The following is a 55,670-nucleotide window of genomic DNA, read 5'->3' on the forward strand; positions in this document are numbered from 1 at the left end:
AACAACTACCAGTTCTATGATGCCCAGCTAATGGGAGTATCCACACGTAAAATGCAGCTGGAGCACGCCATGCGCAGAGCCATGCAGCAGGAGCAATTCACCCTCCAATATCAGCCGCAGGTAGAGCTGGGGAAAGGTGAACTGGTCGGCATTGAAGCGCTGCTGCGTTGGCATCATCCCGAGCTGGGTTATATCTCGCCGATGGAATTTATTCCGCTGGCGGAGGAGACCGGGCTGATCGTCCCGCTTGGCCGATGGGTGCTGGAACAGGCATGCCGGCAAAATAAGGCCTGGCAGGATGCCGGTTACCGTGCTGTTCCTATCGCTGTGAACGTGTCTGTGCGTCAGATGAAAGAGGAAGACTTTGTGGCCATGGTGCAGGAGGTGCTTCAGCAGACCGGACTCGAGGCGTGTTATCTGGAGCTCGAGATCACAGAGAGTATTATGCAGAAGAAGGAACGGTCGGCAGGTATCCTGAACCAGCTGCGCAAGGCAGGAATCAGGCTGTCGATCGATGACTTCGGCACAGGCTACTCCTCGTTGAGCATCCTCAAATATCTGCCGGTGGATACGATCAAGATCGATAAATCGTTCATCGACGACATCGCCGATCCCGGGGATCAGGGCGTTATGGTCAAGACCATGATTGATATGGGGATGAACCTCAAATTCAGAGTGATTGCTGAGGGGATCGAACTGCAGGGACAGGCGGATTTCCTGCTCCGGCACGGCTGTCGTATCGGACAGGGGTATCTCTACAGCCGTCCGCTGACGGCCCGGGAACTGGAATTGTATATGCAGAAATGAGAATAAGGACGATCCGGAGCTGAACTAGTTCAGCTCCGGATCGTCCTTTTTTGGTGCTCATTGTCAGAACCGGATCTTTCTGTCTTCAGGGAACATTCAGCTGGCATTGGGTTGGATTTAAGGCTCATTTAAGTCTTTTGACCTACAATTAACCTACAAACGAATCAGATGACCGGGGAGAATGGTTGAGGTTGTCAATGAGCAGGGGGAGTACATATGCGTCAATGGTATAGAAATATGAGATTATCCTGGAAAATTGGAATGCTGTCACTTTGCTTCTTTGTGTTCATGGGGTTGATTGGTGTGACGGCTATTCGTCAGATCGCTACGGTAAACAGTAATGTAGTGGAGCTGAATGATGACAGGCTGGTGCCGATCGTAAACCTCGAGGAAATCAAGTCAGATATTGAGTACATTAAATCCCAATCCAGTTCGATGATGGATGCCGGGAATGATGACAGCGTCAAGCAGCCGATTCAGGATAATATGGAGGAACGGTCGGCAGGAGTGACCCAGAAGCTGGCAGCCTACAAGAACGATAACAGTTATGCGGCAGTACTCCAGGCATTTGACAGCTTTATCGCAGCCAAGGATGAATTTATTAAGAACATGGGCGTCGGAACGGTTCAGACTCGCGGCGGACAGCCGGCGGCAGATGCCTCGAATTCCGGGGATTCAGCAGAACAGGTTGGCGGGGCTCCAACGTTCATGACCGATTTCGAGACTGCCCGGACGGATGTCATTCATGCACTGGATACTATCGTGGATCAGCAGGTCAAGAATGCCAAGGCGACCTATGATGAGAGCAAGCAGGTTTACAGGAACACGAATATTACCGTGATCAGTATGCTGGCAGCTGCAGTCCTCGTCACATTGCTGCTCACTTTTGTAATTATTCGTACGATTACCTCTCCGGTGCGCAGAGTGACCTCCAAGCTGCAGGAAATTGCGAGCAGCGGCGGTGATCTGACCCGGCGTATCGGTTACGAGAGCAAGGATGAGATCGGCCAGCTGAGCGCAAGCTTCGATCAGTTTGTCGGCAAGCTGCAGGGCATCATCCGTGATGTCGCTGTATCGGCCGAGCAGATGGCGCTGTCCAGCGGGCAGCTGCAGGGCTCCACGGACGCTGCAAACCAGTCGCTGGAAGCTGTTTCGTCCACCGTACAGGAGATTGCCTCCAGTACGTCAGATGGCGCGGCCGTTGCGGAGGAGACAACAGCCAGTCTCACCGAGGCGGCAACCTTCTCCAGCGCCACTTCACAAGCGAGCCGTGTAACTGCCGAGAACAGCCGCCGGGCCCGTGAAGCAGCAGCAGAAGGGGCCGGGCAGATCAATGAAGTGACGGCCTCAATCTCCGAGATTGCCAACTCCTCAGGAGATGTATCGGTCATCATCCGGGAGCTGGATGCTTCGTCACGCCGGATCGGCGATATTATCCAGATGATCTCTTCGATCTCGGCCCAGACCAATCTGCTGGCGCTGAATGCCGCGATCGAAGCGGCTCGCGCAGGTGAAGCCGGCAGAGGCTTCAGCGTTGTTGCCGAGGAGATCCGCAAGCTGGCGGATGAGAGCAACCGGGCCGCCGCCGAGATCTCCAGCCTGGTGGAGGAGAACCAGCTGAAATCTGCCTCTGCGGTGGAGTCCGTCCAGCAGGTGGAAGAGCGCGTGGCTGCCGGTGTGGCCAAGGCTTCAGAAGTCGAGGGCAGCATCGGACAGATTATCAGCAACATTGAGCAGATTGTCACGCAGATTGACCAGATTGATGAAGCGACCGCGAAGCAGGCGGTGAGCAGCAGTGAAATTGAAAAGGCGATGAACCATATCGCATTATCCTCCAGCGAGGTCGCCGAAGGCACAGAGAATATGAGCGCAGGCATTCAGGAGCAGCTGAGCATGATGAATGAAATTGCCGCTTCGACTCAGCAGGTGTCCCGTATGGCGCAGCAGCTAAAACAGCTGGCAGCTGGATTCATCGTATGAGATCAGGACCGGTCATCGGGGCTCAGGCCCCGGCTGCCGGTCTTTGCTGCAGCCGTATCCTGCTGCATTCCTACAGGGAAAACTTGCCCGCCGCGAACCCGGATTCTTGTGATACAATAGGATAGTCTGTCTGACAGGTATTGCATGATTTTAGGAGGATCGCCATGATACAAGTTCCGTTTATTGCAGTGGAAGGCCCGATCGGAGCCGGGAAAACAACGCTGGCCACGATGCTGGCCCATCGCTTTCAGTATCCAATCGTCAAAGAGATTGTGGAAGAGAATCCGTTCCTGGACAAGTTCTATCAGAACATCGACGAATGGAGTTTTCAGCTGGAAATGTTCTTTCTCTGCAACCGCTACAAGCAGCTGGAGGATACCGGCTTGAACTTTATCCAGCAGCAGCTTCCCGTCATCTCGGATTATCATATTCATAAGAATCTGATCTTCGCCGAACGTACACTGAAAGGGATCAAACGGGACAAGTACCGCGAGATTTACCACATCCTGACCGATGACCTGCCAAGGCCGAATGTAATTCTGTATATCCGGGCCAGCTTGGATACGCTGATGCACCGGATCAATAAGCGCGGCCGCGATTTTGAGCAGGATATGGAAGTAGGCTATATGGAGCAGCTCATTGCGGATTATGACGCAGGCATGGCCTTTCTGGCTGAACGTGAGCCTGCTACACGGATTATTACGATTAACGGCGATGACCTGGACTTCGTTGAACATACAGAGCATTTTGAACAAATTGCAGCGCGCGTACAGAAGGAGCTTAACTCATGAACCAACACAGCATTCCCGCAAATGCATTGATTACCGTGGCCGGCACCGTCGGCGTCGGCAAGTCCACCCTGACCGGGGCCTTGGCCAAGCGGCTGGGCTTCCGCACTTCGCTGGAGCAGGTGGACCATAACCCGTATCTCGAGAAATTCTATCATGACTTTGAGCGCTGGAGCTTCCACTTGCAGATTTACTTCCTGGCGGAGCGCTTTAAGGAGCAGAAGGGGATTTGTGAAGCCGGCGGCGGCTTTGTACAGGATCGTTCCATTTATGAGGATACCGGGATTTTTGCCAAAATGCATGCCGACCAGGGGACCATGTCCAAGACGGATTATGCCACGTATACGAGCCTGTTTGAGGCCATGGTAATGACCCCTTACTTCCCGCACCCGGATGTTCTGATTTACCTGGAGGGCAGCCTGCCGTCCATACTTTCCCGGATTCAGCAGCGCGGCCGCGAGATGGAGATCCAGACGGATGTATCCTACTGGGAGCATATGCATGAACGTTATTCCCAATGGATCAACGAGTTCAGCGCCTGTCCGGTACTGCGCCTGAATATTGATGATTACGATGTGAACGATGCGGCGTCACTGGACAGCATTATCACCCAGATTGGGAGCATGATTGCGGCATCCCGCAGCCAGACACCCGGTCAGCCGGCTTAATGGAGCAAGTTTGCCTATCAGGTTCTGTCGTGCACGTCAGCGTGCCGCAGGGCCTCTTGTGCTTTTTCGTCCGGTCATCATTCATTTTGCGGCAATGTCATGTTATGATGAATGATGGCATTCCGGATAGAAACAGATATGAATTTCACATAGATGAGCATCGTAGTAACATCACGAATCATAGAACCGAAAGGAGCAATACATCATGATACGATTTGGCGTCATTGGAACCAACTGGATTACAGAGAGATTCATACAGGCGGCACTGGAGACCGAGCAGTTCGTGCTGGGAGCGGTATATTCACGGACAGAGGAGAAGGGAACGGCGTTTGCCGCGCGTTACGGTGATGTGGAAGTATTTACGGATGTGACAGAAATGGCTTCCAGCGGGAAGATCGATGCAGTCTATATCGCAAGCCCGAACTCTTTTCACAAAAATCAGGCAATCCAGTGTATGGACCATGGCATTCATGTGCTGTGTGAGAAGCCTTTTGCGTCGAATGCGTCTGAACTCGAGGAGATGCTCGCGGCGGCCAAGCGTAATGATGTGCTGCTGATGGAGGCTCTGAAGTCAACGCTGATGCCGAACTTTAAGGTCGTTCAGGACAACCTGTACAAGATCGGCCGGGTGCGTCGTTATGTAGCCAGCTATTGTCAGTACTCTTCACGTTATGATGCGTTCCTGGAAGGTAAAGTGCTGAATGCATTCAATCCTGAATTTTCGAATGGTTCACTGATGGATCTTGGGATTTACTGCCTGTATCCGCTGGTGGCGCTGTTCGGTAAGCCGGATGAAGTGAATGCCGTCGGCGTCATGCTCTCCTCGGGAGTAGACGGAGAAGGCAGCATCGTGATGAAATATGAAGATATGGATGCGACCGTCATGTATTCCAAAATCTCGGACTCCTACCTGCCGGCAGAGATTCAAGGAGAGAACGGCACACTTGTGATCGATAAGATCAGCCAGCCGTATGAGGTCAAAATTATGTACCGCGACGGTACGGTGGAAGTGCTGACCCAGCCGCAGACGCACGAGCCAATGTATTATGAGGTCAAAGAATTTATGGACCTGCTGGAGAGCGGCAAACGCGAGAGCACCGTGAATTCCCATGCAACATCCCTGGCCGTAGCCCAGGTGATGGAGGAGGCGCGCCGCCAGTTTGGACTGCGTTATCCTGCGGATCAGGCATAAATAGACGGCAAGAGACGACAGAGTCTGCCGTCTCTTTTTTTTGCTGCCGACACTTAATATAACCAGAACATGTGTTCCTGTTTATGGTATAATAGAGAGGACAGAGCAACCGGTGGGAAGAAACGGTGAAGCTGACCCGGAAGGGGGTGACGCCGTGTCTGTGCTTGAATTGATGTTGAAACTTCTGGACGGAATGCTGAAGCTGGTAAGCATTGCTGCCGGCATGAATTCACTGCTGACTGCCTGGAAGAAACATCGTCAACGCAAGAAAAACCACCGGGAATAGGTTGGACGCCTCCGGTGGTTTTTCCGTCGTATGATTGAAATGCTCGCCGTGGTTACCCGCCGGCCTTTGTCAGAAGCCACGATGTTACCCGCATCGTGGCTTCTTCATTGTGCACCTCTTATATCGTTATTATAACACACAATTGGAAGGATGGAACCAAGGCATCCATACCTCTCCGCAGGATACAGGCGAATGCGCGGAAGAACCCAACAATCACAGATTCTCTGCAAGATCGAGAGGAAGCGCCCGCTTGCCGGTTTCCTCATCTGCTGGTAATTCGCTCACAGGCCCGGCCCCGTACCGTCCCAGTGCCTTGGTGGATGCCTCCAGCATCCGACTGCGCAGGTAATCACCTTCGATGACCCGGACCCGCTTACCCAGAAAACGAATTTTGGACAGCAGATATTCGGCTTCGTCCCCCATATAACATACGGTCACTGTGTAAGTCTTACGGTCCGCGTCGTAAGTGACATCCTTCTCAAAGCAGGAGAACGCGTATAGAATGCGGGACAGCTCTTTATTATATTCCGGCATGATCTGCACGAGCGTCTTCCGTCTTCGTGTCTGAAGTGTCCGTTCCAGATGCTGGCGGATGCGTTCAACATAGTCAGGCTTCAGCGGATATCTCTCCAGGCTGCGGATGTGATTCAGACGGGTGCTCATAAAGGCACGATGCTTGAGATGATACCAGAGGAGGTACCACTCCCGTTTGATCATGGAGTACTCCAGCTTGTAGGCGAGCCCGGACTGCTCCTGGAACTCCCGGCCGTTCTTGATGCTGTAGCTGAGGGTAATCCCGCAGCCTTCGTGGATGCAGCTGCGCAGGGTTCTCAGCAGGGGATGGTAGATCTGCCGCTCTGCGGAACGTGCCTTCTCGGTAATATGCTCGGCCGTGTCGATCACATCATCCGGCTCCAGGATCGCGGCCAGCTTCTTACGGGTGCTGCCGGTAAGAGCCTCCTTGGCAGCCGGATGCCGGAGCATGGTCTTCAGCCAGGCCCGCTCGTGCGAAGTGACCACGAACGTGCCGCTGTCATCAAGGCGGGACATAATCTGGTAGTTAAATATTTTCTCGAACGGATTCATAATAGCTCTGGATCTCCTTCCATTCGGCGATAAATTCCTGCCGGAGCTGACGGGGCTCCAATACCTCGCAGCTGGAGCCGAAGCTGCGCAGCCACGGCCGGATCTCGGTCCAGCCATTGACGGTAATTTCATAGATAAAGCTTTCATCCGTCTCTTCGGTAATTTCGCCCCACTGACCCTGCATCAGCACACGTTCCCGGACAAAGTTGCCTCCGGGTGTTCCAGGGTTATAGAAGCGGGCTCTGACCGTGACAGGCCGGCCGGTATCAATCAGCCAGCTGTAACGGGTTTTCTCTTCAAGCACCTGCCGCTTGGCATGATAGACGGCAGCATCGACTGGTTCGGACAGGCTGATCTCCGTCATGCCCTCCATCCGGTATTTGCGGATCCCGTCCCGTTCGCTCGACAGCAGGTACCAGCGTCCATATTGATGGTCATAGACCAGTTTCAGGGGCAGTGTGGTGACCTGTTTGCCGATGCTGTCCCGTTCGAAGAGCGGATTGGTATTGCGTGATCCGTAGTTTTGGTCGGTTTTGGGCGAGAAATAGAGAAATTGAATGCGGCGGTGACTGCGAATGGCTTCCAGCAGCGTGAACAGGTGAGCTTCATCCAGAATACGGGAGTAATAGTGATATTTATACCAGAATGGCAGAACGGCAGCGGCCTCGGATTCCCGGCGGGTCAGATGCTTCTTCAGTCCATCACGCAGCAGATACCCCTGAATAGAAGGAACCTGGGTATTAGCCATGATGTCGACGAAATCATACACCTCCTGCAGCTCATCATCTGACAGCTCGGTAACCAGCTCATGACAAATACCGTAGCGGTAAGGGCGGGAAGCGGATACCTTGCGGATAATACCGACTTCCTCGAGATATTTCAAATCCTTGCGGATGGTCTTCTCGTCCGGCAGTGCCAGATCCGCCGGAAATCCGCTTACGCAGCAGTCGAGCAGCTCCATGGCAGTCTGCGTCTGTTCATGAAGCGCGGCGATCAGCAGGGCCAGTCGGTGACTCTCCGATTCCTTCAGCGACTTGGCGCGGAACAGGAACAGCAGCATCGGGTCGCTGGTATCGTGATAACGGTAGCGGATAGCATCAGCCAACTCCTGGCCCTGATCTTCAGGCAGCTGCTGCTGGGTATGCTGCACAATGTCCTTCAGCCTGCGCAGCGTCTTGTCGAACGTATTCACCGAGATACCCAGCCGGTCGGCGAACTGCTGCCGGTTATAGGCGCCGCTGGTCAGCACCAGCATGCGCAGGAATTGGATTTCTTTATCAAAGCTTTCCTTAGCCATCGTATCTCCTCATTTCCTCTGAGTCATTTCTCGTCCAAGCATTCTTCACTCAGGTATGTACCGGACAATTCTTTTGGAAGTCTATTCTAGCAGAAATGAAGGCTTATTGGAAAATAGACTCCGGGGAGGGATTAACTGGAAGACTTATAGCATGTTCAGTTCACCGGAGTCATAGGTTGTTATAAAAGGGGTGGGAGTGACCTGCCGGCCAGGCCTGCCTGAAGGGGGAAAGAGAGTATGAATACGTTGATTCTGCTGCAAGGAGATGTGGAAGAGCGGGAGCTGCAGCTGGAGAGTTGCAGCTTGTATGCTTCGGTGCAGGGATGGGAAGCAGCATCCAGTGTCCTGGAAAGCGGGCAAGCGGAGGCTTTCCGGCATCTGGAATCCTCGCTGGTCGGCATCCAGCGGCTGCTCGTGACGGACTTAGCGGTAATTACCCATGATATCAAATCATTTTTTGTCTTCCTGTCGCTGCTAAACCGCTATAAGCTGTCGCTGCACACCGTGAAGGACGGGGAAGTGGTGAATTTTGAGAGCGGGCTGACCTCTGTGCAGCCGTCTGGCTAGAGGATGGCAGGGCTTGGAGGTATCCGTATCCACGCCTGCTGAACGCCTCACTTGGTCCGGTTCCCAAACCGCGCTGCATCAACTACAACAGGAAGACCCCGATACTTCATATCGTATCAGGGTCTTCCTGTTTGCACTTCTGCGCCGCTACCGTCTGCGGTGCAGGATGTCCAGCACCTGTTTTAGCTCAGGTGCTGGGATCTGGCCAGGCGCGGAAGCCGTGCGCCCGGCCGCGAAGGTCAGTGCGGAGCCGAAAAGCTCTCCGGCCATCCGGCTGATCAGACCCTGTCCACCCATGGACATGGTCAGGAACGGCCGGTCGGCGTACTGGCTCCGCATCGTATGGGTGGCGTCCAGCAGGGTGAGGACGTCAGCAGGGCTGGCCGGCATGCAGGCCAGCTTCGGGATGTGTGCGCCGAAGTCCTGCATCCGGCGCAGGCGGGCGATGATCTCGTCCTTCGGCGGGGTGGCCTGGAAGTCGTGGTTCGACATCACGACGATAACCCCACGCTCCCGGGCTGCGTCAACGACAGCCTTCACATCCTCCTCTGCGGAGAAGAGTTCGACATCGATAAGGTCAGCCTGTCCGCTGCGGATCACGGCATGCAGCAGGTCGGCATATGCCCGATCGCTGAATTCACGGCTGCCGCCTTCCTTGTGGGTGCGGAAGGTGAACAGCAGCGGAATGCGGCCGAGCCGATCCCGCAGCAGCTGCAGCAGCTGGTTCACAGCTTCCAGGTCTTCGACCTGCTGATACAGGTCTGCCCGCCACTCGATGAGGTCGGGCTCCATAGCCAGTACATCAGCGGCTTCTTCAAGCAGTCCGGTCTCTGTATCGGCTGTGAGCGGAATGATGACCTTGGGGGCTCCTTCTCCGATGACCGTATCGCGGATGGTTAAGGGTTGAACAGTCATTGATAGATTCTCCTTCAGCTGCAGTGGTTGGTTTCATTCTATTAAACCCTAAGTTCCTGGAGAATGCCAGCCTCTGTGATGGATAGGCTCATGGGATAAGGAACTTGGCTGCAGCAGTCCATTCTGAGCTGGCAGCTGGATTCGGCAGCACTGATGCAGCGGGCACGGGTCCAGCCGAAGATTTATCTGGCGGGCTAACATGTGTTTCCCACTCCCCTTTACATGGGAAAAGCATTTCAGCTGTCATTTTACGCTGCCGAAATGTAAGGGAATCGATGATGTAGAAGTAAGGGAGTTAGAATTACACATAATATCCATTATTAGAGAGTGGACAAAGGCTGGTCCAGCCTGGCTGGCAGGCGGCCGAGAGCGCTATAGTGAACGTGAGGAGATCGAGCAGTACACCCGGTAATGACCAAGTTTAATTTTTGTGCCTCTGCGCATGCAGAGGTTTTTTACGTTGCGATAATATGAAAAGGACGTGCACAAAAATACCGTGTTTTTTAACCCCCCATTAACAGTAATCATACAGTTGGCTCTTATACTGACAAGCATGCGCCGACAAAGCGCGACAACAACTTGCAGACAGAAGGGGAGCGTGCTTAATTTTGTACACTAGACCACGATGGAAGAAATGGGGCGCCTGGCTGACGGCAGGCAGCCTGGTGGCCGGATTAATCGTCCCGCCCGGGACGGCGGGTGCCGCAGCAGGAACAAGCGAAAATGATATCATTCCTGGATCGGGACAGGTTCTGCTGTCATCAGCCGCACAGGAAGCTGCGGCAGGTCAAGGATTAACAATTGAAGCTTCCAGCCCGGAAGCGCCGCTTGCACTCAACACGGATTGGGAGGCAGCCGCCCGGATTTCTGGTGCGCAGCAGAGCGTGACGGCAGCTGTTTACTATACGCTGGAGGAAGGAACGACTTCCTTTGAAACGATGCATCCTGCAGCAGATGGGCAGTATAAAGCACGGGTTGCCGCAGACAAGATTGGAAACGGGAGATTTACCTATTACATAGAGGCGCAGGAGGGAGATGGCCCTCCCGTCCGCAGCCAGAATTATAAGGTAGAGCGGTCACCGGAGGCAACACTTGCCCCGATGGCTGTGAAAGGCCCGGAGCTGCTGATTACCGAGCTGGTGCCGGACAGTACAAATCTGCCGGGACTGGCCGTGGATGCCTATGAATATATCGAGGTGTTCAATAACAGTGGTCAGCCTCTGAACTTCAGAGATTACGGGATGTATTACAAGACTAATGCTGCAGACCCTGGAACAGAATGGACCCTGCCGGGAACGGATGACGTGATCATTCCTCCAGGTGAAGCGGTCGTGTTCTGGGTGATGAACAAGGATAATACCCAGCTGACGGCAGATCAGTTTAACAGTAACTACAGCACTAATTTAGTGGAAAATAAAAATCTGTTCCGCATCAGCGGCGGCGGAGGGATGTCTAATTCGGGACCGCGGACACTGGAGATTCGCAACCGGACAGGCAGCAGTATTGTATCAGCCTCCTATGACAATGATGATCAGACGAAACCGGATAAAGGCATTCTGTATCAGATCCCGGCTGCTGGCAGCACGTCCATGATCATGATGCCGGGAGCAGGAACCCAGCAGGCTGTACCGGGTGCAGTGGAAGCTGCTCAGCTTGTACAGCCGGCCCCGCCGGAGGCAACCCTGAAGGTGAGCACAACGGCACCTGCGTCGGCACAGGCGGGAAGCAATCTTACCTTGACGGCAGCTGTACAGAGCACGGACAGTACTGCGGGAACAGTAAAGGCGGCCCTGCTGTACAAGACAGCATCGCAGAGCCGTTACACCCGTATGAATATGAGCCTGCAGGATGGCGTTTATACCGCTTCGATCCCGGGAGTGCAGCTGACAGAAACGGAGCTGCAGTACAAGGTTGAAGCAACAGACGGCACCCAGACCGCAGTCTCGGATGTTCAGACCGTAGCGGTCAGCGGCATCCCTGCCTTCGATCCGCAGCTGGCCCCGCCGCTTCTGGTAACCGAAATCGTGCCGAACTCCACAAATGTGAACGGCGCAGACGGTTACGAATTTGTTGAGATCTACAATAACAGCAATCAGGATATTAATTTCAAAAATTACAAGATGTATTACCGCTATCCCGACAAAGGCCCGGACGCTGATGCGTTGTGGGCGCCGGCCAAAGAGGATCTGGTCATTCCGGCCGGGCAATCAGTGGTGTTCTGGATTATTAATGACAGCATTACCGCATTGACGGCCAATGACTTTAACAGCTTTTATCATACGAACCTGACCGAGAACAAGGAGCTGTTCAAGGTGGAGAGTGCAGGTCTGTCCAATTCCGGCAGACGTGCGATTGTGATCAAGACGAATGCAGGTAAAGAAATATCGGCTGCCTATTATGATGCCGACACCGTTTATGAGGATACGAATGGCGAGACCAAGGAGAACACCGGTCTGCAGTACAGGTATCCGGTCAACGGCAGCACGAACATGATCAAGGTCAGCAGCGGCATGGTGTTCCCGACACCGGGAGTGACTGCGGCAGAGCAGGTCCCGTCCCAGCCGGTCACGCTGCGAGTGGACAACGTTCCGCCAACCATTGAAGACCGTACCGGCGTTACGGCTGTGGATCAGGGCAAAGGGTTTGAGATCAAAGGCTGGGCTGCTGACGATCAGGAGGTGGCTTCGGTTACCCTCTATATCAAATCAGATCAGCAGGATACCTTTACTCCTCATATGCTGACACAGGATTACAATGATATGCATTACCATTACAAGGTTCCATCCGCAGATCTGATTGGCCGTTCCGCGTTGACCTACTATTATGAGGTCTCGGATGGAACCAATGAAGTGAAGTCCGGGGAAGTTACGGTGAATATTACCGGTGGACCTGACAAGTCCGAGCTGCGCCTGAATGTGAAGGATGGCGAGGTGGTCAGCGGCACGAAGCTGATCAAAGCAGCGGCTGAAGGTGCCGGGCCTGATGCGGTTTCACTTGAAATTGACGGTAAGCCGGTAAATGCAGGCATGGATAACATGCTGGAGAATGATGCTTATTTTGTATTTGATGCCAACCACGTGGACTACTATTTCAAAAATGCAGTCACCATGGGACCGGAGGAGCTGAAGGATAAGACGATCCTTTACACGTTCCTGGATCCGATCACCAGCTATACAACCCTTTCGTTCCCGATCAAAGCGGAAGCGCTGAAAGCCGGCAATGATAACGTCATTTATATTCGTGCGGGCTCCAAAAGCGGACCTTTTGACGATAGAGTCGAAGAGAACAAGGACGACTTTGAGATCCGGAATGTCCGCCTCGTGCTGGCGGATGGAACAGAGATCAAGGACCCGCTGTATGCGGAATGGAACAAGGAAATCCGGATGGGAGATTCGGCAGGCAAGCAGGAGAGTATCGGCTTCCGGTTCAATCTGCCGGCGGATAAGCTTGCCTCCAAGGCCTTGGCATGGGACACTACCAAGCAGCCGGACGGTGAGCACATTCTGAAAATCATTCGTGACGGCAAAAGCAAAGAAGCGAAAGTCATTGTGGATAACACCGCACCTGTAATCAAGCCGAGTGTCGAGCAGGGCAAGGAATACCGAGGCACGTTTGATATTAACGCAGAAATTACAGATACCCATGCCGGTGTAGCCAAGAAGGAATTTACACTGGATGGTAAAAAGGTACAGCTTCCGCTTCATACTTCTTCTTCAGGCTTGAAGGGCGGCGAGCATACGCTGTATGTCAAAGCCGAAGACAAGGCAGGCAACATCAGCGAGAAGACGGTAACGTTCAAAGTACCGAATGAGAATCCGGAAGCACCTCAGCTGATCGCACCACTGAACGGAGCTGCTGGCACCGGCAGTTCTGCCAACCTGCAGGTGAAGGTAGCGGATCCCAGCGGGGACGATATGAATGTCTCCTTCTATGAGGGTTATTTGCATGATGCCTCACGTCCTGAGGTGTTCCGGGGTTACCAGAACACCGCCGAGACCGAGCCTCCGCGGACAGCAGTTCCCGCCGGGGAGAAGGCTTTGACAGCCGAAGATTATAAGAGCATTGGCGAAGTGGACGGTAAATACCTGACCACTGATTCCGATGATCAGTTCCCGTACCAGCGGTACGAGATCAAGCTGGATCCGTCCGTACAACCGGGTGACCGGGTTGATGTGGAGTGGAAAGGGAAATCCCTCCCTGGACGTAAGGTCAGCCTGTACGCCTGGGACACCCGGGAGAACCGCTGGCAGACACTGGACCAGGTCATTGCGGGTGCAGATGATTTTGAACTCAAGGCAACCGTCCAGGCCGGTGACTATGCCAGCAAGGGGACCATTCAGGTCATGGTACAGGATGAGCTGACGGCTCCTGCCGCCAAGATGGATCCGCCTGTGTCCGAGGATCCCTATGATTTCTCTTTTGTATGGATGTCAGACACGCAGTATTACTCCCAGGATTATCCTTACATTTACCAGAAAAATGTGGACTGGATCGCCAAAAACAAGGATGCCATCAAGCTTAAGTATGTGATCCATACCGGAGACGTCGTGGACAAGGCGGATCAGGAATATCAGTGGCTTGAAGCGGATAAAGATATGAAAGTGCTGGAGGATGCTAACATTCCGTACGGCGTGCTGGCAGGCAACCATGATGTCGGTCATCAGAATGATGACTATACGCAGTTCTGGAAGTATTTCGGGGAAGACCGCTTCAGGAAAATGCCAACTTTTGCCGGTTCCTATGATAACAACCGGGGTCATTATGATCTGGTATCTGCGAACGGTAATGATTTTATTATTGTCTACATGGGCTGGGGTCTGGGCGATGAAGAGATTGAATGGATGAACAAGATCGTAGCACAATATCCGGAACGTAAAGCGATTCTCTGTCTGCATGAATACCTGCTGGTCTCGAACAATCGGGCACCGATCGCGGACAAAATTTTTGAGAAGGTCGTGAAGCCGAACAAGAACGTCATTGCTGCACTGTCGGGTCATTATCATGATGCCGAACTTAAAGTAGATGAACTGGACGACAACAACGACGGTATTCCGGACCGTAAGGTTTATCAAATGCTGGCGGACTATCAGGGGGCAGAGCAAGGCGGTCTCGGTTATATCCGTCTGATGCAGTTCGATATGAAGAACAACAAGCTGCATATCAAAACCTATTCACCGTATCTGGACGATTACAACTACTACGATCCGCAAGCGTATCCGGGTAAGGATGAATTCTCGCTGGATCTGGATCTGCAAGGGGCTACGAAGAGGGTAGCGACAGACTATATCGGAGTGAAGGTCTACACCGACAAGCTGATCGGGAAACAGGACGATGTGAAGAGCGGGGATACCGCATCTGTCATGTGGAAAGGCCTTCCGGCGAGCAGCTACCGGCAGTGGTATGTACAAGCTGAAGATGCATACAGCGGAGTTGTACTGTCCGACATCTGGGGCTTCCATACAAGCGAAGGCACAGGAACCTCTCCAGGTACCCCTGGCGGCGGTAATGGCAATGGAGGCGGAAACGGAAACGGAAGCACACCTGCTGTGCCGAACCAGCCATCGAATCCGTCTGGCCCATCGGCAGGACCTGAAACTGGACAGGGTGTCATTCAGGCCGCATCTGTGAACGGGGTCTACTCCGTCTCGGCAGAGGAATGGAAGAAGGCGACCACTGCTTTCAAAGGAAATACCGTAACCATTACACTGCAAAACGCTGCAGCAGCAGGTTCTGTTCAGCGTCTGGTACTTGATGCTGCTGGCCTCTCCGGATCTGCGGCTCGCGGAGTGGGTATTCAGGTAGAAGCAGCTGGCGGTACCATGACCTGGACAGCAGAGGCTGTCAAACAGGCATCGGCTGGTGCGGATCAGCTGATCCTGGAGCTGGGCACCGTTACAGCCTCCGCCTCCGGACTTGAGCCGGGGATGACGCATTCCGGCACGTCGTTCCAGTGGAAACTCTCCACAGTACGAGGGGGAAATACGACGGCGGCTGTCAAGCTGAACGCACCTGTAGGTGTACAGCTGAAGCTGACTCCGCAGCAGGCAGCGAAGATGAATGAAGGACTCACGGCTGTATATGAACGTATCAATGGCAAACTGGTGTATGCAGGTGGACGTCTGTCAGGCAGTATGGTAACTTTTGCCACAGACCACCCGGGAACCTATGAAGTGATTGAGCTGAACAGGGTGTTCAAGGATCTGGCAGGAAGCTGGGCCCAAAAGGCCGTTCAACAGCTGGCCGTCCGTCAAATTATTCAGGGGCTGGATGCGGATTCATTCGGTCCGTCGAGCACCGTATCGCGTGCCGACTTCGCTGTGATGGTATCCCGTGCGCTTGGACTCCATCCGGCAGCCGGCACAGCATCAGCATTAACGGATATTCCCGCCAATGCCTACTATGCGGAAGCTGTGCATGCGGCTGAAGAGGCAGGTCTGATCCAGGGCAGCGGCGGTCAGTTCCGTCCGCAAGCCGGAATGACCCGCGAAGAGGCTGCAGTCCTGCTGGATCGCATGGCAGGGAAGCTGAACCTTAAAGGTTCTGGAAGCAGCACCTCCTTCAAGGATGCATCCTCCATTGCAGCCTGGGCATCGGGCGCTGTCAGCCGGATGCAGGCGTTCGGCATTCTGAACGGCCAGGGGAATGGGAAATTTAATCCGAAGGCTGAGGTAACCCGTGCAGAAATTGCCAAAATGCTCTATGAATTGCTGCTTCGCAGTGAACAGCAATCTAAAGCACGAGGATAGCGGGAGAAAATAATTAAGATTCGGGAAGCAGGAGTGTTAAACTCCTGCTTCCTTTTTTATATAGATTTTTCGTATTCTTCCCGCGAAGCCGTGCTTGCTGTTCTCATGAGCGGCAAGCCAGTATACAAAAATAAGCGGTTACCCTAGTTATAAGGTCCATACGATTTAGCAAATCTCCAATATACTAACTTAGCTTAAACATTCGGAGGTGATTTTAAATGAGTACTTTACTGGATAAACGTTCTTCTATGAACTCCAACCGGGTTGGTGCACCGGGCGTAGCCTTGTCTTCGACGCCTGCATTATTCGGTATTATCGGTCTGCGGACAGAGAATGTTGCTAATCCGGTGGTTACTTTTAAAGGAACGATTGGAGTCAGCGGTGATTTTGGAGACATCTACAGAATTGAAATCGTACGAGGCGAAACTTATTCTCCGGCGAATGTCATTTTTACGGCGGAGGGTGTGGTAACGACTATTGCTACCACAGAGTTCAAATCTTTTGTTGCTCAGGATTTATTGGCTCCTGCAGCACCGCTGACTGTATATTCTTCATATATCTCTGGTGTAACGACAACGGTCCGCAATGGTCCGGAAGTTTTCGCCGGTGAAGCTTCTACACCATTCTGATTGTCAGGATCCGATTATCAATCACCTGAACTTGCAGCACGACCAAAGAGGCAGGAAGTATTCCTGTCTCTTTGGTATGCGGATCAAAATATTGGGCAGCCTTGCGTTTGCAATTTTTAGAGGGGAGCTGTACAGGATTGAAGAAACTCAGACTGCTTTTGATCACGCGTGATTTCAGTCAGCATATGGAACGGAGCTTCCATTACTTCCAGCAGGAGCTCCAAACCTATGCGGACATCGCACTGTATCATGAGAACGGTGATATTTCATCTATTCTCAAGCAGCTGCCTTTTGTGCCGGATTTTATTCTGCTTAATGACTTTCGGGATACCCATTGTCCGAGAATTGAGGGTTTGCCCCGGCTTTCCATCCCATGGGGCATCATCATGCATGATCTCCATTTTAATATCAAGGGACGTAAAGCGTTCATTCAGCAGAACCAAGTGCCGGTTATGTTTACGATGTATCGCAGCGCTTTTGTAAGCATGTACCCCGAGTTCGTTTCCCGAATGAGATGGCTGCCGCATTTTGCACATGCTCCGGTTTACCGGGATTACGGGGAAGCTAAACAGATTGAAATGCTGCTTATGGGTTATGTTGAACGTAAATATTATCCGCTTCGCTATAAGATGCTGAATGACTTTCAGGGAAGACCAGGTTTTGTATATCATGAGCACCCCGGATATCTGAATTTTCCCGGCAGAACGGATGCCTTGATCGGGGAGAACTATGCCCGAGAAATCAATCGAAGCAGAATCTTTGTTACGTGTGACTCGAGCCTTCATTATCCATTGCGCAAATATTTTGAAGTGCCCGCCTGCGGTACCCTGCTGCTGGCCCCCTGCAATCAGGATTTGCTGGACCTCGGGTTTGAACCGGAGAAGCATTTCGTTCCCATATCCGAAGAAGATTATCGGGAAAAGGTGAATTTCTATGCTGACCTGCGGAACCAGGAAGTGGTGAAGAGGATAACGAGACAAGGGTTTGAATTCGTTCATCGCTATCACACCTCTGAAATGCGGGCAGCTGAATTTATCCAAGCCGTTCATTCCATCATCCGCACAGGGGCATAATCGGCGACTTCCATCGATGAAAAGTCTATTTTATCCGTCCTGACCAGATCGTCCACACCGTTTCCTGCCATTCTCTCATAAAGTAATAGAGGTTTAGCAGCAGTAGTGCTGGATGGGGGAGTCACTCCGCCTGTCTGCATTCAAGGGGGGAATAGAATGTTTCGTAACAAAACGGTTCTGATCACAGGGGGAACAGGCTCCTGGGGACAGAAGCTGGTAGAAGTTTTACTCAACGAGCATCCGAAAGAAATACGAATTTTATCCCGTAATGAACACTCGCAAGTACTTATGCAGAGAAAATATCAGGATTCGCGACTGCGGTTTATCATTGGAGACGTAAGAGATTATTCAGCGGTTAAAGCAGCGTGTCATGGCGTGGATTATTTGTTTCATCTGGCGGCCCTGAAGCATGTCGATGTCTGTGAGAACCAGCCTAATGAAGCATTGAAAACTAACGTGCTGGGAACGGAAAATATCATTCGCGCAAGCATAAGTCAGCGGGTGGTGAAGGTGATGTATGTATCGACAGACAAGGCGGCAGACCCTATGAATACGTACGGTTTGACGAAAGCGATCGGGGAGAAGTTAATTGTCCGCGCTAATCTGCTCAGCGATCATACCCGGTTTGTTTGTGTGCGGGGAGGTAATGTGCTGGGGACCAGCGGAAGCGTCATTCCATTATTCCTGAATCAAATCCGCCAGGGACAAGAAGTAACGATTACCCACCCGGATATGACCCGTTTTTTCCTTACCATGACGGAAGCCATTCGATTATTACTGGTTGCTGCCAAAGAAGCGGAAGGCGGAGAAACGTTCGTCATGAAGATGAGAGCCTGCCGGATCGTAGATCTTGCCCGGGTTGTGATGAAGCTCTCAGGCTGCAAGCCGGTACCCTTTAGACAGATCGGAGTGCGTCCTGGAGAGAGACTGGATGAAGTACTCATCTCCCGATATGAAGTGCCCTACTCGCTGCAGTTTTCTGAACAATATTATGTGATCCTTCCATCCTCCGGAATATATGGTGACTATACAAGGTACGGTGGCTGTAAGAAGGTTTCCTTTGAAGAATACCATTCGAACGCAGAATGGATGGATGAAGAGACAATAGCAGGACTGCTGAGAGAGGAGGGGCTTCTAAATGAGAACTAACCGCAGGACCGTTGCTGTTGTCGGGCTTGGTTATGTAGGCCTGCCCCTTGCTATTTTATTTGCCGGAAAAGGATATAAAGTGATCGGTATTGATCTGGATGACAGGAAGCTGGAGGTTCTGGCAGAAGGAAGAAGCTACATCAAAGATATTCCGGATGAACGGGTAAAACGGGCTGTTGAAAAACAGAAGTTCACTTCAACCAAGGACATGGGGCGTTTAAGAGATGCCGACGCCGTAATGATATGCGTGCCCACACCTCTGGATCAGAATCATGAGCCGGATCTGACCTATCTGATGCAGGCGGCAGTCAGCATCCGCGACCACCTTCATCCAGGCCAAATGATCGTTCTGGAGAGCTCGACCTACCCGGGAACGACGAGGGAGGTGTTGAAGCCGATGCTGGAACAGAGCGGCCTGGTGGTGGGCAGTGATATTTTTGTAGGGTATTCTCCGGAACGTGTAGACCCGGGAAACCGCAGCTATCCGCTTGAAGGCATTCCCAAGGTGATCAGCGGAATTACAGAAGAGTGTGCGACGGTTATTGAAGAGCTGTATAAGACCGTTTTTCAAAACGTTGTAAGGGTATCCTCAACAGATGCAGCGGAAATGACCAAGCTGCTCGAAAATACGTACCGGTTCGTTAATATTTCTTTTATTAATGAAATGGCACAGCTGTGCTCCAGCATGGGCATCGATGTATGGGAGGTTATCGAAGCAGCCCGTTCCAAACCGTTCGGATTTTCGGCATTTTTCCCAAGTCCAGGTGTTGGCGGGCACTGCATCCCTGTAGATCCGCTGTACCTGCAATGGAGATCGAAGCAGTTCGGGATGAGCAGTTCATTTATTGCCGTATCAAGCGAAGTGAATCAGCAGATGCCTGCCTTTATCGTAGAAAGGGTAAAAGAAGCCTTATCCCTGGAGTCATTATCAGGAGTTAACATTCTTGTCGCAGGAGTTGCTTTCAAGGCGAACATCGATGATGTACGGGAATCCAGTTCGATTACCATGATCAGCCTGCTCCGGCAGGAAGGCGCTCGGGTAGCTTACCATGACCCCTATGTGAGCGAAATCACAGTGCAAGGAGAGGAGCTTACAAGTACACGGATCGATGAAATAGAGCAGGGTCTGTATGATTGTGCAATCATCGCTGTAAATCATGACGACCTGCCGCTGCAGCAGATTCTGGACCAGGTACCGCTTGTATATGATACTCGAAATGCCCTGAAGGGGCTGAGTGGAAAAGCAAGAGTTATTCGCCTGGGAGCAAATGACGGCAGCACGGACTAACTATCAGAATCTCTCCTTCAACAGGATATTTCTCCCCTTTCCAAAATCAATACCGACCTTACCGGTTAAATCCCGTACCATTTGAGCCAGAATGACGGCATTCACTCCGCAGGAAATAAGGGCTGCATCAAAATGGTCAGGATGACGTATTAACCAATTCCTGGCCCTTTCCATATCATTGTAGTGCGAGAAGGAAAGCGCGTGAACAACATGAAGCCCGTATGGTTCGGCCTCCAAAACCTGGCGCAGCTCATCAGCTCTAGAAGTGATAACGAGAATTCGATGTGCCCGGAGCATACTCCAGAAACCAGGGGATCCGGCTAACCTTCGGTTGACACTTGCATGACAAGTGCAGCGGGGATGAATATTGAAATGCATGAAAACCTGATCCGTCAACGGCCTTTTCAGGTACTCCTCAACGCCAATAGTCTGGTCATCTGCGGGTAGAATCCCGACGATATCTGCGTTCTTCAGCACATCTGCCATTTCATCGCGTAATGCAAGGTTAGGCAGAGTTACGCCTTTCCTTCCTCGATTCGCACGTTTAGCCCATTCTTCGCGAAGCACCTGTTCCATCGTCCAGACCGAATTCTGGGCCAAAATCAGATTCTCTCCATCCCCGACTCTTACAATGGAAAGAGGCTGCTTACTGCAGAGTGCTGCTTCAATCCGTTGGAGTACACCGTTCAAATCCAGCATATTAAGGTCAATCCTCCTCAACTTTAGTTGTATGGATATCGTATGCCTGCGCAAGCAGTTCGGGCATTTCTAAAAGGAGGCGCTGCATGATCACGATTAGCCTGTGCATGATTGTCAAAAACGAGGAGAATGTGCTCAGACGCTGTATGGATTCTGTCCATGATCTGGTTGATGAGATCATCATTGTGGATACGGGATCGTCGGACCGGACGAAGGAAATAGCTGCTGAATATACGAGCCGCATCTTTGATCTGGAATGGACAGACGATTTTGCTGCAGCACGCAACTATGCGTTCGAACAGGCAGCGATGCAGTATATCATGTGGCTGGACGCCGATGACGTGCTGCATGAGCAGGATCGGATTAAATTCGCGCAGCTGAAGCAGACGCTATCCTGGGAACCGGATGCGATGATGTGTAATTACCACCTTGCGTTCGACGAGCACGGGAATGCGGCGGCGACCTCACGCCGTTATCGTCTGGTCAAGCGGAGCCAGGGCTACCGCTGGCGCAACCCGGTGCATGAGTATCTGGATATCACCGGGGGAAAGGTGCTTCAGACGGATATCGCGGTATCTCATTATCGCGAGGGAGACCATACGGCAAGAAATATTTCGATTCTTCAGAAGTGGATGGAGAACGGAGGTAAGCTCGAGGGCCGTATGTTGTTTTTTTATGCGAATGAGCTGCTGGATCAGCGGCAGTACCGGGAGGCTGCTGAATGCTATGAGGATTATTTTCGGGAATCGGTCGCATACCGTGAGGACCGGATTGCAGCCTGCAGCAAGCTGGCGGAATGCTACCATCATCTCGGACAGAAGGAAAAGAAGCTGGATCGTCTGATTAAATCCTTTCACTATGATGTACCTCATGCCGATATTTGCTGCAGTATAGCCGGATGCTTCGAAGAAAGAGAAGAATGGGCGCTCGCCATCTACTGGTATGAGCGGGCACTGGAGTCGCGGCTGCCTGAAGGTTACATGGGGGTCGTGAATCTAGCGTGCTTCACTTGGCTGCCCCATTTCCAGCTCTGCCTGTGTTATGCCAGACTGGGGCAGCTGCAGCAGGCGCTGGAGCATAACGGACACGCCCTTTCTTACCTGCCGGAGGATGCGAACCTGCTGGAGAATAAACGAAGGCTGGAGCAGGCCTTGGGGATTGGATCTGTAATAGAAAGCTTAGAAGGCTCAGGTAACGGACACTGTGATGAAGCAAACCATTAATGATATGCCCCCTTTATAAAAGACGCCTCCCCTGCATGGGCAGTGAAGGCGTCTTTTCATTGATTTCAGTTATTGTGTTGATTCCAGTTATTGCATGGATTTGAAAAAAGACTCCCATTCCTGCTTGCACACATCCCATGACCATAGTTCTACGATCGCGTCTCTGGCATTGTGCCCGAGTCTCTGGCGTTCCTCCGGATTTGTCATCAATTGCATCACTTCTTTACGTATTGCATTGGCTGTACGGGGGATGAGAATTCCGTTCTGCTTGTGGCGAATCAGCTCAGGGACAATCCCTACCTGGGTTGAAATAACGGGAATTCCGCAAGCGGCTGCCTCCAATACCGGAAAAGGAATGCTTTCCGTCCGGCTTGAGCAGATCAGGCAGTCCAGCTGCTGATAGTAACCGATCATTTGGTCACGGGAGACATACTGCTCCTTGAAGGTTCGTATGTCCAGTTCGGCATTCAATCCTTTGAGCGCAGACCGCACCAAGTCATACCCCTTTAGTTCACGCCGGTCAGGAAGGTCTATTCTTCCTACCCACCCCACCCTGAATAGACGTTTTTGCTGGTCTGCAGCAGGCTTGAATTGTGCAGTATCGATCCCTACCCTTGTCTTGATCAGAGGGAAGTGAGGTTTGAACAGGCGGACAATTTCATCCGAATAGGTGTTGACTCCGCGCAGCCGCCGGATAAACTGCATGAATCCAACCGGCATCGTCCCACTGGCCAGGTGAGATTCATAGGGCACCAGTGAGGTTATGGCGGTCGCCATGTTTTCCAGCGGGATGCCGGTTTGATACAGTCTCTTCGCAATAGAAAGGCCCATTGGATAAATCAGGTCATAATCCGCCTGATCCGCAGCCGTCACATTGGAGTAGTAGTCGGTTGTTAACGTAATCCCATTCAGGTCCAGGGCAGACAAATCTCTGGCGATGTGATCTAATGCCCAGCCGGGATGATCGGCGACCAGCAGGATTTTCATATTCTCGCATCCCTTCTTGAAATTTCGTGAATGACTGAAGCTCTTGATAGTCTATGTAAGCGGCCGTAAGACTGAATGGGTACAGGGAAAATAACTCTTTGCGGAGTGGGAATAGCCGTTCCTTCCGCTTGATCATTACATATTCTGTATTTAAAAGATTGCAACCAGATCAGTAAAAGAGGGAGCGTGCTTATGGATATTCTTGTTACCGGCTGTGCCGGATTCATCGGCTCTCATGTGTGCAGGCGGCTGCTGGCCGAGGGCCATACCGTCGCAGGTTATGATAACTTGAACAATTACTACTCGGTTTCATTAAAAAAGAGCAGGTTGAAGACCCTGGAGCATCAGAACTTTATCTTCGTACAAGGGGATTTAGAAAATCAGGACAGCCTGAGACGCCTGTATGAGCAGTTTCGTCCTCAAGCCGTTATTCATTTGGCCGCTCAGGCCGGAGTCCGGTACAGTCTGGAGAATCCTCATTCCTATATTCAGTCCAATGTCGTCGGATTCATGAATGTGCTGGAAAACTGCCGTCATTTTGAAACCGGGCATCTGATCTATGCTTCTACCAGTTCGGTATATGGACTCAATAAAAACATGCCGTTCTCTACACAGCAGCCGGTGGACCACCCGATCAGCCTGTATGCAGCGACCAAAAAGTCAAATGAACTTATGGCGCATACCTACAGTCAACTGTTTGGCCTGCCGACCACGGGACTTCGTTTCTTTACGGTTTACGGGCCCTGGGGAAGGCCGGACATGGCGCTGTTCCGCTTCACGCAAGCGATACTGGAAGGGAAGCCGATTCAATTATTTAATTACGGCAGGATGAAGAGGGACTTTACTTATATTGATGATATTGTGGAAGGGATCGTGCGGTTAATCCCGCTGCCTCCCAAACCGACTTCTGACGGGGATAAGAATACGCCGATGCCCGGGTCCAGCCCGTCCCCGTACCGGATCTATAATATAGGCAATCACAACCCGGTTCCTCTGTTGGACTTCATTACAGTGCTGGAGGAAAAGCTTGGACGGGCTGCCCAAAAAGAGCTGCTTCCGCTCCAGCCCGGGGATGTCACAGAGACGTATGCCGATGTTACAGACTTGTTCAAGATCACCGGGTTCAAGCCGCAAACCTCCATCAAGGATGGGGTTGGCAGGTTTGTGGACTGGTATGTTGATTATTATGGCAAAGATACCGTTGGCAAAAGGGATGAGAGGGGGCCGGGAGAGTGAAGTTTCTGTATGTAGCGCCCAGCTCCAGAGAGGGCGGGCTGCAAACTACCCTGCGAAACCGGATCGGTGCCCTGCGTGCCCAGGGTATTCAGTCTGAGGTCGTTTTTCTGGATAAAAGCGAGGGCGAATATATTTTCAAAGATATCATTCATTATTACATGCGGAGCCCGGCTGAATTTCAGAAACGGATCATGACCGGGAACTATGATGTGATCTCCTTTATTTATACGCTGGATTTTCTGCGGTATGTACCTCCAACCTTTCAGGGGAAGCTGCTCTATGAGGTCAGAGGATGGAATAGAGACATTGCGCTGGCGCTCCGGTCCATGACCCGCCGAATCAAGGTTCATGCTGTCATGTGTATCGCCAAGTATCTAAAACCGCTTGTCATGACTCAGTTAGCTGCAGACGTTCAGGTATTCGTAGAAGGAAATGCGGTGGACCCTATGTTCCATTTCCTGAAACCGGGAGAGGGTGAATGGAAAGAGGGGCCTGTACCCGTCCCCGGCCGTAAAGTCATTGCTTTTGCTGCCCGTATGGAACGAAGCAAAAACTGGTTTGAATTTGCCCGGATCTGCGGACAGATCAACCAGACGGATGCCATCGAGCCTTGGCTGATCTGTAATCCTACGAACAAAGACGAACTGGCGAAAGTCCAGCATGAATGCAGGAGATACGGTCTGGAGAATGTATGCCGATTTATGTATAACATACCTAACCACTACATGCCTCAGGTTCTCTCGGAGGTCAGGCGCTCCGGAGGCATTATCCTGTCTCCATCTGTGCGCGAGGGGCTTGGTAACCATATCCTCGAACCTATGGCTGTTGGTGTGCCCATTGTCAGTACGGATGTTCCCGGAAAAAATGAAATGATCACCCATGGTTACAACGGTCTGTTATATCCAACGGGCAATATTGATCTGGGTGTGGAATGTGTGTCGAAGGCATTAAACGATGAGGAACTGCGAAACTTTTTCATTGCGAATGGATTGTCTACGATCCGGGAACAATTCAGTCCGGCCGTATATGTTAAGGGGCACCTGGAGATTTTGGCTCAGCTGTGACAGCATTTCAACATAGCCAGAATTACTAGGGCCTGCGGCCAACTGAAAAACACCTCCAGGTTGACTCCACAACTTACGTGGTGGATGACTCTCCTGCAGGTGTTTTATTTTTTTCGTGAAGCCGTTCTTATCTTACCGCCAGGTCAAATGCCTGATCCGGGTCCTGCGTCGGGTACTGGTTCAGCCAGGTCTGGAAGTCCCCTTCATACTGGACTTTACCGTGGTTTAGCAGAATAAAATGGCTGTCCAGCTCCTGCAGCTCGTGCAGCTGGTGGGTCGTCATTAATACCGTTTTGCCGCTGGCGGCCAGCGCCTGGATGGTTCGCAGGATATGAAAACGGGAAGAGGGATCCACTCCGCTGGTCGGTTCATCGAACAAATACAGACTGCGATCACTCTGAATCAGCATTTTGACGAATAACTGCTTACGTTCACCGACAGACATCCGGCCAATCTTCAGATCCCACAGACGGGTAATCAGCTCGCGGTCATAGGTGTTGTCCCGGTCCACGTAATCCAGAGGGTCCTGGCTGCTGCGCTGGCCGCTCAGGCTGCGGAGCAGCTTGGCGAAATCCCGGCCCCGCATCTCAGGGGAAAAATAGATGTTCTGTGTCAGATACATAATGTCGCGGGCCGGCGGGAATTCCAACTGCCCCTGCTGGGGCTTCAGAATACCACAGATGCAGTCGAACAGCGTTGTTTTGCCGATACCGTTAGGGCCGGCCAGCACATTCACCCGCTCATGCTGCAGGGAAAAGCTGATGTGATCGAACAGGACGCGTCCCGACTTCGGATAGTGGAAATACAATTGATCTGCTTTCATACTATACAGGTACTCCTTTTGAACAATAGAATTACACAACTACCGCTGCACCGGTGAGGACAGGCTCATCGTGCGAATGGAATACAGGGCAGCCAGAGCATACAAGGCCAGCATGCCCCCCGCTTCAAAGCCGAAATCTCCGTATGCCAGCAGCAGGTAGAACTGAATGACAAAGTAGAATGGATTCAAAATCTTGAGCAGCTCGGGCAGGCTTCCGGAATGATTGGCAAGCCATGACAGCGGAATAAAGGCAATATTTATGATCGCGGCCGTACTGCTTACCTTGGCCGGGAGCGTAGTCAGAATCAGAGTGGCTGCACCAAAAGGCAGGCTGCACAGCATCATGAGAGCGGAGTAGAGAAAAAGCTTGACTGACAAAATATCCATATAGACTCCCAGCACAAGATTAAAGATGGACATGCTGAGATAACAGAAGATGATCTGCGTCAGCAGCGCAGAGAGGATGAACGGTGTCTTGGTCCCCGCAATCAGCACATAGGTTTTAAGCTGGCCCATTTCCCGCAGCCTTGCCAGATACAGACCCACATTCTGTATGAAGGTCACGACGATAATGAACGACCAGAAAAATGCCATGTAGTACATCTTGCCCTCATCGTCCAGCTGGCCGTTGCTGTTCTTATACATGAACGCAAATACGACAGGGAAGAGGAGAGACCAGACGACAGCAATCTTCTCACTGATCTGGATTTTCAGGTTCAAGAGGGTAAAACTCCACACTTTGATCCACATGCATGCGATCCTCCGACAATATCAGGAATATTTTCCAGAAGTATATCATGACCTTGTATTTATTGTCAGTATTTTGAATCCATGTCTGGATCAAAAAGAGCTGCCGCCCCTCAAGGGATGTGCAGCTCTGGTGCTTTCATTACCGTGGTTTCAGGTTGGGTAGGGAGAAGTCTGCTGTTCAATCGCTGTCCGGGAAGGTGGCATTTCAACGTCAGCCCTGTTATCCTTTGGGCAGAGTGTGCTGCCGTCCGGCATAACGGGGCGGAGAGGCGCAAATGACGTGAGTGCGTTGAATGAAGGAAAGAGAAAAGGAAGACTGTATGCCATTGGAGTGAATACGTGATGAAAACCCTGCTGGTGACCGGATACCGGGCACATGAGCTGAATATTTTTAATCAGAAGCATGAAGGGATTCCCTATATCAAGCAGGCGATCGCCGGAAGGCTGATCCCGCTGATTGAGGAAGGACTGGAGTGGGTGATTACTCCCGGTCAGTACGGTGTGGACCTTTGGGCATGCGAGGTGGCGATCATGCTGAAGGAACAGTACCCCCAGCTCAAATGCTCGATAATTACAGCCTTTCAGAATATAGAGGAGAACTGGAAGGACGACAAGAAGGACTATTTTCATGAAATTCTGAAGGGGATCGATTATTATGCGCCAGTCAGCCGGCAGCCGTACGCCGGTCCATGGCAGTTCAAGGCCAGGGATGAGCTGCTGCTGCGCAAGAGCGACGGAATCCTGCTGGTTTATGATGAAGACGCTGGAGAGGGAAGCCCCCGTTTTATCAAGGAGCAGGCGATGCGCAAGCGGGAGGAGAGCGGCTATGCGGTGCTGACGATAAGCTCGGAGGATATTCAAAGTCTGGCGGACGAGCAGTTTCGTGAGCAGTATGAGTAAACGGGATAAGGAGTGAACGTCATGAGCAGAAGTGAAACGCAAATGCTGCAGCTGATTCACCAGGAGCTGGAAAGGATTGAACAGCAGGAGCAGGTCCGCATCCTGTATGCCTGTGAGTCGGGCAGCCGGGCCTGGGGGTTCGCTTCACCGGAAAGTGATTATGATGTGCGTTTTATCTATATCCGTCCGGTGGAGTGGTACTTGCAGCTGGAAGAAGGCAAGGATGTCATAGAGCGGCCGATCAGTGACCGGCTGGATCTGAACGGGTGGGACCTGCGAAAGGCGCTTCGTCTCTTCCGCAAGAGCAATCCGCCCCTGCTGGAATGGCTGGAGTCCCCGATGAAGTACCTGGAGCAATACTCTGTCGCTGGAGCCATCCGCAGCTTGTCATCGTTGTCCTTCTCGCCGCAGTCATGCATATACCATTATCTTAATATGGCCAAAGGCAACTACCGGGATTACCTGCAGCGGGATGAGGTGCGGGTCAAGAAATATCTATATGTGCTGCGGCCGCTGCTCGCGTGCGCCTGGATTGAGAAGTTCAGCAGTATGCCCCCGCTGCAGTTCGATCAGCTGATCGATGAACTGCTCCCTCCCGGGCAGGAGATTACCCTTCAAGTCAGGAACCTGGTGGAGCGCAAGAAAGCCGGAGAAGAGCTGAGCCGGGGTGCCCGTCTTCCGCTGCTGAACCGGTATATGGAGGAGCAGATGGATCATTTTGATAGGACGGCTGCAGGGCTGCAGCGTTCCCGGGAGAGGCTGGATGACCGGCTGGGCGAGCTGTTTCGGTCAGCACTGCTGGAGGTTTGGGGAGTATGGGGCACCTGAATAGGGGTGTTAATAGGAATGAAAAAGATACAGATAGACCTTCGCTGCAGGCGGGGGTCTTTTTTTACTGGACATAATTGATATAGCATTGACAGAGATTTGAACATGGCCTATATTAACAAATGAATATATTATTAAATTCGTCTATATATTAATGAATTTAGAGACATTAAGCTAATCATCTAAGATGACTTCACCATCTGTTGTAAGCGTCATCAAACCAGGCAGCTACCGGACATATCCATCCAGCTGCACCTGACAAGGAGGAAGTTCTGTTGAAGCACTCATTGGTCATTCAGGGAAAAGGTAAGCAGGGGAAAATTAACAAAAACATTTACGGTCAATTCGCCGAGCATCTGGGCCGCTGTATTTATGAGGGAATGTGGGTAGGTGAAGATTCATCTATACCGAACAGCGGCGGGATCCGTAATGATGTGCTGGAAGCGCTGCGGAAGCTGAGTATTCCGGTGCTTCGCTGGCCCGGCGGCTGCTTTGCCGATGAATATCACTGGAAAGACGGAATCGGCCCGAAGGAACAGCGCAAACGGATGGTTAACACGCATTGGGGCGGGGTGGTTGAGAACAACCATTTTGGCACCCATGAATTCATGCAGCTGTGCGAACTGCTGGAGACCGAGCCTTATATCTGCGGTAATGTAGGCAGCGGCTCTGTGCAGGAGATGTCCGAATGGGTGGAATACATGACGTTTGACGGCGAGTCTCCCATGGCGGACTGGCGCCGGAGCAACGGGCGTGAACAGCCGTGGAAGCTGAAATATTTTGGTGTAGGTAATGAGAACTGGGGCTGCGGCGGTAATATGCGTGCGGACTTCTATGCCGATCAATACCGGGTGTTCCAGACTTATGTCCGCAATTACGGCGATAATCAAATTTACAAGATCGCCGGTGGCGCGAATGTGGATGATTACAACTGGACCGAGGTGCTGATCCGTGATGCCGGACGGCTGATGGATGGCCTGAGTCTGCACAATTACACCATCGCAGGAAGCTGGGAGAATAAACGTCCGGCACTCGGCTTTGATGAAGCTGAATGGTTTGAGACGATGCGTAAATCACTGCATATGGACGAACTCATTACCCGTCACTCGGCCATTATGGATCAGTACGATCCGGACAAGCGGGTTGGCCTGATCGTTGATGAATGGGGAACCTGGTTCAAGAGCGAGCCGGGTACGAATCCTGGTTTCCTGTATCAGCAGAATACGATGCGGGACGCGCTGGTTGCTGCGCTGCATCTGCATATCTTCCACAAGCATCACCAACGGGTGCAGATGGCTAACATTGCCCAGATGGTCAACGTGCTGCAGGCGATGATTCTAACCGAAGGGGACAGCATGCTGCTGACGCCGACCTATCACGTCTTCGAGATGTTCAAGGTGCATCAGGATGCTGAAGTCCTGACGGCTTATGCAGAAGCAGGTGCTTACGGGCTGAACGGCGAAATTCTGCCGCAGGTTACCCTGTCGGCATCCCGCCAGACGAACGGGGACGTGTATATCAGTCTTTCCAATATCGATCCGGCGAGCGGGGCGGAACTGGAGCTGAAGCTGGAGGGTTTGTCCCAGCTGGGCGAGATCTCCGGACGTGTGCTGACAAGTGATCATATGCAGGCACATAACACGTTTGATCAGCCGGACCTGGTGCAGCCGCGGGCATTTACCGGATTCCGTGCAGCTGGAGATGATCTGCTGCAGGTTGAACTGCCGCCGCTGTCAGTGGTTGTATTGAAGGTAAAGACGGCTTGATGTATACCCTAAGCTTCCGCGAGAGCGGGGGCTTTTTTTATTCATCACTTATACTTGATTGAGGGAGATGAGCTGCATTTACTTTTCCTGAATCAGATCAGGCGGGGATCGAAAAGCCTTGATTTCTGCAGTCGTCAACCCGTACTCGTCTTCATTGATCACCATATGGTATATTAGTAACCGTGTGAATGCACAGCCTAAGGGCTGGTGTTTAGACGGCTTTTTGACATGTTTTAGGTAATCAGGAAACTGGAGCTTATGCTTTAGTACATATAGGAGGCACAGGGTATGATCAAGCTGCATGGAGTCAGCAAGCAATACCATTCATCCGGCGGGTCTTTTCAGGCGGTTCAGGACGTCACCCTTGACATTCAGAAGGGAGAAATCCACGGTATTATCGGAATGAGCGGTGCGGGTAAATCGACGCTGCTGCGGATCATGAATGTGCTGGAGAAGCCTGATCAAGGGTCTGTTGAGGTGGATGGAAGGGAATTAAACCGGCTGCGGGGTAGAGCGCTGCGTGAGGCAAGGCGCTCGATCGGGATGATCTTCCAGCACTATAACCTGGTATATAACCGTACGGTCAGCGGTAATGTTGCGATTCCGCTGGAATTGGCAAAGGCGGCCCGAACCGAACGGAATGAGCGTGTGCTGGAGGTATTGAAATTTGTCGGCCTGCTGGATAAAGCGGATCAGTACCCCGCCCGACTCAGCGGCGGACAGAAACAGCGGGTAGCTATTGCCCGCGCGTTGGCAAGCCGCCCGTCTGTTCTGCTGTGTGATGAGCCGACATCCGCGCTGGATCCGCAGACCACGGGAGAGATTCTGGAGGTGCTGCGTCATGTGAACCGCTCACTGGGCGTTACCATTGTGATCGTTACCCATGATATGGATGTGGTGAACCGCATTTGCACCCGGGTCTCAGTGATGGAGAACGGAAGACTCATATCGACACAGCCAGTGGAGGTGAAGCCCAATGAATGAGCAGAGTACCTGGGACATGATTGTGCAGTACCAGTCGGAAATCTGGCAGTCGATCGGGGAAACGTTTGTCATGGTCGGTGTATCCATTCTCGCTGCTGTTGTGCTGGGTCTGCCGCTGGGCACGCTGCTTTACCTCTGCCGCAAAGGGCAGAAATACGAGTACCGGACGCTGTTTACGGTTCTCGACCTTTTGGTCAATATCATCCGTTCCTTTCCGTTTCTCCTGCTGGTCGTTTTCATGATTCCTTTTACCCGCATGGTGGTAGGGACTTCACTCGGGACGATGGCTGCAACGGTACCTCTGTCTGTTGTTGCGATTGCTTATTATGCACGCCTGGTAGAGCAGTCACTGCTGGAAGTGCCTAAAGGCGTGACCGAGGCTGCTGATTCCATGGGTGCATCTCTTCTGCAGCTGATTTTTAAATTTTTGTATGTTGAAGCGCGCTCAGGACTGATTCGGGGGTTGACGACCTCAACGATCAGCTTTATTTCCTTTTCCACGGTCATGGGAATTGTCGGGGGCGGCGGGGTCGGAGACTTTGCCATTCGTTACGGATATCAGCGGTTCGAGACCGGGCTGATGATGTTTACTATCGTCATTATGCTGATTCTGGTACAGGGCATCCAGTTCACGGGCAGCACGGTTGCCCGCTGGAGCGATAAGCGCTAAAAGCCCGGGGCTTTTTTGCCCTCATCACGCTTGCTTCACCTTGGGTGAAATGGTATAACTAAGGATGCTGTAAATTTGAACAACCAGATGGAGGATATACTCATGAATAAAACAGGCTTGTCCGGATGGACAACCCATCGTTTGATGCGGCGCGGTACTATGCTGCTGCTCGCTGCTATGCTGGTCATTCTTGCAGGCTGCGGCGGCAAAGAGGATGCATCAAACAGCAATCAGAATGCGGGTAACGACGGTAAGGAAGTGACCTTGAAGGTAGCCACACTCATTCCGCCGATGACGGATGTGCTTGATATTGTGAAGCCGATCCTGAAGAAAGAGGGCGTGAACCTGGACATCCAGGTCCTGTCGGATAATGTGCAGCCCAACAATGCACTGGCTAATAAGGAAGTCGATGCGAACTTCTTCCAGCACGTGCCGTATATGGAGCAATATAATGAAGCGAACGGCTCGAAGCTTGTTGCCGTACAGCCGATCTACAACGCGATTTATGGTGCATACTCCAAGAAGTTCAAGAGTATTGATGAGCTGTCGGAAGGCGCAACGATCGCCATTGCGAACGACCCTTCAAATATTGGACGTTCCCTGGTCATGCTGGAGCAGAACGGGATGATCAAGCTGAAGGAAGGCGCCGGCTACAATGCGACCCAGCAGGACATCACTGACAATCCTAAGAAATTCAAATTCAAGGAAGTCGACCTGCTGATGCTGGCCCGTTCCATTGATGACGTGGATCTGGTCGCCATGACACCAGCCTATGCAAAGCCGCTTGGACTGACACCGAAGAAGGACGCACTGATCACGGAGAAGGATGATAATCATTTTGCCATCACTCTGGTTGCCCGTGAAGACAATGCTCAATCGGATGCCATCCAGAAGCTGGCCAAAGCGATGACCGGTCCGGAAGTGAAGAAATTTTTCGAGGATAATTATGCGGATATCGCAATTCCGACATTCTAATCCAGCATTCTAATAAGTAACAGAACATGCCCTCCGTTCAGCATCATGCTGAGCGGCTGGGCTTTTTTTATTTTGCCATGGTCCCGGCGGTTTGATAGAATGACTGCGTAAGCCCAATCGTCTTAAATCATGAGGAGGCAATGGAATGGGAGAGCAGAAGAAAATTAAGTGGGGCATCATCAGTACCGGTGGAATCGCCCAGAAGTTCGCGGCCGATCTGGCCTACACCAGCAATGGTGAATGTTATGCGGTAGGGTCACGTACAATCGAAAGCGCTGCCAAATTTGCGGAGAAGAATGGTATTCCCAAGGCATACGGGAGCTACGAAGAGCTTGTAAGCGATCCGGAAGTAGATGCTGTCTATATAGGTACGCCGCATCCTTACCATAAGGTTAACGTCATGACCGCCCTGCGTGCAGGCAAAGCTGTCCTGTGTGAGAAGCCTTTTACCGTCAACAGCGGTGAACTTGAGGAAATTACAGCGTATGCAAGAGAGCATAAGCTGTTCCTGATGGAAGCCATGTGGACGCGTTTCCTGCCGCCGATCCGCAAAGTCCGGGAATGGATGGAGAGCGGCCGTATCGGCGAAGTGAAGATGGTCAAGGCAGACTTCGGTTTTCGGATCGGCTGGGAGCCGGAGCATCGTCTGCTGGATCCGAAGCTTGGCGGAGGGGCGCTGCTGGATGCTGGTATTTATCCGGTTTCCTTTGCTTCCATGATCTTCGGCCCTCATCCGCGTCAAGTCTGGAGTACAGCGTATATTGGGGAGACCGGTGTCGATGAGCATTTTTCGGTACTGCTCGATTATGGTGACGGCAAGACGGCATCCCTGAACGGGGGTGTGCGATTGAACATGACCAACGAGGCAATCATCTACGGGACTGAGGGATACATACAGATTCCGGGTTTCCTGTTCGGACCTGAAGCGACACTGCATGTGCAGGGCGAGGAGCCGGAGCGTTTTGTAGACGACCGCCAAGCTGAGGGATATGCATTCGAAGCGGAAGCCGTAGGTGAATATCTGAGAGAGGGATTGACAGAGAGTCCGGTGATCACGCTGGAGGAATCGCTGGGGATTATGAAGCTGCTGGACACCATTCGCGGACAATGGGGGCTGAAGTACCCTTCCGAGAAGTAAACGGGAGTGTCTGAAATCGCAATATTAATCACTATTACCTGAATAAGAGGTGCTTGTCGTTTCTGACGGGCGCCTCTTAAAACGTTTTCGGAACAAATTAGGTATTTAAAGAAGTCGAAATCAGCTTGTAGGATTTATTGGTGATCAGATAGCCGTATGCGGCAAACTCTCGGAAATTTCAGTTTTAAATTAGTGATGACGGGACTTAGGCCCTGTTTCAAATTTGAATTCCTTGTTTCGGGACGTCAGATGAATGCAGAATCAGGAAATGACCTTCTGCCTTTCTGTACATAAATAATGGAAGTATATTTCCTGGAGAGAGATCACTTATATCCTGCTATTCAATCAAGTCAAAGTCGCTTTAATACTACTTATTTTTTTTCGAAACCGATTTAGGAAAATCACAGGATCCAGCAGCATTATTCTCTTCCTCCTGCCTGTTAGAAAGAACATCTTTCGCTGATCCTACCACGGGGTCCTAATATTGGAAGATCGGGATTAGGTCATCTTGATTATTTTTCAGGTTATTTTCACACTCTAAAAGTTACATTTTTTTCATTTTTAAATGTCTGAAATGTTACCGTTACCTGAATTTTAGCTGAAGATGGTCCTACTTTTTCGGGGTGCTCTAACCGGGATGGATACCAATTTGTGGTGGATGTAAATTTCATGAAAGTACGTTACGGTTGTAGCCGGACATGAACCGCAGCGGTATTCCGCAGCAGCAGGACCGGCATCTTGGAATCCGGAATACCCGCCTGGCGGACATGTCACTGAGCCCCAATTCGGGTGCAAGGCTTTAGCCCGACCAACGATGAGGAGGAGAATTGCTTCGTGAAATTCAAGTTACCGAAACGAATCGCGTTCCATGTGAGCGCAACTGCAGTGATGCTCGCCATGATTACTGCGCCGCTGAATGTGATGGCGGCAGACAGCAGCAGCGACCGTCCATGGATGAACAAATCCCTGTCCGCGGATCAGCGTACTGAGCTGCTTCTTAAAGAGATGACGCTGGATGAGAAAATTGATTTTGTTACAGGCAAAGTCAATAACTATTATGGTTTCTACAACAACGGCAACGACCGCCTGGGTATTCCCGCCCTGCAAATGGCTGATGGTCCTGCGGGAGTCCGGATTGCCAACCCGGATGTCCAGGATAAAAAATCAACCGCACTGCCTGCACCGATCGCCTTGGCTGCGACATGGGATACCAAGGCAGCAAGCGAGTACGGCGGTCTGATCGGGAATGAGGCATGGAATACAACACATAACGTCGTTCTTGGTCCTGGTATGGACATTGCCCGCTTCCCTTGGGGCGAGCGCAACTTTGAGTCTCTTGGCGAGGATCCGCTCCTGCAGTCCAAGATGGCCGTTGATTACATAAAGGGCATTCAGAAAAGCCCGGTTATCGCGACAGCCAAGCACTTTATCCTGAACAATCAGGAGACCCAGCGCTTTACGATTGATGCCCAGGCATCCGAGCGTGCGCTGCAGGAAATTTATCTGCGTCCGTTTGATGCCGCGGTCAACGAAGCCGATATCGGCGCAGCCATGTGCTCCTTTAATCAGGTAGATGGAATTCCTGCATGCCAGAGTGCGGCGATGATGAACGATATCCTGAAGAAGCAGATGGGCTTCAAAGGTTTCGTAATGAGTGACTACGGCGCGAACATGAGTACGGTGGAATCCGCGAATGCAGGCCTTGACCTGGAGACGCCGGGGGAACCTTTTGGCAAATGGGGAAAAAACCTGCTGACAGCAGTTCAAGATGGTAAGGTCAGCGAGGAACGTCTCAATGATATGGTATCTCGTATGCTGGACCAGATGTTCGCGAAGGGCTTGTTTGACAAGCCCGCCCAGAACAAGCAGATTCCAGCTGCCGAGCATGGCGAAACGGCCCGTGAACTGGCAGAAGAAGGCATGGTGCTGCTGAAGAACGATAACGCTCAACTGCCACTGAAAGCCGGTTCCCTGAAGTCTATTGCTGTCATCGGGCCGGACGCGGATAATTCTTCCGCAGCAGGCGGCGGCAGCTCGCTGGTTAACCCGACGTATACAGTAAGCCCGCTTGAAGGCATCAAGAAGCGTGCTGGCAAGAACGTCACGGTTCAATATGAAGCGGGTACAGATCCGATTCAGGCGGGTGACATTCTGCCAGGACCCTCAGCGGTTCCTTCTGATCTGCTGACTACGTCTGCCGACAGCGATGAGAACGGTCTTCATGCCGAGTACTGGACGAATACCAGCCTGGAAGGAACTCCTTCTCTGGAGCGTACAGACAAGCAGGTAGACACAAACTATGGTTTCTATAATTACGAGGGTTTCAATGCATCTTCACCGAAAGTCCAGTCGACACCAACCACGTTCAACGGCAAAATGTCGGCTCGCTGGACCGGTGCCATCAGTGCTCCATCTACAGGAGACTACACACTAACACTGACAAGCCTCGGCTCTGGTAAGCTCTACCTGGACGACAAGCTGCTGATCGATAACCAAGGTACTTCGATGAGCACAACTAAAGCGCAGGTGAACCTGAAAGCCGGCGAGAAGCATACGGTGAAGATCGAATACCGTACGGACTCTCCGCAGCAGGAACGCAATGGTTATGGCATGCAGGTCCGTTTTGGCTGGGAAGCTCCTGACCATGCGGTTGATGCCAACATGCAAAAAGCGATTGACCTGGCTAAAAAATCGGATGTAGCTGTCGTAGTCACTCGCACTTATGACAGTGAAGGGAACACGGATACAAGTACATTGGATCTGCCCAACAATCAGGATACATTGATCCGTAAAGTTGCAGAAGTAAATCCGCACACGATCGTCGTGAACATGAGCGGACGTCCGGTTCAGATGAATACATGGGACAAGGATGTAAAAGGCATCGTTCAGGCCTGGTTTGCAGGCCAGGAGCAGGGCAATGCGATTGCACGTGTTCTGTTCGGCGACGTGAACCCGTCCGGTAAGCTGCCGGTAACATTCCCGGTCGACGAGAACACAACGCCGGTAACGGACGAAGCCCAGTTCCCAGGTAAAGACGGGGTATCCAAGTACAATGATGATATTTATGTAGGTTATAAAGGATATGATAAAGCGGGTCTGGAAGTGGAATACCCATTCGGCTACGGATTGTCGTACACGACCTTTGATTACCGTAATCTGAAGGTACAGGCCAAGAACAACAACGGCAGCCATGGCAAAGGCAATAACAAAAAGGCAAATGGCGAGCCTAACGTACAGGTGGATCTGAACCTTCGTAATACAGGTAAAGTCACCGGCTCCGAAGTCGTGCAGGTATATGCGGGCAAGCTGCCTGGCGTAGAATCCGCTTCGAAGAACCTCGCTGGTTTTGCCAAGGTTGAGTTGAAACCGGGCAAGCAGCAGCGTGTAAGCATCCAGCTCGACCCTAAGGCTTTCTCTTATTGGGACGAGAAGCAGGACAAGTGGGTGACACCATCCGGTAAAGTGGCTGTATATGTAGGCAGCTCTTCCCGTGATGTGAAGCTGCAAGGTTCTGTAACTCTTCCTTAAGCAGCTGAAATGATGTAATTGTGACGGGATCATATTATTGAAGAAGGAGCCGGATAACTATCCGGCTTCTTTCTGTATTTGATCTGGTATGGCGCACAGTGCTGAAGTGACCGACCAGAGAAAGGAAGTGAGATAGGATGAGCCAACAGCAGCGTAATGATAAAAAAAAGGGCTGGGCTGGATTAATCATTCTGGTCCTCGTGCTGCTGGCAGGAGCGGCATATCTGCGGCTCCAGGGAAGTCCGGATCGGGTGAAACCGGAAAAGGCAGGGGAACAGCCGGAGTCGAAGCAAGAGACGCCTGCCCGGGAACCTGTGAAGGTGAATGCCTGGTTAACGACAGGTGATCAGAAAAGTCTGCTGGCGGAGCAGCCCCCGATTACTGCGGGCGAACAGCTGTCTTCCGCTGCAACGGGACAGACAACGCTGATCCGTGTAAACCCGGAGGTCCGCTACCAGACGATGGAAGGCTTCGGCGCTGCGGCAACCGGGTCAAGTGCTTACCTGATCAATCACAAGCTGTCCGGCCCGCAGCGGTCTGCTCTCCTGAAGGAGCTGTTCACCCCGGCAGGAATCAATCTAAGCCATCTCCGGCACAGCATCGGAGCATCCGATTACTCTGTAGATGACAGAGGTAATCCGGCGAGCTACACGTATGATGATGTTGATTCAGGAACCGATTACGATCTGCAGCATTTCTCGGTGGAAAGGGATCACGATGTCATTACGCTGCTGCGTGATGCCATCCTTCTTCATCCGGGGCTCCGCGTGACGGGTACACCCTGGACTGCACCGCCATGGATGAAGTTCGGAGAGCAGATCTACAACGGCTGGTATCTTAATTATGAGGATTCGAGGGTCTATGAAGCGTACGCGCGCTATTTTGTACGGTATATTCAAGCTTATGAGGAGCAGGGAGTTCCGGTAGATGCCATTACGCTGCAGAACGAGCCGGAATTCACCACACCGGATTACCCCAGCATGAGCATGGGCGCACAGGAGCAGGCCATGTTCATCCGTGATTACCTGGGTCCTGCACTGAAGAGCAGCGGACTTACTGTCCGAATTCTTGCTTATGATCATAATTGGGACAAGGGACCGGCTTATGTCAACCAGGTGCTGAGCAGCAGGGAGACGGCGGATCAGGTCGCGGGGACTGCTTATCATTGTTATGCCGGTAATCCGCAGGTCATGTCCAAGGTCCATGAGGCCTATCCCGATCACAGCATTCACCTGACCGAATGCAGCGGCGGCGGATGGAGCCCGGATTTCGGCGATAATCTGATCTGGCAGATGTCCAACCTGATCATTGACGGTACACGGAATTGGGCCCAGAGTGTCCAGCTGTGGAATTTGGCATTGGATCCCGACAGCGGGCCCGTTAACGGGGGCTGTACGAACTGCCGCGGTGTGCTTACTATTGATCCGGACACGGGTAAAATCACGCGGAATGTGGAGTATTACGTGCTGGGTCATGCCAGCAAATTCATACAAGCGGGGGCGGCCCGAGTACAGTCTACTTCAGATGTGAATGGACTGAAGACGGCTGCTTTTGTGAACCCGGATGGAGAGAAGGTGCTGATTGTCCTCAACCGTGCAGCAAGCGAGCGGCATTTAACCGTGCATTCGGAGAGAGACAGGTTTAATTACAGGCTTCCCGCCCGCTCTGTCGTTACCTTGACTTGGCCATAATGTGTTAGTGAAAACACTCCTTTACTGCCTTGGCATCGGATCACTCATTCCAAAAATTCTTGAAATTAAAATAGATAACTCTATTACGCTGATATTAAAAATGATCTATACTAGAGTAACTATATTACAAACTTAACCAGGATCAGAACAAAAAAGAGACGATTATCGGGCGAGTGCAGGGAGGAGTCATATTGTCGGAAGAATATGTTCGGCACCGTCTAACAACGGCACAGAGACCAGAAATTGAGATGGCGGCCATACTACAGCATGATCTGAACATGTACCTAGATGGATTGGAGCAGGGCAGCACTCCTGAAGATATGGACATTCATATGGGCCTGCTCTCCCCGGCACAGCTCAAGGCTGTGCTGGACCGACTTGAGACGCTTCCTTACCGCAATCTGGAACGCTCTATTCAGCCGGTAGAGCAGGCATTGGAGCAGGCAGAGAAGCTGGGTATTGAAGAATTAGTCATGAGGGCCAGGCTTGTTCACGCGGATGTGCTGGGGCGTCAGGGATTAACCGCAGAGAGCGGCAGCATCGTGCATGAGATCCATGCCTGGGCTCTTGAACATCAGCATAAGCTAATTCTGGCACGAAGCCACAGGCTGCTGGCGGCATTCTTCCGCCGTCTTGGCGATAATGCCAGCGCATTGGAGCATGCGGTCCGGGCTCTGGATCATCTGCCGGCTGATGTCCGTGCACAGACACGAATGGACCATCTCATGATACTGGCACTTACACTGGATGAGACGGGAGCACATGAGGATTCAGACCGGCGGTTTCAGGAAATTCTAGACCTGGCCGACATGCATCAGGATGTCCAATTCGCCTTGTTTGCGCTGAACAATATGGCTCACACCAGCTATGAGCTGGGACAGGCCGAAGCGGCTTCGGAACTGATGGCGCGTCTTCGCAGATTGGCTGAAGAACACGATGTGCCGCTTGTGGCCCTCCAGCTGGACACTATTGCACGGATCGAGATTCTGCTGGAGCGTCCCGAAGAGGCGGAACGCACCCTGGAGCCCGTCATTCTGGCAGCTGCGGATCTGAGAATGGGTGACCTGGTCGCCCTGCCGGAATGTCTGCTGACCGTGGCCCAGGCCCAATGCCTTCAGGGGAAGCTGGACGAATCCCAGACTTCCATTACGGAGGCCGCTCGGATGATCGAGTTACAGGGACTGAATGGACTGAAGGCACAGTTGTACCTGCAGCAGTCGGAGCTGTACGCGGCGCAGGGCAGATATAAGGAAGCCTACGAGGAGCATCGCCGTTTCCATCAGGAAGCGGAGCTGATGCGCTCGAAGGAGCGGGAAGCCCGCGCGCGTATTTTACAGTATGTGTTCGATGCCGAGGAGGCACGGCGGGACAGCGAGCATTTTCGCGAGATGGCCCTGCGGGATCCGCTGACCGGGCTGTATAACCGCCGGTTCATGGATGCCCATCTGGATGAGCTGATTGAGCACTCGGTCCAGACGGGAACACCCCTGACTATTGCACTGATCGACCTGGATTTTTTTAAACGGATTAACGATACCCTGTCCCATGAGGTCGGCGATGCTGTCTTGATGCATGTCGCGCAGATCATGACGGAACATGCCGTCAGCACCGCGTCTGTAGCCAGACTGGGCGGTGAAGAGTTTGTGCTCGTCTACCCCGGGATGGATCTGGAAGAGGGACGGTCGAATGCGGAACAGCTGAGATATGCGATCCGGACCACGGACTGGAGACCGATTACCGGTTCGCTGCAGGTGACTGCCAGTATCGGTTTGTGTACGGCGGCACATCGGAAGGTGAACCGTATGACCCTGCTGTCACAGGCGGACCATAACCTCTATGTAGCCAAGCGCTCGGGCAAGGATCGGGTGGTAGCTACAGAATATCAGATATAAATTCATCACGAAGAGCCGCCCACGAGCAGGGCGGCTCTTCGTGTACCCACAGGACTAGCCATCATGAATGTCGCGATCAGATCTTTGACAGAATGTCACTGCAGTCGCTTTCGGATGGGATTCATCTCAGGTCGCATTCACCGTCAGCCAGCGGCTGCTTGTGCTTGAACGCTGCCCAGAAGAATGGTCGATTCGAACCCGTGATGTACAGTTGGTTAACCGGGTCTCTCGGTCTGTCTCTCCAGCAATATCGCCAATCTTGGATACGCCGATAACATTCCCTGCTGCGGATATATTCTTGATGAGCGAAGAATAGGCACTGCCTGCCAGAGCTCCAACATGCTGCTGGCCATGAACGCTGACGGCATCCAGCTTCAAATTGGTGATGGATGCGCCGTGCAGGCTGCCAAACAATCCGGCATTGTTGTCCAAAGTAACGATGGTCATACCGGAGATGGAATGTCCTCGTCCCTCCAGGGTGCCGGTGAACGGATGATCTTCATCTCCTATAGGCAGCCAGTCCAGATTAAGATCACCGTGGTAGCCGGTAAGATTCAGGTCGGCATTCAGAATGTAGTGCCCGGAGAGCCCGCTTCTGACATGGTCCAGATCCTGAGGCGTGTTGATGTATATCAAATGGTCTGCCGGAGGCTGTGAATGGCTGTTTCTATATTCTGTAAATGCCGTGCTTGCAGGAATAAGGAATGGCTTCCGGTCTGCTGAATTGCCGGGAAGAACAATATATTGTTGAAGGACCAAGGCTAGCCCGATAACAATAAGCAGGACTCCAGGAAAGAGAGTAGACTGCCTTCCTGTACATGTCCGAATTTTCAGTTTGCTCATGAATGTCCGCAATCCCTTCTCACTCTCTCGTAACTTTCTGTTAATGGAATTACAATAACATCGCGTTCTGAACAAATTCTGAACATATGTGTCGTATTATGTTGGATAATGCTGAATTATGCACTATTTTGACTCAAAGAAATTTTGCCATCAGAAGGGTGCTGTACCATTGTTCGTCCGACAGGCGCTTGTCCTGCTGCAGAATCCCTTCTACTTCGAATCCAGCCTGGGTATAGAGCTCAATAGCCTTCAGGTTGGTCTCAAGCACCTGCAGTTTGATTTTGCGGAGCTGCTGCTGCCTGGCCCACGCTATGCACTGCTGCAGCAGCTGATATCCGATCCCGTATCCGTTCCAGGCCTGCAGCACGCCTACGCCAAACTCCACTTGATGGGACACCCGTTTCAGTTCACTGCCTGCACACCGGGCGTAGCCCACGAGTCTGCCGTCTGCAACAGCAGACAGCATGAGATGGACGGGGCTTGCCGTATCCTGCTCTATCCGATGTGCAAAATCATCAGCATCCATGAACGCCTCACCGGGCTCTCTGTCGAAAAATTCGGTCTCCCCGTCCAGCTTAAACCGCAGTTCTGACAGCTGTGCTGCATCAGAAGAAGCAGCGGGACGAATGGTATAACGCACCCCTTTGACTTCATAATCCTGACTGTTTATTTTCATGATATAATCTCCTGGTTTAATTTAGATTTGGCAGTATTGCCGATCTTCCCAGCGTATCACATACCTGAGAACCCTGGGAAGTGACTGGATAACCCTGCCTCATTCCTGTTTTGTGAATGTTGAGTAATCTTCCGCAGTCGCGCCCGAAAGTCATTCAGGCATTGGAGCAGGGCAGGATCCGTTCTGGTGTTGGAGCAGCTGTCCGTGGTGATGGGCATAGGAGTTTAGCCAAGCTGATCCATAATGATTGGAAAATAGTCTAACCCGGAGCAGGAGCTCCGGGTTAGACGTTTAATAAGGACTTTTCACACGCTGGATCAACAGGTCAATCACTTTTTGGGCGTTGGCATCCATGGATTTCTGTTGGCGCAGCAGCTGCAGTTCCTGAATGACCCCAGCGGTATTACGGTAGCTGAGATGGTAACCGATCAGGTGAACGGCCGAGGTCTGCAGGGACCGATCTGCACGGCTTAACACCTGAATCACCTTCACGGGCTGCTGATCGAAGAGGGTGCCTATCAGATTGCTGTAGGACTCTGACAGGGCACCGTCCAGACCTTTCGTAGACTTGAGCAGTGGAAGGTACAAATCGGGTGTGATTACCGAGATATGGCGGGTCAGATCGTTAATCATTTCTTCTGGCCACAGCCTGGAGGTGCCGCTGAGCCGAGATAATTTGCCCCAGTCGATGTCAGGGAGCTTCCGGATCAACGGAGTGACCCGTGAAGTACTAGCCGGTTCCTGCTGATACCAGACAAGCAATTCGAGCTCTGCACTAATCTTGTCCGCCGTGGAGGTACTCTTCGCATAACCTGTGCGATACCGGTCTGTGAAGAAGTCGAGCATGACATAGGACAGCAGCTGATGGTCTCTGGTCATACGTACCTGCTGCCTGCGGAACAGGATATCATCTGTCCGGGAAGTCTTAACGGCGACACCCTTGGTCGTATAACTGTTGTTCGAGTCCTTCAGCGAGTAATACAATGCATTCTCCCCTAACATGGTGTACTGCTGGTAGGTCTTCGGTTCTCCGGGGAATCCTTCTTCGTCCGCCCAGGTTCTCTCTTTGGGGAAATAACTGCCGATCGAGGAGATGGCGCAGCCGACACAGCTTCCCGCCGTGTCGCTGAAGGTTAGACTTTCCGCCGTATTCGCCGGGTTACGCAGTGTAATACCATAGGAGCCATTAGCTCCTACTAATGCCTCTGCAGCGATCCATCCTTTCGGAGCGAGAAACATGGCTCCGCGTGAGTCATATCCAAGATTCATCCAATAGACAGCGAGCTGGTTCTCCAGCCCGGAAGGAATCGCAAAGGATACGGCCGGCAGCGGAGCCTTGGGCTGTACAGCAGGCGCAGGATCTTCGTCTACCCCATACCGGACTTGAACGGCATAGACCGGCAGTTTGACATATTTTTGTTTGACCGTCGTGTTAAAGGTGACTGTCCCAGACGGGACCACTGCCGGCAGGGAACGGGCTGAAGCGATAGGTACTGTGGCGGCTGAAGCCGAGCTGGGCAACGTACCTGCCCCCAGCAGAACAGAAGAGGCCAGCAGAGTGGAAGTAAGAAAAAGGTTGGCAGCACGTTTAGCTGTAAAAGTATTCATGATTGGTAACTCCTCGCCGATCGTATTCGATTAAAATCAATTAGAAGCTTCACCCATTAAATCCTGTTTGTTACATTCGGGCTTTCCTATTATATCGATGTTCCCGAGGGATAGGGTTACAGCCGCGTTAACAAATTTTTAACCAGCAGCCTCAGTGTAATTATCGTAAATATGAAGGGGGCCTCCTTTTTTATCCACATGTTTCGACACAATTCGATCGACCCACACCGCGGTTATTTGGGCAAAAACACAGAAATAGTACCTTCTACGCAAAGAAATGCTCCATTTATCGGATACATTCATTTGGAATAACGAGGTAATATCTTATAAGATTGTGCAGTACATTCATAAGCGAGAGCAGAATGGAAGGAAGGTTATGATCATAAAAAGCAATCGTGCATGGTTATGGCTGACGTTGTTGGTGTTCATTCTAGTGCTGGGGGGTTGTGGGAAGATGAAGGAAGCAGACAGCAGTACAAGCCAGATAGAGCAGGCCAAGGCGACGGCTATTCAGTACTTCAAAGACCAATATGGTCTGGACGTGGAGATTACCGAAGAGAAAAAGCTGCCTACCTATGTATCGTCCGAGATTGCCATGGAAGGGCATGTGGCCGGGCATAAGGAGCAGAGTTTTAATATATCCGTGAATTACAAGGACAACACGACGAAGAACTTTGTAATGAGTCCGGAACTGGAGCAGGCGATCCGAGACCAGGGGCATGATCCGTTCGCGAAGGAGGAGGGAAAGTAATTGGGAAAGTCCAATCAGCCGATCACGGATGAAATGTATGAGAAAATGTCCAACATGGCCTACTCCGATCTCAAAGAGGGAGGTAAGGTCAAGGACATCCCGGGCTGGGAGGTGCTGGAGAGCACCCGCAGCCACCGCACATCAGGCTTTGATGCCGTTACTTTCTACAATCCGGAGACGAAGCAGGCCGTCATTGCTTATCGCGGTACGGAGGGCAGTGCCAGTCTGGATCGTTCGGTTCCGGACTTTGTCACGGATGCGACGATCGGGATTCCCGAGCTCAAGCGCAAGGTAGATCAGACCATCGATCAGAAGATTGATTTCACGCCGGACTGGTGGGATGCAGGTGTCCAGAAGGTGAAGGACAAGACGGGCATCACAGCAGTGAATGACTGGGTTGGCGAACGCGAGAAGGACCTTGACAAGATCACGGTTTTCGGTAAAAACAATCAGATGTACCTTGCGGAGGACTATGCCAAGGAGATGCAGTCCAAGCATGAGGATCTCGACTTTTCTCTGACGGGGCATTCGCTGGGTGGAGGCAATGCGCAGTATGCCTCGGTTTATACCGGGATGCCGGCGGTTACGTTCAGTGCACCTTCCGTGATTGAGAATCTGACGCCTGGAGCCAAGCGTAAGGCTGAAGAAGGAGAGTATGACTCTCAGATCACCAACTATGCTCATCCAGGGGATGTTGTAGCAAGCGGGGCCATGGGCGGATATGACCGCCACGTAGGAACTACATATTATATTGATTCCAATTACGCAGATGCGAACAAGGATGTAAGCATTATCGATAAGGCGAAGAACTCATTCGGTGGACCTAACTATCACAGCCTGGACCAGTATAAATTTAACAAGGACGGCTATATCAGTAATGAGCTGTATGATCCGGTAACGGGCAAAAGAGTTGAAGATTCGCCGCGGATGCCTGGCACCTTTGGTCTGGTGGATGACCTGCAGGATATGGCTCACCGTTTCGGCAGCGGGGTCGGCGCTTTCATCGGCGGCCTGTCCCAGCTGGCTGCAGCGGCAGCAGCGTCCGGCAGCGGCAAGATCCAGGTAACGCCGGAGGAGCTGCGCGAGGTGGCCGGCCGCTGGAAGCAGAATGCCCAGCAGAGCAGCAGCGAGCTGAGCCGGGTGCGTCAGCAGATGCAGCAGTACCTGCATACCAGTCAGAGCCGCCGTCTCGCGCCGATCGTCACGCAGCTGGATGCTTCCATTTCGGAGCTGAGCCAGTGGCATCTGCAGCGGACCAGCGAATTCCTGCAGTTCATCAGCAGCAAGGCCGATCAATTCCAGCAGGCGGATAATACCTATTGAGCAGTCTGAGAAGCAGTCTGGATAAACAGCATCAGGAGGGAACTCAATGAACGGTAAAATTCTGGTAGAACTGAGCGACCTGCTGCAGGCCGAGCGGGAGCTGTCTGTACTTTTGGGAAAGCTGCGTACGGACGAGCAGGAGGCCCGCGCACTTTACCGCCGCCTTGACGGCTGGATCGGTCAGTCGGCGGACAGCGTGCGCCAGCAGATCGAAGCCTTCTTCGCAGGGCTGGACACCCGCATTAACAGCATAGAGCAGCAGAAGACGGAGCTTCTGCGCTATGTTGAAGTGATGCGCCAGGCGGATGAGATGAGATAGCTGGCGGTTCCGCTCAGCATAGATCAATTATACTGCCATCATAAGTCAAAGGCCCCTGCCAGTCACAGCATTGCTGCGGCTGGCAGGGGCCTTTTTGTACAACGTGGTAAGAGAGGCACCGTGGCCTCTTAATGCATCTTAAATTCCAGGAACAGCTCGTTATAATGGCCAAGCATGCGTTTACCCAGATTTTTATATACCTCCAGATGGCTGGTCACGTCAGCAGGAGGATAAAAGCGGGTATCCCCGGCGATGTCCTCCGGCAGCAGCTTCAGTGCCTCCTTGTTCGGCGTGGCGTAACCGACATACTCAGCGTTCTGTGCAGCCACGTCAGGCTCCAGCATGAAGTTGATAAACTTGTGGGCGCCGGCGAGGTTTTTGGCTGTCTTCGGAATGACCATGTTGTCGAACCACAGGTTTGTGCCTTCCTTCGGTACGATATAATCGAGCTTGTCATTCTCGTCCATAATTTCGGCAGCGTCACCGGAGAAAACGACACCCGCCGCGGCTTCGCCGTTGGCGAGCAGCATTTTGATCTCGTCACCAACTACGGCTTTGACGTTCGGAGACAGCCTCTCCAGCTTGCGCAGGGCTTCCTGAAGATGGCCCTCGTTGGTATCGTTCAGGGAGTAACCCAGGCTGTTCAGGGACATGCCCATAATTTCGCGGGCACCGTCCGTCAGAAGGACATTATTGCGGAGCTTATCGCTCCACAGATCGTTCCAGCTCTCGAATGAAAGTCCCTGTGCCATTTCCGGATTGTACACAATACCGACCGTCCCCCAGAAATAAGGAACCGAATAACGGTTATCCGGGTCAAAATCAAGGTTCAGAAAACGTGAATCCACCTTGGACAGATTCGGAATCAGGCTGTGATCGATCGGCAGCAGAAGCTTCTCTTCCTTCATCTTGTCGATCGCATAATCGGAAGGGATCGCGACGTCGAACGTCGTGCCGCCTTGTCCGATTTTGGTCAGCATAGCTTCATTGGAATCAAAGGTCTGGTAGATGACGGTGATTCCCGTTTCCTTCTCAAAACGGGTAATGAGCTCCGGATCAATGTAGTCGCCCCAGTTGTAGATCGTCAGCGTATTGCTGCCGGAATACCCCTGGCTGGAGTTCAGTTTGGCGGCGAGTGCCATCAGGCCGAAGGCGACCACCAGGACGATCACGAATATACGGGTCAGCTGCTTCATCTCGGCACCCCCATTTCAGACGCAGGCTCCTTGCCGCGTCTGCGCAAATTCCCCTTGGACACCAAATAGTAGCCGACCACCAGTGCGGTCGTGATCAGGAAGATAAGTGTAGACAACGCATTGATGGACAAGGATACACCTGCCCGGGCACGGGAATAAATCTCGACCGAGAGGGTCGTGTATCCGCTGCCTGTCACAAAGAACGTGACTGCAAAATCATCCAGCGAGTAGGTCAGCGCCATGAAAAAGGCGGAGAATATCGCCGGACTGATAAACGGGATGATGACCTTCGTAAGCACGTCGCGGCGGCTGGCTCCCAGATCGCGTGCCGCATCCACCAGTGTCGGGCTCATCTCCTGCAGACGCGGGAGAATCATCAGCACGGCAATCGGTACACTGAACGCAATATGCGACAGCAGCACGGAAGTGAAGCCGAGCTGGATACCCGCAATGGTGAACAGGATGAGGAATGAAGCGCCGATAATGACGTCAGGGCTGACAATCAGCACATTGTTAAGGGACAAAATCGTATTCTTCACCCGTTTCCGGCGGATCCGGTCGATAGCCAGCGCGCCGACGATCCCGATAATCGTAGCGATCACCGAGGACAGCAGCGCAATGACGAGCGTATTGATGACGATAATAATCAGGCGGGTGTCATGAAACACTTCGGAATACCATTCCAGCGTAAATCCTTCGAACTCGTGCATATTGCCGCCGCTGTTAAAGGAGTAATACATCAAATAGAAGATCGGCGCATACAGCAGTGCGAATACGATGATCAGATAGATCTTGCCGGCTCTATTTTTCTCACTCATCTGCGCACCTCTTTTCCGCCGCCCAGAATCGGCATCAGCACGGCCATGAATAGAATCAGGAATACCGCTACCGTCGAGCCCATTCCCCAATCCTGAGTAACGAGGAAGTGCTGTTCAATCGCCGTCCCGAGCGTAATCACTTTGTTGCCTGCAATGAGCCGGGTCAGCATAAAGAGCGACAGGGCCGGAATGAACACGGCCATACAGCCTGAACGGACGCCAGACAATGTCAGCGGGAAGATGACCCTCCGCAGCGTGACAAAGCTTGAGGCTCCCAAGTCGCGTGATGCTGCTATCAGAGTCGGGTTAATGTCCTCCAGCGCATTGAAGATCGGCATAATCATAAACGGAATGAAGATGTAGACCGACACGAACACAAAGCTGAAGTCATTAAACAGAATCTGGTGCTCCCCCAGGCCGGCGGCCTGCAGCAGGGAGTTCACCGGTCCGTATGTACCGAATATGCCGATAAAAGCGTAAGCTTTGAGCAGCAGGTTAATCCAGGTCGGCAATATGATCAGCAGCATCCACAGCTGCTTGTGCTTGGTCCGGGTCAGCGCATAAGCAGCCGGATAAGCGACCAGCAGGGAGAAGAAGGTGATCAGCAGCGCATACCAGAACGAGCTTAACGTCATTTTCAGATACACGGGCGTGAAGAAATTGGCATAGTTAGACAGCGTAAAATGACCCTCAATATCAAACAGGGAATAATAGGCTACGAGGATCACGGGCAGGGCAACGAACAGCACCATCCATAAATAATAGGGAATGAGATATAATCCGCGCGAGTTACGTGACATGAGCCGCACCCTCGTACGATTCGAGACGTTTATCAAACTCTTCTTCCGTTTCCCCGAACCTCATGACATGAATGGCCTCCGGTTCAAACTGCAGGCCGATCATACTGCCGGGTTCCGCCCGCTTCGTGGAATGGACCAGCCATTCCTGACCGGAATCGTCATAGCAGCTGATCTCGTAATGAACGCCGCGGAACAGCTGGGTATCCACCTTGACCCGGAGCTTGCCCTGCTCCAGCGGCGTAATCTCCAGATCCTCCGGCCGGATCACAATTTCTACATTCTCATTGGGACGCAGCCCCTGGTCTACGCACTCGAAGCGCTGGCCGTTAAACTCCACCAGGTTGTCCTCAATCATGACAGCAGGTACAATGTTGGATTCGCCTACGAAGTCAGCTACAAAGCGGTTAATCGGCTCGTCATAGATGTCGTTGGGCGTACCGCTCTGCTGAATAATGCCTTCATTCATGACAAAGATCTCATCCGACATCGCCAAGGCTTCCTCCTGGTCATGGGTAACGAAGATAAAAGTGATGCCGAGCCGCTGCTGCAATTCACGCAGGACGTACTGCATTTCCGTTCTAAGCTTCAGGTCCAGAGCGGACAATGGCTCGTCCAGCAGCAGCACCTCCGGCTCGTTGACGATTGCGCGTGCGATCGCAACACGCTGCCTTTGGCCGCCGGACATTTCTGTAATCTGCCGCTGCTCGTAGCCCTCCAGGTTGACCAGACGCAGCGCTTCCGTTACTTTGGCTGCAATGACGTCTTTCTTCATCTTCTTGATCCGCAGTCCGAAAGCGACATTCTCAAATACATTCAAATGCGGGAACAGCGCGTAGTCCTGAAATACGGTATTAACCTGACGTTCATTCGGGGGAATCTTGTTGATCATGTTCCCGTTTAAATAAATGGAGCCTCTCGAAGGTTCGATAAAACCTGCAATGAGGCGGAGTATCGTCGTTTTGCCGCAGCCCGACGGGCCCAGCAGCGTGTAAAATTTGCCGCGTTCGATTTCAAAGCTGACTTCCTTCAGCACAGGCGCATCCTGATCATACTGCTTGGTGACCTGCTCGAAGCGGATAATGGCGTTCTCTTCCATAACAGCCTCCCTTGTCCTTATTTCCATTTGTATATTTTACTCAAGAATCGTCAGAAATGATACCGGGTATACCCGGCCACACGGCTGATCCGACCCCTTCAAGAATAATTAGCCATCATTTGCTTTAGATAATCCCGAAAGTCTTTAACATAAGTCTGGGGTTCTACGATAGTAAGATTGGTACCGAAGCTTGCTAGAAATTGAAATCCGGTCTTGTTCTGAGGGACATGGATGGTTGCCAGATACAATTCCGAGCTGTAATTTTCGATGCTTTTTCGACCGTATCTTTCAATGAACTGGTCTTTGATGGCAGGTGAAATAAGCGCCTTAAGCGTAACTAATTGGGGCTGATATCTATCAGGTTCTTGTTCTAATAAGTTATCTCTAGGCTGAAATGGCTCTTCTTCCATATGAAGATGATCGATTCGTGGTAATTTGAAGGTTCTGCCTCCCATACGATCTAAACAGAATCCCTTCAAATACCAACTCATCTCACTATAATGAAGCTGATACGGCTCGACCCTTCTCTTGGTTGGAACGCCGTCTTTGTCCGTATAATCAAATGAAACTAACCTTCTCTGCAAAATGGCTTCTTGACATATCTTCAATGTCTGAAGAATCTCAGACCGGCCCTCCCAATCATAAAAGGAAAGCTGAATAGAACGTTTCGGAGATAACGGGTTAACCATGGCTTCCATTTTCTTCATCGTCAGTTTAACTTCTTCAGTAAGTAAAATTTGTTCCAACCCGCCGAGCGCCGTCAATATATTTTCCAAGTCGGAACTGCTCAATAGACGTTTATCCCATTTGTATTCATCCATAATCCCGTAGCCGCCATGAACTCCATTGATGGAATAGATAGGGATATTGGATAAACTCAGTGTCTCCATATCCCGCAGGATGGTTCTTTTGGAGACGTTAAATAATTGCGTGAATTCCGTGGTCGAAACCACATCCTTTTTAAGCAGGATCATAATGATGGATATCAACCGCTCAACCTTTTCCATAGATGCTCCTTTTTTTGTTGAACTTAATCTGGAAATGGTGACATACACCCGTCACCGTTCATTCATTATACTTCATATATAACAAGAAGGAGGTCATGATTGATGTCAGCTGTTGCTTATTTAAATTTTGATGGATCTGCAGAACAAGTGATTGATTTTTATGCGGAGGCTTTAAGTGCAATTAAAGTGAAAAAGGTGACATTCGGAGATATCCCGCAGGATCCCAACTACCCCATGCCGGAAGATGAACTGAAGATGATCATGGAGTCATCCATCGAATTTGCAGGCGGGAAAATCATGATGTCCGACATCTTGCCTTCCATGAAGGCAGTAACAGGTGAACTGGTAAAAGGAAACAACATCATGATCAGTCTGATTATGGATGACAAGCAAACACTGGAGCGGTACTTTAACCATCTGTCCCAAGGCGGTCATGTGGTCATGCCGTTATCTAATACTCCATGGTCCTCATGCTTTGGGATGCTGGTCGATAAATTCGGGATTTCCTGGAAGTTTAACAGTGACGCAGATCAATTCCTTGATCACGTAATATCCAACAAACAATAACTCACTCTGAGAAAATGGCCTTGCAAATGAAGGCTGTTTTTTTATGCCGGATAAAGGGGTGCTACATGAAAGATAGCAATATGAAAAATGGTTACATGAAAACAGATCCTGTAATCCCCGTTAGATCGAGGGAAGATTTGAGATTATGGCTGCAGGAAAATAGTAAAAAGGAGAAGTCCTGCTGGGTCTTGGTTAGTATGACGCCCAGATCGGATACGCTCTTATATTTGGACGCGGTCGAGGAAGCTTTGTGCTTTGGATGGATCGATGGCGTCAAGAAGAAGGTGTCTGAAACGGAGCTGGCGCAGAGGCTGTCCCCCCGGAGCCCCAAAAGCTCATGGACTGAATTGAATAAAGCGCGTGTCCGCCGCCTCGAGAAGCTCGGGTTGATGACAGACGGAGGAAGAAAGGTTCTTCCGGCTATGGATGTTGATTCCTTCAGCATCCATCCAATGATCGAACAAAGGCTGAAAGAGGATAAGCAGGTATATGAGAATTTTACGGCATTCCCAGACCTCTATAAAAGAGTCCGGATCGACACGATCCAAAGCAATAAGGATCAGCCGGAACTGTTCAAGAGAAGATTAGACCGATTCATAGAAAATACGAGAGATAATAAAATCTACGGGCAGTGGCATGATCATGGACGACTATTAGAAGAGTGAATGTTAAATTTTTAAGCTGCGCAGAAGTGAAGATGGACTAACTGTTTAACTAATTCTATGTTATATGAAGAATAGCCCTTTGGAACCTGTGAAATTAATCTCCAGTTACTGTAAATTAACATCCTGTTTTTGCTAAAATATCCTGTACATCACTGGATTCTGGAACGAACAGAGGTAGAGGATATGACCAAAATACAGGTCCAGCCGGAGCATCTATTAAAGGTAGCTGCACAGTTCAGACAGGGACAGGAGCAGCTGGATCAGCTTTTAAGCCGTTTGGGACAGACGCTATCCAGTTTATTAATGGGTTTCGAAGGCATGACCGGGGAACGATTCAGATACGAATACCGGGATGCCGAGCAGCGTATGCGGATGATCCTGAGTGTGATCGGCTCGACGGCAAAGCAGCTGGAATGGATTGTGCAGCTGTTCACCGAGGCGGATTCCGGTGTGATCGACCTGCCGGACTCAACCCGTGAGGCATGGCAGCGGTTAACGCACAGGTTCGAGGAAACCTGGGAACCTGTGACGACAGCGGTCGGCCGAGAGTGGGAGCGCCTGCGGGAAAAGGTTCAGCTCGAGCTGGCTGCGGAAAGAGAAGAGATGAAGATCGCCACAGCAGAGCTTGATGATGCATTAACGTATTATAATGAAGCGAGAACCAATCTGGATAAGCATCCTGATTTCTTCTTACATAGCCATACGCTCATGGAAAAGTATCAGTACGGCGTATCGGAGGAAGAGTTCGGCACCAGAAAGTATTGGCAGTCTCGTGGGTATGATGCCAATCAGCTGCTGCAGGCCGCTTATGATTTGCGGAATCCGGATGGGGAAGCCCAGTACCTGATGGGTAAAAATTTCAAGCAGGAAGTGAAGGCAAACAGCCAGAACACGATATTTGCGGTTACGGCTGGTGCCACGATGGTAGGGGCAAGAAATGCCATCGCCAGTGGTTTCTTTAGACCGAATCCTGGTTTCGGCTTGCGGAGCCCAAGTTCGGTGGGAAGGTATGGACGTGTGAACGTACCCAAGCCGTGGGCCGAGTCGAAGGGGAAGGGGAAGGGGAAGGGAAATGTTAAGTTCTCACCGAATAACTTACCAAAAGACCCACAGGAACTAATCAAAAATGGGTGGGAAGATGTTACACCTAAGGGGATGGCAAAGAATACAGCTTCTAGGGAATTTATTGACCCTGAGACTGGAATGAAGGTAAGGTTTGACCCAGGAAAACCGGGAGCAAATGGTTTTGAAGGCAAAGACCATTACCATGTTACTAATCCAAATGGTACTACAAAAGCGGATTATTACCTTGACGCAAATGGTAATCCTGTTGCTAAAGGCTCAAAAGCGTCTCATATCGTCCCGTAGGAGGAGATTTTTATTAAACCAACTGAGTTGCTAGCGACTTTTGACTTGCACGATAGCGTTGTAGAGAATGTTGAATATTTGCTTAATGAAAATAAGGTTCAAATTAGACTCGACTTGTGTCAGTGGAAGCAAGCAAATTATGATGAATCTGAACCCGAGATGCAGGCGGGGGTACTGACTTTCACTGATGTAGGCTCGTTTCAGATTGAACCGCCAAAGTTTATGATTAACAGCAATGAGATTCTCGAAGTGAAAGTCCAGGATGGTAGGGGGAATATAGAAATCATTCTTACAGGTAATGATGATGTGGGGAAGGTCTGCATTGTAGCTCAGGATGTTTATTGGGAAGTATGTGACTAAAAGCAGCGGGGGCTACCCAGTGCCGAATGAACTTATCAATCAACCAAAAACACATCTAACCCATATAATACCCTTATAAAGAATTCTCGAATATCGCGGTACGCACGTCAATGCTTTACTTTTATACCCTAAATAACGCTACTCCAATACACCTAGCAGGTTGATTGTGGTCAGATACCACTATGATTGACCTGTTTCTTGTTATCTTCGCTTTCTCACAGGATTTTCAAAATGTTATGCTGCTTTAGCATACGCCGCCCCGATAGATAATTGTCTAAACCATCGCACCTTTTAGGAGTGATAGGCCGACTATTCATATTTTCAGGACTTATGTGCAAATTGTCCGCAACAATGTGAAACGTACAGATTGGACTGACCATGGTCGTCCGCAGAATCATACCAATCCACATGACCATCCTGCAGTCTTCCAAGATGGCTCATGGAGTTTTAAGTAATGGAGGTGGAAAGTTGGAGAACAATGATCTTAAAAAACCTACTTTTATTCTTAGATTAGGTAGGGAGCATTTTCAAAGTGAGATAGGTTGTTTGGGAAAACAGCTTGCCCAAATACTAGGATGTGTCTGAAAACTAAATATTATGGTAAGATTTGAGAAAAACGAATGGAGTAGCAAACATGAGTCAAAGACG

The 55,670-nt window shown here is 51.4% G+C and carries 47 protein-coding genes (1 of these 47 only partly in view); 32 read left to right on the forward strand and 15 right to left on the reverse strand.

Translation table 11 applies throughout. The annotated features are described in order from the left end of the window. From Q5741_RS14540 to Q5741_RS14565, 6 genes are all read left to right on the forward strand, one after another. Positions 1 to 807, forward strand: partial view of a putative bifunctional diguanylate cyclase/phosphodiesterase gene (locus tag Q5741_RS14540; RefSeq protein WP_305024822.1) — the 3' end only. 1,374 nt of this gene lie to the left of the window's left edge; only the last 807 of its 2,181 coding nucleotides appear in the window; its start codon lies off the left edge, out of view; the stop codon is at positions 805 to 807. 216 nt (positions 808 to 1,023) lie between these two features. Further along, positions 1,024 to 2,787: a methyl-accepting chemotaxis protein gene (locus tag Q5741_RS14545; RefSeq protein ID WP_305024823.1), complete on the forward strand. Its 1,764-nt coding sequence runs from the start codon at positions 1,024 to 1,026 to the stop codon at positions 2,785 to 2,787. Between the two features lie 164 nt (positions 2,788 to 2,951). Beyond that, entirely contained in the window at positions 2,952 to 3,578 is a 627-nt protein-coding gene (locus Q5741_RS14550; RefSeq protein ID WP_305024824.1) for a deoxynucleoside kinase, read from the forward strand. Further along, positions 3,575 to 4,243 carry a deoxynucleoside kinase gene (locus tag Q5741_RS14555; protein WP_305024825.1) on the forward strand — a complete coding sequence of 223 codons (669 nt, stop codon included), beginning with the start codon at positions 3,575 to 3,577 and terminating at the stop codon, positions 4,241 to 4,243. The genes Q5741_RS14550 and Q5741_RS14555 overlap by 4 nt, the downstream gene beginning before the upstream one ends. A 205-nt stretch (positions 4,244 to 4,448) precedes the next feature. Next, complete coding sequence (locus tag Q5741_RS14560) at positions 4,449 to 5,435, forward strand: Gfo/Idh/MocA family protein (protein WP_305024826.1); 987 nt, start codon at positions 4,449 to 4,451, stop codon at positions 5,433 to 5,435. A gap of 112 nt (positions 5,436 to 5,547) precedes the next feature. After that, entirely contained in the window at positions 5,548 to 5,721 is a 174-nt protein-coding gene (locus Q5741_RS14565; RefSeq protein ID WP_305024827.1) for a hypothetical protein, read from the forward strand. Between the two features lie 213 nt (positions 5,722 to 5,934). Here Q5741_RS14565 and Q5741_RS14570 read toward each other — a convergent pair whose 3' ends face one another. Next, a complete protein-coding gene (locus Q5741_RS14570) occupies positions 5,935 to 6,807 on the reverse strand; it encodes a WYL domain-containing protein (RefSeq protein ID WP_305024828.1) in 873 nt (290 codons plus the stop codon). After that, positions 6,782 to 8,104: a helix-turn-helix transcriptional regulator gene (locus tag Q5741_RS14575; RefSeq protein WP_305024829.1), complete on the reverse strand. Its 1,323-nt coding sequence runs from the start codon at positions 8,102 to 8,104 to the stop codon at positions 6,782 to 6,784. The genes Q5741_RS14570 and Q5741_RS14575 overlap by 26 nt, the downstream gene beginning before the upstream one ends. A 237-nt stretch (positions 8,105 to 8,341) precedes the next feature. Here Q5741_RS14575 and Q5741_RS14580 point away from each other — a divergent pair, with 237 nt between their 5' ends. Beyond that, entirely contained in the window at positions 8,342 to 8,671 is a 330-nt protein-coding gene (locus tag Q5741_RS14580; protein WP_305024830.1) for a hypothetical protein, read from the forward strand. Positions 8,672 to 8,818: 147 nt separating this feature from the next. Here the strand turns inward: Q5741_RS14580 and aroD are convergent, their stop codons facing one another. Next, positions 8,819 to 9,586: a type I 3-dehydroquinate dehydratase gene (gene aroD, locus Q5741_RS14585; RefSeq protein WP_305024831.1), complete on the reverse strand. Its 768-nt coding sequence runs from the start codon at positions 9,584 to 9,586 to the stop codon at positions 8,819 to 8,821. A 608-nt stretch (positions 9,587 to 10,194) separates the two neighbouring features. Between aroD and Q5741_RS14590 the strand changes: the two genes are divergently transcribed. The 5 genes from Q5741_RS14590 to Q5741_RS14610 all read left to right on the forward strand — a co-directional run bounded on the left by Q5741_RS14590 (position 10,195) and on the right by Q5741_RS14610 (position 20,471). Then, complete coding sequence (locus Q5741_RS14590) at positions 10,195 to 16,332, forward strand: S-layer homology domain-containing protein (RefSeq protein WP_305024832.1); 6,138 nt, start codon at positions 10,195 to 10,197, stop codon at positions 16,330 to 16,332. Between the two features lie 218 nt (positions 16,333 to 16,550). Beyond that, positions 16,551 to 16,961 (forward strand): hypothetical protein, encoded by a 411-nt coding sequence (locus tag Q5741_RS14595; RefSeq protein WP_305024833.1) that lies wholly within the window; start codon positions 16,551 to 16,553, stop codon positions 16,959 to 16,961. A gap of 137 nt (positions 16,962 to 17,098) precedes the next feature. Next, entirely contained in the window at positions 17,099 to 18,034 is a 936-nt protein-coding gene (locus Q5741_RS14600) for a glycosyltransferase (RefSeq protein ID WP_305024834.1), read from the forward strand. 156 nt (positions 18,035 to 18,190) lie between these two features. Further along, on the forward strand, positions 18,191 to 19,183 hold the full coding sequence (locus Q5741_RS14605; protein ID WP_305024835.1) for a polysaccharide biosynthesis protein: 993 nt from the start codon (positions 18,191 to 18,193) through the stop codon (positions 19,181 to 19,183). After that, on the forward strand, positions 19,173 to 20,471 hold the full coding sequence (locus Q5741_RS14610; protein ID WP_305024836.1) for a nucleotide sugar dehydrogenase: 1,299 nt from the start codon (positions 19,173 to 19,175) through the stop codon (positions 20,469 to 20,471). Before Q5741_RS14605 ends, Q5741_RS14610 begins: the two co-directional genes overlap by 11 nt. Positions 20,472 to 20,474: 3 nt before the next feature. Here Q5741_RS14610 and Q5741_RS14615 read toward each other — a convergent pair whose 3' ends face one another. Next, positions 20,475 to 21,170: a GT-D fold domain-containing glycosyltransferase gene (locus tag Q5741_RS14615; RefSeq protein WP_305024837.1), complete on the reverse strand. Its 696-nt coding sequence runs from the start codon at positions 21,168 to 21,170 to the stop codon at positions 20,475 to 20,477. Between the two features lie 86 nt (positions 21,171 to 21,256). On the opposite strand from Q5741_RS14615, the gene Q5741_RS14620 reads away from it, so the two are divergent. Next, positions 21,257 to 22,393, forward strand: a complete 1,137-nt coding sequence (locus tag Q5741_RS14620; protein WP_305024838.1) for a glycosyltransferase — start codon at positions 21,257 to 21,259, stop codon at positions 22,391 to 22,393. Positions 22,394 to 22,480: 87 nt separating this feature from the next. Here Q5741_RS14620 and Q5741_RS14625 read toward each other — a convergent pair whose 3' ends face one another. Next, positions 22,481 to 23,380, reverse strand: coding sequence for a glycosyltransferase family 4 protein (locus Q5741_RS14625; protein ID WP_305024839.1), 900 nt, complete (start codon positions 23,378 to 23,380; stop codon positions 22,481 to 22,483). A 192-nt stretch (positions 23,381 to 23,572) separates the two neighbouring features. Between Q5741_RS14625 and Q5741_RS14630 the strand changes: the two genes are divergently transcribed. Both Q5741_RS14630 and Q5741_RS14635 read left to right on the forward strand, forming a co-directional pair. Then, a complete protein-coding gene (locus Q5741_RS14630; protein ID WP_305024840.1) occupies positions 23,573 to 24,616 on the forward strand; it encodes an NAD-dependent epimerase in 1,044 nt (347 codons plus the stop codon). Then, complete coding sequence (locus Q5741_RS14635) at positions 24,613 to 25,680, forward strand: glycosyltransferase family 4 protein (protein ID WP_305024841.1); 1,068 nt, start codon at positions 24,613 to 24,615, stop codon at positions 25,678 to 25,680. Before Q5741_RS14630 ends, Q5741_RS14635 begins: the two co-directional genes overlap by 4 nt. 127 nt (positions 25,681 to 25,807) lie before the next feature. Here the strand turns inward: Q5741_RS14635 and Q5741_RS14640 are convergent, their stop codons facing one another. Together Q5741_RS14640 and Q5741_RS14645 are read right to left on the reverse strand one after the other, a co-directional pair. Continuing rightward, entirely contained in the window at positions 25,808 to 26,503 is a 696-nt protein-coding gene (locus Q5741_RS14640; protein WP_305024842.1) for an ATP-binding cassette domain-containing protein, read from the reverse strand. 39 nt (positions 26,504 to 26,542) lie between these two features. Continuing rightward, on the reverse strand, positions 26,543 to 27,253 hold the full coding sequence (locus tag Q5741_RS14645; RefSeq protein WP_305024843.1) for a hypothetical protein: 711 nt from the start codon (positions 27,251 to 27,253) through the stop codon (positions 26,543 to 26,545). Between the two features lie 342 nt (positions 27,254 to 27,595). Here Q5741_RS14645 and Q5741_RS14650 point away from each other — a divergent pair, with 342 nt between their 5' ends. The 10 genes from Q5741_RS14650 (at position 27,596) to Q5741_RS14695 (ending at position 41,625) form a co-directional block, all read left to right on the forward strand. Next, positions 27,596 to 28,153, forward strand: coding sequence for a DUF1273 domain-containing protein (locus Q5741_RS14650; RefSeq protein ID WP_305024874.1), 558 nt, complete (start codon positions 27,596 to 27,598; stop codon positions 28,151 to 28,153). Positions 28,154 to 28,174: 21 nt separating this feature from the next. Next, the gene (locus Q5741_RS14655; protein ID WP_305024844.1) at positions 28,175 to 28,981 is read left to right on the forward strand and encodes a nucleotidyltransferase domain-containing protein; all 807 of its coding nucleotides are present in this window, start codon (positions 28,175 to 28,177) and stop codon (positions 28,979 to 28,981) included. A gap of 275 nt (positions 28,982 to 29,256) precedes the next feature. Continuing rightward, the gene (locus Q5741_RS14660) at positions 29,257 to 30,747 is read left to right on the forward strand and encodes an alpha-N-arabinofuranosidase (RefSeq protein ID WP_305024845.1); all 1,491 of its coding nucleotides are present in this window, start codon (positions 29,257 to 29,259) and stop codon (positions 30,745 to 30,747) included. Between the two features lie 288 nt (positions 30,748 to 31,035). Then, positions 31,036 to 31,731: a methionine ABC transporter ATP-binding protein gene (locus tag Q5741_RS14665; RefSeq protein ID WP_305024846.1), complete on the forward strand. Its 696-nt coding sequence runs from the start codon at positions 31,036 to 31,038 to the stop codon at positions 31,729 to 31,731. Next, on the forward strand, positions 31,724 to 32,401 hold the full coding sequence (locus tag Q5741_RS14670) for a methionine ABC transporter permease (protein ID WP_305024848.1): 678 nt from the start codon (positions 31,724 to 31,726) through the stop codon (positions 32,399 to 32,401). Before Q5741_RS14665 ends, Q5741_RS14670 begins: the two co-directional genes overlap by 8 nt. Before the next feature lie 144 nt (positions 32,402 to 32,545). Next, complete coding sequence (locus Q5741_RS14675) at positions 32,546 to 33,376, forward strand: MetQ/NlpA family ABC transporter substrate-binding protein (RefSeq protein ID WP_305024875.1); 831 nt, start codon at positions 32,546 to 32,548, stop codon at positions 33,374 to 33,376. Between the two features lie 145 nt (positions 33,377 to 33,521). After that, on the forward strand, positions 33,522 to 34,514 hold the full coding sequence (locus Q5741_RS14680) for a Gfo/Idh/MocA family protein (RefSeq protein WP_305024849.1): 993 nt from the start codon (positions 33,522 to 33,524) through the stop codon (positions 34,512 to 34,514). Between the two features lie 834 nt (positions 34,515 to 35,348). Next, positions 35,349 to 38,042, forward strand: a complete 2,694-nt coding sequence (locus Q5741_RS14685; protein WP_305024850.1) for a beta-glucosidase — start codon at positions 35,349 to 35,351, stop codon at positions 38,040 to 38,042. A 137-nt stretch (positions 38,043 to 38,179) separates the two neighbouring features. Beyond that, on the forward strand, positions 38,180 to 39,733 hold the full coding sequence (locus tag Q5741_RS14690; protein WP_305024851.1) for a glycoside hydrolase family 30 protein: 1,554 nt from the start codon (positions 38,180 to 38,182) through the stop codon (positions 39,731 to 39,733). Positions 39,734 to 39,924: 191 nt separating this feature from the next. Continuing rightward, entirely contained in the window at positions 39,925 to 41,625 is a 1,701-nt protein-coding gene (locus Q5741_RS14695) for a GGDEF domain-containing protein (RefSeq protein WP_305024852.1), read from the forward strand. A gap of 126 nt (positions 41,626 to 41,751) precedes the next feature. On the opposite strand, the gene Q5741_RS14700 is transcribed toward Q5741_RS14695, so the two are convergent. The 3 genes from Q5741_RS14700 to Q5741_RS14710 all read right to left on the reverse strand — a co-directional run bounded on the left by Q5741_RS14700 (position 41,752) and on the right by Q5741_RS14710 (position 44,752). Then, positions 41,752 to 42,468, reverse strand: a complete 717-nt coding sequence (locus Q5741_RS14700) for a ZmpA/ZmpB/ZmpC family metallo-endopeptidase-related protein (RefSeq protein ID WP_305024853.1) — start codon at positions 42,466 to 42,468, stop codon at positions 41,752 to 41,754. Positions 42,469 to 42,601: 133 nt separating this feature from the next. After that, entirely contained in the window at positions 42,602 to 43,144 is a 543-nt protein-coding gene (locus tag Q5741_RS14705; RefSeq protein ID WP_305024854.1) for a GNAT family N-acetyltransferase, read from the reverse strand. Between the two features lie 291 nt (positions 43,145 to 43,435). Continuing rightward, entirely contained in the window at positions 43,436 to 44,752 is a 1,317-nt protein-coding gene (locus Q5741_RS14710) for a DUF4850 domain-containing protein (RefSeq protein ID WP_305024855.1), read from the reverse strand. Between the two features lie 454 nt (positions 44,753 to 45,206). Here Q5741_RS14710 and Q5741_RS14715 point away from each other — a divergent pair, with 454 nt between their 5' ends. From Q5741_RS14715 to Q5741_RS14725, 3 genes are read left to right on the forward strand one after another with little or no spacing between them, the layout of a single operon-like run. Continuing rightward, positions 45,207 to 45,503 carry a hypothetical protein gene (locus Q5741_RS14715; protein ID WP_305024856.1) on the forward strand — a complete coding sequence of 99 codons (297 nt, stop codon included), beginning with the start codon at positions 45,207 to 45,209 and terminating at the stop codon, positions 45,501 to 45,503. A 33-nt stretch (positions 45,504 to 45,536) separates the two neighbouring features. Continuing rightward, positions 45,537 to 46,826, forward strand: a complete 1,290-nt coding sequence (locus Q5741_RS14720) for a hypothetical protein (RefSeq protein WP_407074365.1) — start codon at positions 45,537 to 45,539, stop codon at positions 46,824 to 46,826. Positions 46,827 to 46,872: 46 nt separating this feature from the next. Continuing rightward, positions 46,873 to 47,145, forward strand: coding sequence for a hypothetical protein (locus tag Q5741_RS14725; protein WP_305024858.1), 273 nt, complete (start codon positions 46,873 to 46,875; stop codon positions 47,143 to 47,145). Positions 47,146 to 47,273: 128 nt separating this feature from the next. Here the strand turns inward: Q5741_RS14725 and Q5741_RS14730 are convergent, their stop codons facing one another. The 5 genes from Q5741_RS14730 to Q5741_RS14750 form a co-directional block, all read right to left on the reverse strand. Then, positions 47,274 to 48,341, reverse strand: a complete 1,068-nt coding sequence (locus Q5741_RS14730; protein ID WP_305024859.1) for an ABC transporter substrate-binding protein — start codon at positions 48,339 to 48,341, stop codon at positions 47,274 to 47,276. Continuing rightward, the gene (locus Q5741_RS14735) at positions 48,338 to 49,159 is read right to left on the reverse strand and encodes an ABC transporter permease (protein WP_305024860.1); all 822 of its coding nucleotides are present in this window, start codon (positions 49,157 to 49,159) and stop codon (positions 48,338 to 48,340) included. Before Q5741_RS14735 ends, Q5741_RS14730 begins: the two co-directional genes overlap by 4 nt. Continuing rightward, on the reverse strand, positions 49,156 to 49,959 hold the full coding sequence (locus Q5741_RS14740; RefSeq protein ID WP_305024861.1) for an ABC transporter permease: 804 nt from the start codon (positions 49,957 to 49,959) through the stop codon (positions 49,156 to 49,158). Before Q5741_RS14740 ends, Q5741_RS14735 begins: the two co-directional genes overlap by 4 nt. After that, a complete protein-coding gene (locus Q5741_RS14745) occupies positions 49,949 to 51,055 on the reverse strand; it encodes an ABC transporter ATP-binding protein (protein WP_305024862.1) in 1,107 nt (368 codons plus the stop codon). The genes Q5741_RS14740 and Q5741_RS14745 overlap by 11 nt, the downstream gene beginning before the upstream one ends. Before the next feature lie 98 nt (positions 51,056 to 51,153). Beyond that, a complete protein-coding gene (locus tag Q5741_RS14750; RefSeq protein WP_305024863.1) occupies positions 51,154 to 52,062 on the reverse strand; it encodes a helix-turn-helix transcriptional regulator in 909 nt (302 codons plus the stop codon). Positions 52,063 to 52,164: 102 nt separating this feature from the next. Here Q5741_RS14750 and Q5741_RS14755 point away from each other — a divergent pair, with 102 nt between their 5' ends. The 4 genes from Q5741_RS14755 (at position 52,165) to Q5741_RS14770 (ending at position 55,022) form a co-directional block, all read left to right on the forward strand. Beyond that, complete coding sequence (locus tag Q5741_RS14755) at positions 52,165 to 52,629, forward strand: VOC family protein (RefSeq protein ID WP_305024864.1); 465 nt, start codon at positions 52,165 to 52,167, stop codon at positions 52,627 to 52,629. Positions 52,630 to 52,724: 95 nt separating this feature from the next. Continuing rightward, complete coding sequence (locus tag Q5741_RS14760) at positions 52,725 to 53,294, forward strand: YdeI/OmpD-associated family protein (RefSeq protein WP_305024876.1); 570 nt, start codon at positions 52,725 to 52,727, stop codon at positions 53,292 to 53,294. A gap of 183 nt (positions 53,295 to 53,477) precedes the next feature. Next, on the forward strand, positions 53,478 to 54,662 hold the full coding sequence (locus Q5741_RS14765) for a WXG100 family type VII secretion target (protein ID WP_305024865.1): 1,185 nt from the start codon (positions 53,478 to 53,480) through the stop codon (positions 54,660 to 54,662). Positions 54,663 to 54,689: 27 nt separating this feature from the next. Continuing rightward, positions 54,690 to 55,022, forward strand: coding sequence for a hypothetical protein (locus tag Q5741_RS14770; protein WP_305024866.1), 333 nt, complete (start codon positions 54,690 to 54,692; stop codon positions 55,020 to 55,022). Positions 55,023 to 55,670 lie beyond the last annotated feature (648 nt).

This window comes from Paenibacillus lacisoli (genome assembly GCF_030580655.1).
GTDB lineage: Bacteria > Bacillota > Bacilli > Paenibacillales > Paenibacillaceae > Paenibacillus > Paenibacillus lacisoli.

What these genes read in the sequence shown, in the direction of transcription:
- Q5741_RS14595 (WP_305024833.1), top strand. Translation starts at nt 16,551, where the DNA reads ATGAGTACTTTACTGGATAAACGTTCTTCTATGAACTCCAACCGGGTT.
- Q5741_RS14545 (WP_305024823.1), top strand. Translation starts at nt 1,024, where the DNA reads ATGCGTCAATGGTATAGAAATATGAGATTATCCTGGAAAATTGGAATG.
- Q5741_RS14580 (WP_305024830.1), top strand. Translation starts at nt 8,342, where the DNA reads ATGAATACGTTGATTCTGCTGCAAGGAGATGTGGAAGAGCGGGAGCTG.
- Q5741_RS14575 (WP_305024829.1), bottom strand. Translation starts at nt 8,104, where the DNA reads ATGGCTAAGGAAAGCTTTGATAAAGAAATCCAATTCCTGCGCATGCTG.
- Q5741_RS14570 (WP_305024828.1), bottom strand. Translation starts at nt 6,807, where the DNA reads ATGAATCCGTTCGAGAAAATATTTAACTACCAGATTATGTCCCGCCTT.
- Q5741_RS14650 (WP_305024874.1), top strand. Translation starts at nt 27,596, where the DNA reads ATGAAAACCCTGCTGGTGACCGGATACCGGGCACATGAGCTGAATATT.
- Q5741_RS14610 (WP_305024836.1), top strand. Translation starts at nt 19,173, where the DNA reads ATGAGAACTAACCGCAGGACCGTTGCTGTTGTCGGGCTTGGTTATGTA.
- Q5741_RS14645 (WP_305024843.1), bottom strand. Translation starts at nt 27,253, where the DNA reads ATGTGGATCAAAGTGTGGAGTTTTACCCTCTTGAACCTGAAAATCCAG.
- Q5741_RS14765 (WP_305024865.1), top strand. Translation starts at nt 53,478, where the DNA reads ATGACCAAAATACAGGTCCAGCCGGAGCATCTATTAAAGGTAGCTGCA.
- Q5741_RS14605 (WP_305024835.1), top strand. Translation starts at nt 18,191, where the DNA reads ATGTTTCGTAACAAAACGGTTCTGATCACAGGGGGAACAGGCTCCTGG.
- Q5741_RS14750 (WP_305024863.1), bottom strand. Translation starts at nt 52,062, where the DNA reads ATGGAAAAGGTTGAGCGGTTGATATCCATCATTATGATCCTGCTTAAA.
- Q5741_RS14630 (WP_305024840.1), top strand. Translation starts at nt 23,573, where the DNA reads ATGGATATTCTTGTTACCGGCTGTGCCGGATTCATCGGCTCTCATGTG.
- Q5741_RS14625 (WP_305024839.1), bottom strand. Translation starts at nt 23,380, where the DNA reads ATGAAAATCCTGCTGGTCGCCGATCATCCCGGCTGGGCATTAGATCAC.
- Q5741_RS14655 (WP_305024844.1), top strand. Translation starts at nt 28,175, where the DNA reads ATGAGCAGAAGTGAAACGCAAATGCTGCAGCTGATTCACCAGGAGCTG.
- Q5741_RS14735 (WP_305024860.1), bottom strand. Translation starts at nt 49,159, where the DNA reads ATGAGTGAGAAAAATAGAGCCGGCAAGATCTATCTGATCATCGTATTC.
- Q5741_RS14555 (WP_305024825.1), top strand. Translation starts at nt 3,575, where the DNA reads ATGAACCAACACAGCATTCCCGCAAATGCATTGATTACCGTGGCCGGC.
- Q5741_RS14550 (WP_305024824.1), top strand. Translation starts at nt 2,952, where the DNA reads ATGATACAAGTTCCGTTTATTGCAGTGGAAGGCCCGATCGGAGCCGGG.
- Q5741_RS14715 (WP_305024856.1), top strand. Translation starts at nt 45,207, where the DNA reads ATGAAGGAAGCAGACAGCAGTACAAGCCAGATAGAGCAGGCCAAGGCG.
- Q5741_RS14760 (WP_305024876.1), top strand. Translation starts at nt 52,725, where the DNA reads ATGAAAACAGATCCTGTAATCCCCGTTAGATCGAGGGAAGATTTGAGA.
- Q5741_RS14670 (WP_305024848.1), top strand. Translation starts at nt 31,724, where the DNA reads ATGAATGAGCAGAGTACCTGGGACATGATTGTGCAGTACCAGTCGGAA.
- Q5741_RS14705 (WP_305024854.1), bottom strand. Translation starts at nt 43,144, where the DNA reads ATGAAAATAAACAGTCAGGATTATGAAGTCAAAGGGGTGCGTTATACC.
- aroD (WP_305024831.1), bottom strand. Translation starts at nt 9,586, where the DNA reads ATGACTGTTCAACCCTTAACCATCCGCGATACGGTCATCGGAGAAGGA.
- Q5741_RS14620 (WP_305024838.1), top strand. Translation starts at nt 21,257, where the DNA reads ATGATCACGATTAGCCTGTGCATGATTGTCAAAAACGAGGAGAATGTG.
- Q5741_RS14665 (WP_305024846.1), top strand. Translation starts at nt 31,036, where the DNA reads ATGATCAAGCTGCATGGAGTCAGCAAGCAATACCATTCATCCGGCGGG.
- Q5741_RS14615 (WP_305024837.1), bottom strand. Translation starts at nt 21,170, where the DNA reads ATGCTGGATTTGAACGGTGTACTCCAACGGATTGAAGCAGCACTCTGC.
- Q5741_RS14745 (WP_305024862.1), bottom strand. Translation starts at nt 51,055, where the DNA reads ATGGAAGAGAACGCCATTATCCGCTTCGAGCAGGTCACCAAGCAGTAT.
- Q5741_RS14755 (WP_305024864.1), top strand. Translation starts at nt 52,165, where the DNA reads ATGTCAGCTGTTGCTTATTTAAATTTTGATGGATCTGCAGAACAAGTG.
- Q5741_RS14725 (WP_305024858.1), top strand. Translation starts at nt 46,873, where the DNA reads ATGAACGGTAAAATTCTGGTAGAACTGAGCGACCTGCTGCAGGCCGAG.
- Q5741_RS14640 (WP_305024842.1), bottom strand. Translation starts at nt 26,503, where the DNA reads ATGAAAGCAGATCAATTGTATTTCCACTATCCGAAGTCGGGACGCGTC.
- Q5741_RS14730 (WP_305024859.1), bottom strand. Translation starts at nt 48,341, where the DNA reads ATGAAGCAGCTGACCCGTATATTCGTGATCGTCCTGGTGGTCGCCTTC.
- Q5741_RS14675 (WP_305024875.1), top strand. Translation starts at nt 32,546, where the DNA reads ATGCGGCGCGGTACTATGCTGCTGCTCGCTGCTATGCTGGTCATTCTT.
- Q5741_RS14700 (WP_305024853.1), bottom strand. Translation starts at nt 42,468, where the DNA reads ATGAGCAAACTGAAAATTCGGACATGTACAGGAAGGCAGTCTACTCTC.
- Q5741_RS14560 (WP_305024826.1), top strand. Translation starts at nt 4,449, where the DNA reads ATGATACGATTTGGCGTCATTGGAACCAACTGGATTACAGAGAGATTC.
- Q5741_RS14720 (WP_407074365.1), top strand. Translation starts at nt 45,537, where the DNA reads ATGTATGAGAAAATGTCCAACATGGCCTACTCCGATCTCAAAGAGGGA.
- Q5741_RS14710 (WP_305024855.1), bottom strand. Translation starts at nt 44,752, where the DNA reads ATGAATACTTTTACAGCTAAACGTGCTGCCAACCTTTTTCTTACTTCC.
- Q5741_RS14690 (WP_305024851.1), top strand. Translation starts at nt 38,180, where the DNA reads ATGAGCCAACAGCAGCGTAATGATAAAAAAAAGGGCTGGGCTGGATTA.
- Q5741_RS14740 (WP_305024861.1), bottom strand. Translation starts at nt 49,959, where the DNA reads ATGTCACGTAACTCGCGCGGATTATATCTCATTCCCTATTATTTATGG.
- Q5741_RS14680 (WP_305024849.1), top strand. Translation starts at nt 33,522, where the DNA reads ATGGGAGAGCAGAAGAAAATTAAGTGGGGCATCATCAGTACCGGTGGA.